Here is a 55,274-nt window from a genome sequence, read left to right as displayed (position 1 = left end):
GGCGGCCGCCGCGAGCGCCCGGCGCGTGGCCGGACGCTCGCGGCGACCTGGTGCGTGGCCCCTCACGCCCCCGAGACCCCGGTCAGCTCGTTCGGGGTGACGGTGAGCACGGCACTGTTCCACACGTCGCCGGTCTCGATGTCCACGGCGTAGATCGTCGAGGTCGCCGGGTCGGTGATGTACGCCGAGCCGTCGAGGACGGTGAGCGTGGGGCGCGGCTTCTGCCAGTCCTCAGGCTCTTCCCACGCCCCCATGACCGGCACGGAGCGCGTGATCGTGGCGGTCTCAGGGTCGATCACGTGCAGCTGTCCGTCGGTTCCCAGGACGAGCGCCTCACCGGCGTCACCACGGCCCAGGGAGCGGAAGGTGTAGCTGGCGGGGAGGTCGACGAGGGTGAGCTCGGCGGTGCGGGTGTCGATGAGGGAGATGCGGGTGGGGCGCTCGAGCGTGGCCTCGGCGTCGGACTTGTAGTCGCCGAGGACGATCGGGGAGGCGTCGCTGCCGGCCTGGTTGCCGATGCGGCCGTAGGCGTCGGGGCTGGTCACCTTGGAGATGACGCCGCCGGCGTAGACGAGCGCGCCGTCCTGGCAGCCGATCACCACGGCCTCGTCGGCGGCGACCGCCTCGCCGTGCACGCCGGGGCACTGGTCGCTGCTGGCGATCTCGGCGTCGCTCGCGTCGAGCACCCGGATGCCGGTGCGGGCGTCCTCGGTGCCCTCGGAGACGAGCAGGCTCCCGTCGGAGAGCTCGACGGCCACGCCGTGGTGGGCGGACGGCGTCGTGTGCTCGCGCGTCTCGCGGTCGGCGTGGGCCACCTCGGCGGAGTCGAAGACGACGACCTCGCCGGTCCCGTCGTCGAAGAGGGCCGTGCGGCCCTCGTGCACGACGACGTGCCCCGGCTTGGTCGCGGCGAAGGTCACGTCCGTGAGCTCGGGGGTGGCGGTGTAGTAGTGGGAGTGGTCGCCGTGCGGCTCGGCCCAGGTTCCGGCGTCGAGCAGCTGGAAGCCGCCGGAGGTGGAGACCAGGACGGAGCGGCCGTCGCCGACGGGGTTGATCCGGTTGAAGCCGGCGAGGTCGATGGACTCGACGAGCTCGAGCGTCGTGGCGTCGAGCACCTGGACGCCGCCGTCGTAGGTGATGACCAGGCGCGGGGTGACGGTGGCCGCCTCGGCTGCGTCGGGGCTCGCGTGCTCGTCGTGGTCGTGGTCGTGCTCCTCCGTGGCGGCGGCCGACGTGGACGGCGTGGAGGCCGCGGGCGTCGAGGAGCATCCGGCGAGCAGCACGAGCGGGAGGGCGAGCCCGAGCGCGACGGAGCGCAGCGGGGCGGGACGGGTAGCGGTGGTGAGAGACATGAGGTGGACGGGCGACCGGCTGCGGGCGCAGCGGTGCCCTCTCCTTTCGGTGGGACGACAAGGGGCTGAAGAGCCGTCGCCACCCTAACAGGGAGTGGTAACCATTCTCATTAAGGCTCCAACAAGCCTCTGGCCAGGGGAGAAACAGCTGTGCCCGGCTGGGGTGGTGACCACCCCGGCCGGGCACAGACTCACGTCACGCGCGCCTCACGGCGCATCAGGTCACGTCACTGCATCTGCGAGAACTCCGCCGTCGCCGGGTCCGCCCCGAGCCGGTTGCCGGACTCCAGAGCGTCGATCCGAGCGATCTCCTCCGCGCGCAGGTCCAGCCCGAGGAGATCGAGGTTGGCCGCGATCCGCTCGGGGGTGTTCGACTTCGGGATGACGATGGTCCCCTTCTGCAGGTGCCAGCGCAGCACCACCTGGGCCGGGGTCACCCCGTGCGCGAGCGCGATGTCCCCCACAGCCTCCGACCCGAGGTCAGCGCCCCGGCCCAGCGGGCTGTACGCCTCCACGGCGATCCCGGCGTCGCGGGAGGCAGCTGCGGTCGCGGTGTTCTGGAAGGTCGGGTGGATCTCGATCTGGTTGACGGCCGGGACCACCTCGGCGCTCTTGAGCAGCGTCGCCAGGTGCTCGGGGAGGAAGTTCGAGACGCCGATGGCCCGCACCGCGCCGTCGGCCAGCAGCTTCTCGAAGGCGCGCCACGTCTCGACGTAGAGCCCGCGCGCCGGCGAGGGCCAGTGGATGAGGTAGAGGTCGACCACGTCGAGGTCCAGGGCGGCCCTGCTGGCCTCGAAGGCCGCGAGGGTGGACTCGTAGCCCTGGTCGCCGTTGCGCAGCTTGGTCGTGACGAAGACGTCCTCGCGGGGCAGCCCGGCAGCCTTGATGGCAGCGCCGACGCCGGCCTCGTTGTAGTAGCCGGCAGCGGTGTCGATGTGGCGGTAGCCGACCTCGAGGGCCGACTCGACGGCCTGCTGAGTCTCGTCCGGGGCGATCTGGAAGGTGCCGAACCCGACCTGCGGGATCCTCACGTCGTTGTTGAGGGTGATGGAGGGAATGAGTTCTGTCATCCATCCACAGTAGATTGCTCAGGTGAGCACACCACTTCCCGACGTCGACCGGCGCGTCCCCCAGACGCAGCCCAGCCCCTTCGTCATCCGCCCCGCGCGCACCGAGGACCCCGCCGAGGTGGCCCGGCTCTACGAGATCTGCCTGCGCACCGGGTCCGACGGCGCGGACGCGTCCGCCCTGACCACGGAGCCGAACCTGCTCGGCGAGATCTACCTGGGCGCGTACCTGCGCTTCACCCCCGAGCTCGCCTTCGTCCTGGTGGACACGCGCCTGCCGGGCGCTGAGGGGGTCGTCGGCTACGTCATCGGCACCGCGGACACCGCCGCCTTCGAGGCCGTGCTGGACCGTGAGTGGTGGCCGCACCTGCGCGAGCGCTACCCGCTGGGCACCTTCCCCGAGGGGTCCTACGACGCGAACCTCGTCGCGAACATCCACGGTGAGCACCACAGCGACCCGGCGGTCCTCGAGCGCTACCCCGCTCACCTGCACATCGACCTGCTCCCGGGTGGCCAGGGCGGCGGCAACGGCCGCCGGATGCTCACCACGCTCTTCGACGCGCTGCGCGCCGCCGGCGCCCCCGGGGTGCACCTCGGCGTCTCCACGACCAACACCCAGGCGACCGGCTTCTACGCCCACATCGGCTTCACCCCGCTGTCCGACGACGGCTCGCTGCTCGGCCTGGACCTCTCGCCCGGGCGCGACTGACCTCGTCGCGCCGGCCACCCGGCCTGCCCGCCCGACCCCGGGCACCCGCTCGACCGCCAGCCGGCCTCACGCTCCACCCCTCGAACGACCCGCCCTGCCTGATCAACCCGCTGGCCTGGGAGGCCCCCTGTGTTTCTGCTCGACGACGTCCTGATCTCCAGCGCGAGCGACCTCACCCTGGCCTCGACCTGCGAGTTCGCCCTGCTGCGCACCCTCGACCGGCGCCTCGGCCGGGTGACCGACGGACCGGTCACCGACTCCGCCGACGCCATGCTCGAGCGCACCGCCGAGCTCGGACTGGCCCACGAGGCCCGGGTGCTCGCCGGCTACGTCGAGCAGTTCGGCCGTCACGTCCCGCCCACCCCCGGCGCGCCCGCCAGCGCGGGCCCCACCGGCGGCGTCGTGCACCTGGGGAGCACGTGGGATGCCGCCGAGGACCTGCGGGCCGCCCACGACCGCACCCTGGCGTACCTGCGGTCCGGGGTCGACGTCGTGGCCCAGGGCACGCTCTTCGACGGCCGCTTCCTGGGCCGACCGGACTTCCTCGTGCGGACCCCGGCGGCTGAGACCACCGCCGAGACCGTCCCCGCGACCACAGCCGAGATCGCCGTCGTCGACGCCAAGCTCGCCCGGCGCGCCAAGGTCACCGCGCTGCTCCAGCTCGCTGCCTACGCCGACCAGCTGCTCGCGGCCGGCGTGCCGGTCGCCCCGCGGCTGCGCCTGGTGCTGGGCGACACGTCCTTCACCGAGCACGCCCTGAGCGACATCCTGCCGGTCTACCGCGAGCGCCGGGCCCGCCTGGAGCTGCTGCTGGACACCCACCGCGCCGGCTCCGAGCCGGTGGCCTGGGACGACGCCCGCTACCTGGCCTGCGGCACCTGCGCTGACTGCCGCTCCGAGGTCGCCGCCCACCGTGACCCGCTGCTCGTCGCCGGTCTCACCGTGGCCCAGCGCACCCGCCTGCGCGACGCCGGCCTCACCACCATCGACGCCCTCGCCGCCTCCACCGGGCCGGTCCCCGGCATGCCCGCCCGCACCCTGACGACGCTGCGCGAGCAGGCCGCGCTGCAGGTGGCCCAGGACGCCCGCCCGCTCCGGGCCGACGGCCGCCCGGACGTCCAGGCTGTCGTCTTCGCGACCGGCGCCCTCGCCGCGCTGCCCGCCCCGGACGCCGGTGACCTCTTCTTCGACTTCGAGGGCGACCCGTTGTGGGCCGAGCCGGGCTCGAGCGACTGGGGCCTGGAGTACCTCTTCGGCCTGCACGACGCCGACTCCCCGGACGGCACCCCGGGCGCCTTCCGCACCTTCTGGGCGCACGACCGCGTCCAGGAGCGTCAGGCGCTGCTGGACTTCTTCGCCCTGGTGGGCGAGCGACGCCGGACGAACCCGGGGATGCACGTCTACCACTACGCCCCCTACGAGGTGACGGCGCTGCGCCGGCTGGTGGGCCGGCACGGCGTCGGCGAGGAGGTGCTCGACGACCTGCTGCGCGAGGGCGTGCTCGTCGACCTCTACTCGACCGTGCGCCAGAGCGTGCGGGTCTCCCAGCCGTCCTACTCGATCAAGAAGCTCGAGCCGCTGTACATGGGCGACGACCTGCGCAACGAGGCCCTGGACAACGCGGCCGACTCGATCACCGAGTACGCCCGCGCCTGCGCCCTGCGCGAGGCCGGCGACGACAGCGACAGCCGGGCCGTCCTCGACCTCATCGCCGACTACAACCGCTACGACTGCCTGTCCACCCTGCGGCTGCGGGACTGGCTGCTGGCCCGAGCCGCCGAGCACGACGTCACCCCTGCCGCCGCGACTGCCGACGACGGCGCGGAGGTCGAGCCGGTCGAGCTGGACCCGATGGTCGAGGCCTTCACCGAGCTGGCCGGGCCGGCCGCCGCCGCACCGCGCGCCGACCGGTCCGACGACGACCAGGCGCTGCTCATGCTCGGCGCCGCCCTGGGCTACCACCGCCGTGGGGACAAGCCGTTCTGGTGGGAGCACTTCGACCGGCTGACCGCCCCGGTCGACGAGTGGGCGGCCACCCGCGACGTCCTCGTGGCCGAGGAGGTCCGCCTGGAGCGCGACTGGTACAAGGAGGACAACCAGCGGTCGCTGCGCCGCGAGCTCACGCTCGTCGGGCGCCTGGCTGACGGCAGCACGCTGGCCGCCGGGTCGGGCGTGTGGTGCATCTACGACGCGCCGCTGCCGGCCGGCCTGGAGGCGCCCGCCGGCGCCGTCCGCCAGGTCAGCGGCAGCTCGACCGTGCTGTCCGTCGGCGTGGACGAGGCGGGCCGCGACGTCGTCCGGGTGGAGGAGGTCCTCAAGAAGGACGTCGACCCCTACGCCGAGCTGCCGATGGCCGTCGGTCCCGGTCGCCCGGTGCCCACCGGGCTCGTCGAGGGCGCCGTCCGCGAGCTCGCGCAGGTGGCGCTGCGCACCCTGGAGTCTGCGTCCGGAAACTTCCCGGCCCAGTCCGCCCTCGACCTGCTGCGCCGGATGCCCCCGCAGATGCGCGAGGACGCCGACTCCCCCACCCTGCCCACGGTCGACGACGGCCGCGGTGCCTACATCTCCGCGATCACCACGGCCGTGCGCGCCCTCGACCGGTCCTACCTCGCCGTCCAGGGCCCGCCCGGGACCGGCAAGACGTACATCGGCGCCCGGGTCATCGAGCGCCTGGTGCGCAGCGGCTGGCACGTGGGGGTCGTGGCCCCCTCGCACGCCGTCGTCGAGCACATGCTCGACACGATCGTGGAGGCCGGGGTCCCCGGCTACCGCGTGGGCAAGAAGCCGGTCGACGACACCCCGCACGCCTGGACCGCGATCCCGGACAAGAAGCAGGGCCGGTTCCTCGGCGAGCACCGCGAGCACGGCTGCGTGATCGGGGGGACCGCCTGGGACTTCACCAACGTCTCGAAGATCGGGCGGCGTTCCCTCGACCTGATCGTCATCGACGAGGCGGGGCAGTTCTCCCTGGCCAACACCCTCGCGGTGTCTCTGGCCGCGCAGAACCTGCTGCTCCTCGGCGACCCTCAGCAGCTCCCGCAGGTCACCCAGGGCACCCACCCCGAGCCGGTGGACACCTCCGCCCTGGGCTGGGTCGCGCGCGGCCAGGACACCCTGCCTGCGGACCGCGGCTACTTCCTCGAGCGCAGCTGGCGGATGCACCCGGCGCTGTGCGCACCGGTCTCCCGCCTCGCCTACGCCGGCCGTCTCACCACCGAGGGCCTGACGGCGCAGCGGCACCTGGACGGGCTGGCCGCGGGCGTGCACGTCGTCGACGTCCCGCACCTCGGCCGGTCGGTCGCCTCCCCGGAGGAGGCCGCCGAGGTGGTCCGTCAGGTGCAGTCGTTGCTCGGACGGGCGTGGACCCCCGGCGGCGAGGCGCCCGTGCGCCCGCTGGGCACCGCCGACATCCTCGTGGTCGCCGGCTACAACGCCCAGCGGTCGCTCATCACCGCCGCGCTGCGAGCTGCCGGGGCGGACGGGGTCCGGGTGGGCACGGTGGACAAGTTCCAGGGTCAGGAGGCGGCCGTGGTGATCGTGTCGATGGCAGCCTCCGCGGCCGGCGACGTGCCGCGCGGCATGAGCTTCCTGCTCTCGCGCAACCGGGTCAACGTGGCGGTCTCGCGCGGGCAGTGGGCCGCGATCGTGGTGCGGTCCCCGGCACTGACGGACTTCCTGCCGTCCACCCCGGCGGCCCTCGCCGAGCTCGGTGCCTTCATCGGTCTGTGCGCGCCGCAGGACGGGCCCGCTCAGGCCCCGGGAGCCGCCACGACGGACGCCGTCTGACCTGCGAAGGACGCCCTCCCCTAGCCAAGACGGTCAGAAGCCTGTACTGTGTTCCTTGAAGTTGCTGTGCCTCTCATGTCTTTGCCGCTCAGGGTTCAACCCCGCGGATCTTGTTCTTTCAAGAGTTGACGACGGAACACCGTGACGAACGGCTTCGAATCGCGAAGCCGTCCGACTCTTGAAGGAGTATGAAATGACTGTTGGAACTGTGAAGTGGTTCAACGCTGAAAAGGGCTTCGGCTTCATCGCCCCCGAGGACGGCTCGGCTGACGTGTTCGCGCACTACTCCGCGATCGCCTCCTCCGGCTACCGCTCCCTCGACGAGAACCAGAAGGTCGAGTTCGACGTCACGCAGGGTCCCAAGGGCCCGCAGGCTGAGAACATCCGCCCCCTCTGATTTCACTCCTGCTGATCGCAGCCTCGTGCTGATGATCGCGGTCTGACATCTTTGACGAAAGCCCCGGGTCTTGTACCCGGGGCTTTCGTGTTTCTCCATGACTTTCTTCACCACGTCACCACCTGCAGCCCCCGCGCCACAGAGCACTGTCGCCTAGCGTGGGACCCACGAGCGCAACTCATCTGGTGACGCCGCATCACGTGCGACCTGCTCTCACACACGCCTCGGAGGCCCGATGAGCGCCACGCTCACCGCAGACAGCTCACGCCCAGCCGGGGACTCACCCCGCCAACGCCAGGTAACCGACTTCGCCGAGATCTCCGGCCTCATCCAGGCCGCCGGCCTGATGCGCCGCCGCTACGGCTACTACTGGGCCAAGCTCGTGGGGATGGTCGCGGTTTTCGCCGCCTTCGTCGCGGCCTTCCTGTGGATCGGCGACTCCTGGTGGCAGATGCCCATGGCTGCCCTGCTGGCGGTCATCCTCACCCAGACGGCCTTCCTCGGGCACGACGCCGCGCACCGGCAGATGTTCCGCTCCGGGCGCTGGAACGAGTGGATGAGCCTCATCGTGGCGAACCTCTTCGTGGGGCTGAGCTACGGCTGGTGGCAGAACAAGCACACCCGCCACCACGGCAACCCGAACAAGGACACCGTCGACCCGGACATCGACCTGCCGGTCCTGGCCTTCACCCCGGAGCAGGCAGCGGCCCGCACGTCGCGGTTCGGCCGCTGGTTCGCCACGCACCAGGGGTGGTTCTTCTTCCCTCTGCTCCTGCTCGAGGGCCTCGACCTGCACTACCAGGGGCTCAAGCGGGTCTTCGGCCCCGAGCGCATCGCGCACCGCTGGGCTGAGATCACCTTCCTCAGCGTCCGGCTCATCGGCTACCTCGCCCTCGTCCTGCTGGTGCTCTCCCCCGGCAAGGCCGTCGTCTTCCTCGCGATCCAGCTGGGCCTGTTCGGGCTGTACATGGGCGGTTCCTTCGCCCCGAACCACAAGGGCATGCCCATCGTCCCCAAGGACGTGAAGATCGACTTCCTGCGCCGCCAGGTGCTCATGAGCCGCAACGTCACCGGTGGCCGGTTCATCGACACCGCGCTCGGCGGGCTGAACTACCAGATCGAGCACCACCTCTTCCCGAGCATGCCGCGCCCGCACCTGCGCCTGGCCCAGCCCATCATCGAGAAGTTCTGTGCCGACAAGGGTGTGCTGTACACCCAGACGGGCCTGTTCACCTCCTACGGGATCGTCATCCGCTACCTCAACCGGGTCGGGCTGGGCGACCGGGACAACTTCACCTGCCCGCTGGTGCAGTCCTACCGCTGACCTCGCGTCGGAGGTGGGTGGCGGGGGTGGTGACCGGCTAGCCTCGGTAGTGGGAGGGCCTGCCACGCAGGTCCTCGGACTCGTCGAGACAACTGCGGAGCTGCCAAGTGGTCAATGTCGTGAGCACTCAGGTCGAGACCGCGCAGGGCACCCTGCGCGGTGTGCTGACCCCCACGGGGCTGCGCGCCTTCCGGGCGATCCCCTACGCCGAGCCGCCCGTGGGCAACCTCCGCTTCCGCGCACCCCGCCCGCCCCAGCGCTGGGCCGGCGTGCTCAACGCGATGCACCACGGTCCGGTCGCCCCGCAGCGCGTCAGCCACTACCACTCCGGCGCCGGTCCGGACACCGACCAGTCCGAGGACTGCCTCACGCTCAGCGTCCTCACCCCGCCCGACGCCGCTCCGGCAGCTCCTGAGGACACCGCCTCCGGCGGCGCGCTGCGCCCGGTGATCGTGTGGTTCCACGGCGGAGCCTTCGTCCGCGGCGCAGGGTCGGCCCCGGCCTTCGCCGGTGACGCCCTCGTCGACCGCGGCGACGTCATCATGGTCAACGTCAACTACCGCCTGGGTGCGCTCGGGTTCCTCGACTTCTCCCAGTACTCCACGCCGCAGCGGGTCTTCGAGTCGAACCTGGCCCTGCGAGACATGGTCGCGGCCCTGGAGTGGGTGCAGCAGAACATCGCAGCCTTCGGCGGCGACCCGTCGAACGTGACCATCGCCGGGGAGTCGGCTGGCGCCACCGCGGTGACCACGCTCATGTGCGTGCCGTCCGCTGCCGGGCTGTTCCACCGAGCCATCGCCCAGAGCCCGGCCGTGGGCGGGGTGTACTCCGCCGAGCGCGCGGCAGGGTGGGCGCGGGACTTCATCAACTGGCTGCACACGACCGAGAGCCTCGCCGTCGACGCCCTGCTCGGCGCTCCGCCCACCGAGCTGGTCGCCGCGGGCGAGCGCCTCATGAGGTTGACGCTGCTGGAGACGCCCGGGGCGCTGTGCATGAGCCCTGTGGTGGACGGCGACTTCCTGCCCGAGCACCCGATCGACCTGCTGACCAGCGGACGGGCGCACCCGGTGCCCCTGCTCATCGGGTCCACCAAGCACGAGGGCGCGCTGTTCGCCACGGTCCGCCCCGGTCTGCTGCCGGTCAGCGCCGAGGCCATCAACCTCATGTTCGAGATCACCGACCCCGGTGCGCAGCTCACGGTACTCTCGGCCTACCCGGGGTACCCGTCCAAGCGTGCCCGCGCCCAGCTCGTCGGCGACGCGACCTTCTGGGTGCCCGGGGTCCAGGCGGCCGAGGGGCACACCACGGTGGCGCCTACCTTCGTCTACCGCTACGACTTCACCACCCCTGCCCTCAACCTCAAGGGCCACGGCGCCACGCACGGCACCGACCTGGTTCCGGTCCTCGGCAACCTCACCTCCTCTCGCGGCCGTGCGGCCACGGTGCTCGGTGGCGCGGAGGACCTCGCTGCGGTGAGCGCCCGGATGCAGGACCACTGGTTGTCCTTCGTCCGGTCGGGGCTGGTGAGCTGGCCGGTCTACGACGACATCGACCGCCCGACGAAGATCTTCAACACGACCGACCGCCTCATCAGCGACCCCGGCCGCGAGCGTCGTCGAGCCTGGGACGGGGTCGCGACGTACCGCTGAGCCCCACGAAGGAGGGGGTCGGTCACGAGCATGGCTGAGGTCGTGATATGGAAAGTTGATGCTCGCGATACGAGATCTGCTGTTGGGGTCTAGCGCCTTTGCCCCAGATATGACTAAAGTAGGCCGCGAAGTTGCAGTGCCTCGCACGTCTTACCTGCACCGACGCGAGTCGGGGTAGTTCTTGGTCTTCAGGAGTGGACGACGAACACCGTGACGAGCGGCCTCCACAGGGGAGGTTGTTTCACAACTCTTGAAGGAGTATCAAGATGGCAGTTGGGACCGTGAAGTGGTTCAACGCAGAAAAGGGCTTCGGCTTCATCGCACCGGAGGACGGCAGCGCTGACGTGTTCGCCCACTACTCGGCGATCCAGAGCTCGGGCTACCGTTCGCTCGACGAGAACCAGAAGGTCGAGTTCGACATCACGCAGGGCCCGAAGGGCCCGCAGGCGGAGAACATCCGCCCGATCTGATCTCGCCTCGGCTAGATCCAGCCCTTCCAGGAAGCCCCGGACAGCATCGTCCGGGGCTTTCTGCATGCCCGGCCTCTTCCGGCGCGTCCCGGCGATCTTCTCGGCGCCGAGGCCTCATGACCGGCGCCGGACGGACGATGGGTGGGCGTGAGCGGTATCGAAGCGATCTCATCGCGCATCCTGGAGATCCAGTCGACAGTGGCCTCCTTCGCGGGGCGTCAGGCCCAGCCGGCGATGGGCGCCCTGACGGCTCAGGCGACCCGGTCGGCGTCGGCGACCTCCGCCCTGTCGGGGACGGCGCAGGCGTCCTCCGCGACGGCCTTCGACCTGCTCATGGCCCAGGCGACCGGCGCGACCTCCGCAGCCGCCACCCCGACCGCAGGCGCCACCCTCAACTCCGCCGGGATCCCCTCCGACCTCGCCGTCTACGGCAACGGCCAGGTCCCGGCGTCGGCCCTCGCCTCGGTCGGCACCACCGGTCACCGGTTGTGGGCTCCGGCCGCGAGCGCCTTCGAGACGTTGCTGGCCGCGGCGAAGACCGACGGCGTGGACATCGGGATCACCGACTCCTACCGCACCTACGACAGCCAGGTCGACCTCGCCGAGCGCAAGGGGCTCTACTCCGAGGGCGGTCTCGCCGCCAAGCCCGGGACGAGCGACCACGGCTGGGGACTGAGCCTGGACCTCCGCCTCGACCCCGCCGCGCTCAGCTGGATGCGGGCCAACGGTGCCACGTACGGATTCGCCGAGGACGTGCCTCGTGAGCCCTGGCACTGGACCTTCCAGGGGAACTGATGCCGAGCCGCAAGTACGCCTCAGGAGGGGCGTTATTGCAGGTCAGCAGCGGCTTCTGAGATGTTGAACGTTCATTGATGGGGAGTTCTCCCCATGCGATTCACCCCTCCACGCCTTGAACGCCTGGTGGCTCTGGTCATAGTGTCACGGGGTGATCAGACCTCAGCTCCGGACCGCGTCGGCCGCACCCGCCACGCTCGTCTCCCTGGCGCGCGTCGGTATCGCCGGGTTGTCCATGGCCTCCCTCCTCGACGCTGAGGCAGCCGTGTCCGCCGCACCGACCACCGTGCCGGACTCAGCCGCGCCCAGCCTCAGCACCGACCTCACGGTGCAGCGCGTCCGCGCCAGCGTCTAGCCTTCCCGGCCAGGCCACCACTCGGCACGCGAGCTCTACGCTGGTGCGATGAGATCTCTGTCCGAGGCCGACATCCGCCGGTCGATCGTCAACGGCTCCCGCAAGGACGCCGCGAACCTCGTCCTGCCACCCACCTTCGCAGACCTCGTCTGGGAGGACCACGACGTCCTGTCCTGGCGCGATCCCAAGCTCACCGAGCGCGGCTACCTGATCACCTGGCGCGACGACCGCCCCGTCGGGATCATCCTGCGGGTGGCGGACAGCTCAGGTCAGCGCGGACGCCCCTCCCTGTGCCAGCTCTGCCAGTCGCTGCACAGCACCGACGACGTCTCCTTGTTCAGCGCCCGACGCGCCGGGCAGGCTGGCCGTGACTTCAACTCCGTGGGCACGCTCATCTGCTCGGACCTGCGCTGCAGCACCACGGTGCGGATCCTGCCGCCGCCAGAGCCGCTGCGCCCGGACCCGCACGCCGTGGTCGCCGAGCGCATCGCCGGCTACGTCCGGCGCACGGAGGACTTCCTCTCGGCCGTGCTGGGGCGCTGACCGACACTGACCGGCACCCACTGCCGTGGGCGTCGTACGGTAGAAGCATGAACCGTCTCGGCTCAGCACTGTCGCCCTACCTGCGCCAGCATGCCGACAACCCGGTGGACTGGCGCGAGTGGGACGCGGCCGCCTTCGCCGAGGCGGCCGCCCGAGACGTGCCGATCCTGCTGTCCGTCGGCTACGCGGCATGCCACTGGTGCCATGTCATGGCCCACGAGTCCTTCGAGGACCCTGCGATCGCCGCCCAGATGAACGCCGACTTCGTGTGCATCAAGGTCGACCGCGAGGAACGTCCTGACATCGACTCCATGTACATGGCGGCCGTCGTGACGATGACCGGGCAGGGCGGGTGGCCGATGACCGTCTTCCTCACCCCCCAGGGGGCGCCGTTCTTCGCCGGCACGTACTTCCCACCGGTGCCGGCCCACGGCATGCCCTCCTTCCCGCAGGTGCTCGCCGCCGTCACCGAGGCCTGGCACGACCGGCGCGGCGGGCTCGAGGACCAGGCCGCCGATCTGCTCGCCCGGCTGCGGGACCAGCCGGCGGCCCTCGCGACCCTCACCACGGCTCCCACGGCGCAGGACCTCGCGAGCGCCGTGCGCCGGCTCGCCGGCGAGTACGACCAGGTCAACGGCGGGTTCGGCGGCGCGCCGAAGTTCCCGCCGAGCATGAACCTCAGCCAGCTGCTGCGCCACCACGGGCGGACCGGGGACCCGACTGCCCTGGCCATGGCTGCCCGTACCTGCGAGGCGATGGCCCGCGGAGGGATCTACGACCAGCTGGCCGGCGGATTCGCCAGGTACTCCGTGGACGCGGAGTGGGTGGTCCCCCACTTCGAGAAGATGCTCTACGACAACGCTCAGCTGCTCAGTGTCTACACCCGCCTGTGGTGCGCCACAGCGGAGCCGGCGACCGCGGCCCTGGCCGCGCGGGTCGTCGCCGAGACCGCGACCTTCCTGCTCACCGAGCTGCGGACGCCCCAGGGCGCCTTCGCCTCCTCCCTCGACGCCGACACCGACGGCCACGAGGGCACGTTCTACGTCTGGACCCCTGAGCAGCTCACCGCGGCCCTGGGGCCCGACGACGGCCCGTGGGCAGCCGAGCTGCTCGGCGTGAGCGCTCAGGGCACCTTCGAGGGGGACGCGAGCGTCCTGCAGCTGCGCCGCACCGACCTGCTGGCCGCACCCGGTGCCGGCCAGCGGTGGGACCAGGTCCGCGCCACCCTCGCCGCCGCGCGCGAGGGACGCACCCGGCCAGGCCGCGACGACAAGGTCGTGGCCGGGTGGAACGGGTTGGCCGTGGCGGCCCTGGCCGAGGCCGGGATGGTCTTCGACCGCCCGGACTGGGTGACTGCCGCTGAGCAGGCCGCCGCGCACGTCGTCGCAGCGCACTGGTCGCCAGGAGGCCAGACCGCGGGCCCCGAGGACGCAGAGGACCGCCCGGTGCTGCACCGGGTCTCCCTCGGCGAGGAGCTGTCCGGCGCCCCCGGCGTCCTGGAGGACTACGCCCTGCTGGCCGACGGACTGCTCGTGCTGTTCTCGGCGACCGGCACCGGGCGCTGGTACGACGTCGCGGGTGCGCTGCTGGACGTCGTGCTGGACCGGTTCACCGAGCCGTCCGGGGACGCCGTCGCCTTCTTCGACACCCCCTCCGGTGCGGCGTCCACCCCGGAGCTCCTCGTGCGGCCCGCCGACCCCGGTGACAACGCCAGCCCCTCGGGCCGCTCGGCGGCCGCCGGTGCGCTGCTGCGCTATGGCGCGCTCTCCGGCTCGCACCGCCACCGGGAGGCCGCCGAGGCGGCACTGAGCGTCTACCCGGTGCTCGCCGAGCAGGCGCCCCGCTTCGCCGGGCACGCCCTGGCCGTGGCCGAGGCCCTCGCGGACGGTCCGCGCGAGATCGCCGTCGTCCTGCCCCGGGCAGACCGGGACGGGGACCCAGGCCCCGCTGACGACGCCACCCCCGACGCACGCAGCGACGCCCTCCCCCCGCGTCGCCTGTCCGCCTCCGCGCACGTCCTCCTCAGCGCGGCCTGGCGAGCCCCGGCACCGGGCGCGGTGATCGCAGTCGGGCACGAGGGGGACGGGCACCCGCTGCTCGCCGACCGACCCGCGCCGGTGCCCACCGCCTACGTCTGCCGCGGTTTTGTCTGTGACCGGCCGGTCACCGAGGCCGGTGACCTCACCCGCCTGCTGCGCACCTGAGCCGATCCCGCCCGCGGGGCGGGGGAGAATGGTCGCCATGACCGCCACCCTCGTCGCCCGCGGCCTCGGCGCCGCACACGCCGACCGCACCGTCTTCTCCGGCCTCGACCTCGTGGTCGGGCCGGGTGACGTCGTAGGGCTGGTCGGCGCGAACGGCGCCGGCAAGTCCACCCTCCTCTCCCTCCTCGCAGCCGCCCACCTGCCCGACGCCGGCACCGTCACCCTGGCGCCCTCCGGCGCCCTGGTCGGTTGGTTGCCCCAGGAGGTGGAACGGGTGCCCGGCGAGAGCGTGCGGGCGCACCTGGCCCGCCGCACCGGCGTCGCCGCGGCGCAGGCGGCCTTCGACGAGAGCACCGCCGCCCTGGGCGAGGGCGCACCCGGCGCGGACGACGCCTATGCCCTCGCCTTCGACCGGTGGATGGCGATCGGCGCAGCTGACCTGGACGAGCGGCTCGGGGCGGTGCTGGCAGACCTCGGCCTGGACGTCGACCCGGAGCACCCGATGACGGGCCTCTCCGGTGGTCAGGCCGCGCGCGTGGGGCTCGCCGCGCTGCTGCTGTCCCGCTTCGACCTGCTGCTGCTCGACGAGCCGACCAACGACCTCGACCTGGACGGCCTGGCCCGCCTGGAGACCTTTGTGCAGGGGCAGCGCGCCGGGATCGTCGTGGTCAGCCACGACCGCGAGTTCCTGGCCCGGTGCGTCACGCGTGTGGTCGAGCTGGATCTCGCCCAGCAGCAGGTGGGTGTGTACAACGGCGGCTACGAGGCCTACCTCGACGAGCGGGCGACGGCTCGCCGGCACGCCCGCGAGGACTACGACGAGTTCGCCGACAAGAAGGCCGGGCTCGAGGCCCGGGCACGGATGCAGCGCGGGTGGATGGCCAAGGGCGTGCGGGACGCGGTGAAGAAGTCCGGCGACCCGGACAAGCACATCCGTGCCGCGCACCGCGAGGGCTCGGAGAAGCAGGCGGCCAAGGCGCGCCAGACCGAGCGGATGATCGAGCGTCTCGACGAGGTGGTCGAGCCGCGCAAGGAGTGGGCGCTGCAGTACGAGATCGCCGCCGCACCGCGCGGCTCGGCCGTCGTGGCCGTCCTGCGCGACGCCGTCGTGCACCTGGGCGGGGCGCAGGCGGCGGACGCAGGAGCCTCCGACGGTGCCACCGGCGACGGCGTGCCGGACTTCGTGCTGGGGCCGGTGTCGCTGCAGGTGGACGCGGGTGACCGGGTGGCGATCACCGGCGCGAACGGGTCGGGGAAGACGACGCTGCTGCGCGCGCTGCTCGGACGGACCGAGCTGACGTCGGGGTCGGCCACGCTGGGGACCTCGGTGGCGGTCGGGGAGGTGGACCAGGCGCGCAGCCAGCTCGGCGGCACCCCCGGGACGCCCGCCCTCCCGCTGGTCGAGGCCTTCGCCCGTCAGGTTCCGGACTGGCCCGAGGCCGAGGTGCGCACCCTGCTCGCGAAGTTCGGACTCAAGTCCTCCCACGTGCTGCGTCCGGTCACATCGCTGTCGCCGGGTGAGCGCACCCGCGCAGCCCTCGCGCTGCTGCAGGCCCGCGGGGTCAACCTGCTGGTCCTCGACGAGCCGACGAACCACCTGGACCTGCCCGCCATCGAGCAGCTCGAGGAGGCTCTGGCCTCCTACACCGGCACGCTGCTGCTGGTCACCCACGACCGCCGGATGCTCGACGCGGTCCAGGTGAACCGCCGCTGGTCCGTGGCCGGTGGTCAGGTGACCATCGAGGCCTAGCCGAGCCGCGGGCCGGGAGGGGGCGCAGGTCACCCGGGTGCCCGGGCCGTGGGGTTGCGCAGGTTCGCGGCCCCGCGCACGATAAGTTCGTCCACCCGAACTTGTGGGAGCAGGCGATGATCCCTCCGTCGACCCCGACCGTCGCCACGGCCGAGCCGCAACAGGCGCAGCCGCGCCGTACGCTGTGGCGCCTGCTCGGCCCCGCCTTCGTCGCGGCGATCGCCTACGTCGACCCGGGCAACGTCGCCGCGAACGTCTCCGCCGGGGCCCGGTTCGGGTACCTGCTCGTCTGGGTGCTGGTGCTCGCCAACCTCATGGCGGTGATCGTCCAGTACCTCTCCGCCAAGCTGGGGCTGGTCACCGGGAAGTCCCTGCCTGAGGCGCTCGGGGAGCGGCTGGGACGCCCGGCCCGGCTGGCCTACTGGGGTCAGGCCGAGCTGGTGGCCGCCGCGACCGACCTCGCCGAGGTGATCGGCGGGGCCATCGCGCTCAACCTGCTCTTCGACCTGCCGCTGCTGCTCGGCGGGCTCATCACCGGGGTCGTCTCGATGATCATCCTCGCCCTCCAGCAGCACCGCGGGCAGCGCACCTTCGAGACGGTCATCACCTCGATGCTCGCGATCCTCACGGTGGGGTTCTGCGTCGGGCTGTTCGTCTCACCCCCCTCGGCCGCCGACGCCCTCGCAGGCTTGGTCCCCCGCTTCGACGGCACCGAGTCGGTGCTCCTGGCTGCCTCCATGCTCGGCGCCACGGTCATGCCGCACGCCATCTACCTGCACTCCTCCCTCGCCCGCGACCGCCACGGCCGCGAGCACACGCCGTCGGGCCTGCGCCGGCTGCTCACGGCGACGCGGTGGGACGTGGGGCTGGCGCTGCTGCTGGCCGGGACGGTGAACATCGCCATGCTCCTGCTGGCGGCCTCGACCCTGTCCGGGCAGACGGGCGTAGACACGATCGAGGGCGCCCAGGCGGCGATCAGCGCGGCCCTGGGGTCGCTCGTCGGCGTCGCCTTCGCGGTCGCGCTGCTCGCCTCGGGCCTGGCGTCGACGTCGGTGGGGTCCTACGCGGGGTCAGAGATCATGCAGGGGCTGCTGCACGTGCGGATCCCGCTGCTCACCCGCCGCCTCGTGACGCTCGTCCCGGCGCTGGCGCTGCTCACCACGGACGTCTCACCGACCTGGCTGCTCGTGCTCAGCCAGGTGGTGCTGAGCTTCGGCATCCCCTTCGCACTCATCCCGCTCGTACGCCTGACCAGCGACGGAGCCCTCATGGGCGTCCACCGCAACGGGCTCGCCCTGCGGGTGGCCGCGTGGGCCGTGGCAGCGGTGATCGTCGCGCTCAACGTGACCCTCCTCGCCCTGACCGCCTCCGGAGCCGGGTAGACGCGCCACGGACGCCGCAACCGCCCCTGTCCGCTCACCGTGAGGTGGGTAGACAGGAGCGGCGGCCGGGGGGACGTGTGCGGCAGGACGGGCGGAGAGAATCCATGGCGTCAGGCGAGGGCCTTGGCCTTGAGCGTGTTGAACTCCTCGGGCGAGATGGTCCCGGCGTCGAGGAGCGCCTTGGCCGTGCTGATCTGGTCCGCCGGTGACTGCCCACCGGTGGCGACCTCACGGATGTAGCTGTCCGCCTCGGCCTTGGCTGCCCGCGTCGCGGCGAAGTGCCGCTCTGCCATGCCGTTGCCACGGGCGATGATGTAGACGAGCGCCGTGAGGAACGGCACCACGATCAGCCCGATCACCCACAGCGCCTTCCACCACCCGCTGAGCTCTCGGTCGCGGAAGAGGTCGGCGATGATCTGGAACAAGATGATGAGGTAGACGATGAAGAAGAACCACCACACGAGAAGCCAGAAGTAATTCCAGAAGTCCATGATGTGTCCGTTCTGTAGAACAGGGCGCCTATGGCGAACAGAGCGCTGAAAACAGCATATTGTCCGTTATCCCGGGGCGCACGGGGAAGCCTGGACGGCGGCGGCAGGCGGCTGAGCGGGACACGATCACCGCGCGGCGGGCTGGCTGCCCCGGGCAGGCGGCGATGCCTGCGAGCCGCGCCCGGACAAGCAAGAAGGCCAGGACCCCGAGGGATCCTGGCCTTCCTGTCTGGTGCGCCCGAAGGGATTCGAACCCCTAACCTTCTGATCCGTAGTCAGATGCTCTATCCGTTGAGCTACGGGCGCTTGTCGTGCTGTGAACCGTTCAGAACTCTACATGGCACTTTCCGAGATCCCAAACTGGCGGGAGGGTGACGCCCGCCACGCTCCCCCGCCGCCACGCAGAACCGGCTATCCGCGCTGGCCCTGCACGTCCTCAGCAGCGGCGACGTCGAGGCGGTCGCACACCAGCCGGATGAGCGCACCCATCCTGAACCGCTCGGGCTGGATGGGCTCCACCCCGACGGCCAGCAACGGTGCCGCGGTCACCGGACCGACCGCGGCCGCCTGCACGCCGTCCTGCAGCGCGGCCACGACCTGGGCGTAGACGCCCATGCCCTCAGCGGCCGCCAGCAGCGCCTCGACGGCCGGCGCGCTGGTGAAGGTCACCGCGTCCAGCTCGCGGGCGCACAGGGCCGCCACGAGGCGCTGGACCCGCTCGTCGGTGTCGTCGACGGCGGTCCAGCGGTACGGCGCCACCACCAGGACCTGGCGGTGCACCGCGCGCAGCCGGTCGAGCTGGACCTCATCGGTGTACCCGTGTACCTGGACACCCACGCTCAACCCCGGCGGGTACTCCGCGAGCACCTTGTCCACCAGGGAGGTGGTCGTCTCCTCCACGCTCATCCCGGCGTCGTCGAGCCCCACCGCGCGCACGCCGCCACGGGCCTTGGGCCCGCGCACGAGGATGTCAGCTCCGGCGAGGGCGCCGCGCAGGTCGGTCGCCAGCCCACCGGCGTCGGCCACCTCGAACCAGCGGCGGATCCCGTACCCGGTGATGGCGAGCAGCACGTCGGGGCGGGCGGCGATCAGCGCCCGGGTGTCGTCCAGCAGCGGCCCGTCCTCCTGGGCGTGGGTGATGCGCAGCGTGGGGGCGTGCAACACCTGGGCACCGCGGCGGGTGAAGGCGTCGATGAGGTCGCTCGAGCGCCGGTCGCTGGTCACCCCGATGCGACGCCCCTCGAGCTGGTCCCCGCGGATGCCCGGGCCGGTCGGGGTCTGCGTGTCGTCGTCGCTCATGGCACCTGTTTCGCTGGCGCGGGCCACCCGGGCGCGCGTGCGCCCTGGTGCCCGCCGGGAGACGTGGTCACGGGCGCGTCGCAGGACGCCGCCCGGGCCGGTCAGGACACCAGCCATCCTAGCCACGGCAGCAGCGCCACCAGGGCGTTCGACGCTCGGCGTGGGACGCGCCCGAGAGGGCGACGGGCCGCTCGACCCGATCCACCTACCCCAGGACAGACGAAAGGCCCCGGTCATGGACCGGGGCCTTTCGCGAAGCGGAGACGGAGGGATTCGAACCCTCGGACGGGTTTCCCCGTCACCACCTTAGCAGGGTGGCGCACTAGACCTGGCTATGCGACGTCTCCTCGCCGGGCTACCGGCGCGGGCCCGAGTCAGACGAATCTTCTCCGGGCTGTGCAAGGGTACCTGCAAGGCAGGACGCGGAGCAAAACGTCTGCCCGACGCCGCCGCTCGCCGCCCCGGACGGCTCCCCGCCGGGCCGTCTCAGTGGCCGCCGGGCCGCCAGGACCCGTCGGTGACCGTCCGCGCGATGGTCAGCCCGATCGCCAGGGCGATGACGACGAAGGCAGCCTGGACGCCGTAGGCGAGGGCGTCCACCGTCTGTCCGTCGTTGAGGAAGTAGACCGCCCGATAGGCGGCTGCGCCGGGCACCATGATGACCACGGCGGGCACCGACAAGGTGAGCCGCGGCGCCTGCATCCGGGGGGCGACGAGGTTGGCCAGGATCCCGACGATGAGACCGGCTGCGCAGGCGGCCGCCTGCACCACGACCCCGGCGTCGATGAGCTCGAGGCGCACGACGTTGGCGACCATCCCGATCCCCGCGGCGGCGAGAGCCACCCGCCAGCGGCTGTTGAACATCAGGGCGAAGCCCAGCACTCCGAAGGCGCTCGCCACCAGCCGCAGCGCGAAGGTCAGGCCGGGCGCCAGGGCGAGCGGCGCCGCAGGGTCCGGGGTGAGCCCCATGACCGCTGAGACCGCCCAGACGCTCATCGCCGCCGAGGTCATGATCATCAGGGCATAGGTGAGCCGGGAGACGCCGGCGGAGAAGTCCAGGCGGGAGAGGTCCAGGGCCGCGGTGATCAGCGGGAACCCCGGCACCAGGAAGAGCACCGCAGAGATGTAGCCGCTCTCGTGGATGGTGTCGACCGCGCCGACGGCGAACAGCAGGTTGACGATCCCCAGGTAGACCACGCTCGCCACAGCGGCCGCCAGCATCGTCACGCCGAGCTGGTTGAACCCGCGGTGCAGCATCAGCCGCCGGGTCGCCTGCCCCAGACCCGCGCCGAAGAAGACCACCAGCACCTCGACCGGGCCGCCGTTGTTGAGGAAGGCGAAGGCTGCACAGGCCACCGCGGCGAACAGGGCGTTGGACCAGGTGCCGTAGAGCAGCGGGCGCTTCTCGATCTCGTCGAGGCGGGCGGAGATCTCCTGCTGCGGGGTGCCCGGCGTCAGCGACCCGCAGAGCTGCTCGAGGAGCGCGATCCGGTGAGCGTTGACGCCGATGCTCCGGCTCTGGGCCACCTCGGTGCGGAAGATCGACCCGCGCCGCGCGGTCGCGGTGATCTCGTTCACCGTGACCTGGGCGTCGACGGAGTCGATGCCCAGCGCCCGCCCCACCTGCTTCATGGCGATCTTGACGCGGTAGCTCCCGCTGCCCGCGCCGAGCAGCAGGGTGCCGACGCGCAGGATGATGCCGGACTCCCGGACCAGGGCGACAGGTTCCAGGTCGTCCGTGTGGGACAGGGATGACGTCATCCCATCATCATCGTCGGTCACGGTGGGCCCGCGCGGGACGTGAGTCCCACCGGGCGCCGTGGCGTCGCGCACACCGGCGTCCTGGGCTGCGGCGCACGACGCTGCGGCGAGGTGCGTCGCAGGGGTGCCCCTGGCCCTCTCACGGCTCAGTAGCTGGCGAAGACCTGGGTCGCCCAGGCCGTGCCGTCCGCGGCGACCACGTACCCGATGCCCACCTGGGTGAAGCCGCCCCGCAGGATGTTCTCGCGATGCCCGGCGCTGTCCATCCATCCAGCGTGGATCGTCGCGGCGTTGTCCGCGAATCCTCCCGCGTACCCGACGTTCTCACCGAAGGTCATCGCCCCCGCGGGGATCTGCGCGGAGTAGCTCGGGTTGTGGGCCAGGGTCCCGGAGGCGGCCATCGACGACGTCCAGCCGCTGGCCACGGACTCGAGCGCGGCACTGTAAGCCAACGGCGCCAGACCGGCGGCGCTGCGGGCGGCGTTGAGCGAGGCGAAGAGCGCCTGCGCACCGCCGGTGGACGGTGACCCGGACGGCTTCGAGGCCGGAGCGGGGGCCGGCGCAGGGGCCGGAGCGGGAAGTGGTGCGGGCGCCGGAGCGGGAGCAGGGGCGGCCACCGCCGGACGGGGTGTCGCGATCGCGGCCGCCGGTGCGGGCGCCTCGGCCGTGGGCTCAGGGTCTGCGGGCACCTCGGCGGTCGGGTCCGGCGACGGTGACGGGCTTGGTTCGGGGCTGGGCGTCGGCGTCGGCGTCGGTGCGAGGCTCGGCGTCGGGCTCGCCGAGGCGCTCGGGGATGCGCTCGGCGAGGTGATCTCACCGGCCGCCGCGCGGTCCTCGACCCCGCACCCGGCCAGAAGCACCACGGCCCCCAGCGACAGCGCGGACAGCAGGGACACGGCGGTCCGCCGGCTGCGGCTGGTGGACGGGCGGGCGGTGCTCAGGGCGCTCATATGACTCCTATCGGCCACTGCTGCCCAATTCAGAAGGAGTGGCGCGCATGAAGATGGCCTGCGGTCGGCGTAGTGCCGACCACAGGCCATTCGTCGAGCGGAGGCGGAGGGATTTGAACCCACGGTTGGCTTTCACCAACTCCAGTTTTCAAGACTGGTGCAATCGGCCGCTCTGCCACGCCTCCTCGTGCGCACGCCGCTCAGCGGCTCGCGCACAGGACATTCTGGCATGCGCGCGCCGCAGTTCCGAACCGCCCCCGCGTGGGGGCGGTTCGGGCTGGAGGACGGTCAGGCTGCCCGCAGCTGCTGCATGGCGTGCTGGACCAGCGCGATGAGCGACTGCTTGGTCGCCGCGCGGGACCGGGCGTCCGTGTAGAGCATCGGCACGTGGGCGGGGATCTGCAGCGCCTCGCGGACGTCCTCGAGGCGGTGCTTGGCTACGCCGTCGAAGCAGTTGACGCCCACCACGAAGGGGATGCCCCGCGACTCGAAGTAGTCCACAGCCGGGAAGCACTGCTCGAGGCGATCGGTGTCCACCAGCACGACGGCGCCGATGGCACCGCGCACCAGGTCGTCCCACATGAACAGGAAGCGGTCCTGGCCCGGGGTACCGAAGAGGTACAGCCACAGCGAGCCCGGGAGCTCGATGCGGCCGAAGTCCATGGCCACGGTGGTGGTGGTCTTGCGGTCGGTCTGGCCACCGGCGTCGTCCACGCCGAGCGAGTGCTCGGTCATGGCAGCCTCGGTGTTCAGCGGCTCGATGTCGGAGATGGACCCGATGAAGGTCGTCTTCCCGACGGCGAACCCGCCGGCGACGACGATCTTGACGACGGTGGGGGCCCCTGCGGGCTTGACCGGTGCGGGAGCGGGAGCGGCGGCGTCCGCCGTGCCGCTAGAGGGCAGAAATACCATTGAGAACACTCTCCAGCACGCTGAGGGACAAGGCCGGGTTCTGACCGTGGCCGGTGTGGACATTGACGGGGGTCGACGTGTGGATGGTGAGGTAGCCGTCATCCGCGAGGTCGGCGATGAGGATCCGCACGACGCCGAGGGGCATCCGCAGCAGCGCGGAGACCTCGGCGATCGAGACGTAGGTGAGTGCGGCGTGGGTGAGGATCGCACGCTTCTCCGGTGGCAGCCCACGGCTGTCGACCGCCCCGGGCATCACCTCGATGAGCGTCTCCAGCGGCAGGTTGGAGGTCGCCGAGCGCACACGCCCGCCAGTCACCGCATAGGGCCGCACCGTCGCGGCCTCGAAGTGCTCCCCGTCCATGGAGTGCGACGTTGACCTGGAGTTCATCATCCTGCCCTACCTCATCCGATCGGCGTGCGGGTGGCCCCGTCGACAGGGAGGCTGCTGCGCATCTCGGTGATGAGCTGCGGGGTCAGCGTCGCCTCCGTGCGGGAGACCAGCATCGCCATCTCGTAGCCGATCAGCCCGACGTCGCAGGTGGAGTCGGCGACGGCGGCGAGCACCGAGCCGTTGGACACGTTCATGAGGAAGAGGAATCCGTTGTCCATCTCGATGATGGCCTGGCGGACCGCTCCCCCGTTGAGCTGACGCGACGCTCCTCGGGTCAGGCTCGACATCCCCGCGACGATCGCTGCGAGCTGGTCGCCGCTCGTGCGGTCGAGGTGGTCTGACATGGCCATGAGCAGGCCGTCGGCAGACACCACCAGGGTGTGACGGGTGCCAGGAACAGTCCTGACGAAGTTGTCCAGCAACCAACCGAAGTTCGTCGCCTCAGTGCTGAGAGCGTTCACGCTTCCTCCTTCTTCCGGTGCCTCAGTGGCGATAGATCATTCAACGCGGCTGGGGCGCCGAGTCTGGAACGTTGTCCGCAAAAGTAGCAGAAGCGGCATGGCCCTCAGGGCCGCCGTCCGACTGCCCGGCCTCGGGAGCCTGGCGACCACGAGAGGTGGCCGACTGGAACGCCGAGAGTCGGGACCGCAGCTCAGCCGCGTCGCGGCTGATCTTCTGCGAGGCGAGGTCGTCCGTGGACGCCGCAACCTCTCCCCGGGTGCGGCGGGTCAGCCCGCCACCCTGGGTCGTCTCCACCGCTGCGGGGCGGTAGGAGGACAGCTGGCTGAGCTCAGCCAGAGCCTGTTCCTGGATGTTGGACCGCATGGCCAGCATCGAGGAGATGTCACCGTCGATCTCGCTCGGCGGGGCCCAGCGGTCTCCGCTGTCGAGCCCGCTCAACGGCAGCTCCTTCAGCGGCACCGGCTGGGGCGCCGTGGGCTCGACCGGAGCCGGCGGCTTCCAGCCGCCGAAGCCGCCCAGCCCGCCGTCGTCGTCGGAGGAGCTGACCGACGTCGCGGGCAGCCAGGCTGCGGGCGCAGGTGCGCTCGGGGTGCTGACCGGCTCCGTCGGGCGGAAGGCCTGGACCGGGGGCGGTGTCGCGGCGTCGACGACCGGACGGTCGGCGACCGGCGGCACGTAGGCGCTCGGCGCCGGCGTGAAGGCCGCCGGGGGCGTCGCGACGGGCGAGTCCGTGGGCGTGAACGTCGGGAAGGAGTTCGGGGCCACCGTGGCGTCGGCGCGCTCGGACCCCGACTCGCTGCGGTCCTTGCGGCGCAGCCATCCGAACGCTCCACGCTTGGCGGGTGCGGCGGTGGTCCGCGCCGACCGGCGCGTCGGCGCGTCCGAGACGACGTCGGCGAAGGTCGGCATGGTCGGCTCGAAGGACACCGGTGCGCTCGCGAAGGCAGAGGTGCGAGACACCTCGGGCTCCGGGTCGCCCGACGGCGCGTGGGCACCGTCGACGTCGTACTGCGCCTGCTCGGTGTACTGAGGCTCGGCCGCGTACTGGGGCTCGGCCGCGTACTGGGGCTCGGCGCTGTACGCCGGGGCCTCCTCGACCGACGCCTCGGCGCTCGTGTCGTACACCGCTGCCGGAGCGTAGGGGGCCTCGTCCGGCTCCAGGCCGATGGGGGTGAAGGCGTACGGCGCCTGGTCCATCGGTGCGGCGACAGTCTCGTCCGGCTCCAGGCCGACGGGCTCGTAGCCGTGGTCGGTGCCGATCAGGTCGTCGCGGTGCGGCAGGTCGCCCGAGTGCAGCGGCTCGAAGGCCTGGACAGGGACGAACTCCTGCTCGGTCTCGAAGCTCAGCCCGTCGTAGGACGGCGCGGTCGGCAGCATGGGTGCGAAGTGCGCACCGTGCGACGACGGCTCGTAGTCGACGTAGGCCTCAGGCAGGTCAGAGCTGGTGTCGAGGTGCTCAGCAGGCTGGGCCCAGCCACCGGCCTCGAGCGGCTGGAACTCCTCCACCGGCTGGAAGCCCTGGACCGGCGCGACGTCCTGACGGGGCTCGAACTCTGCCGCCGGCTCGAAGCTCGCGGACTGACCGAAGGCCTCCAACGGACGGAAGTCGGCGACCGGCTGGAACTCCTCGACCGGCTGGAACTCCCGCTGGAGCTCCGACTGGTGCTGCGGGGACGAGTCGAAGGACTCGGTGGGCTGGAAGCCGCCCACCGGCGCGTCGAATGCCTGCGCGGGGTCGTAGGCCGGCTCCGTGGCGAGCTCCTGCTCGAGCACGGGCGGCTGCCAGGGCAGCTCGTCGTCAGGCGCGAGGCCCGGGACCACCAGCGAGGGCTGCTCGTCCACGACGTCAGCCTCGGGCGCGACGGGGGTCGCCGCGCTGTGCACGGCCGCGCTGCCAGAAGCCTCCAGGCTGTTGGCCGCCTCGGCCGACGCCCGGGTGCGGAAGTTGGAGAACATGGCCCCGCGACGCTCACCGTCGAGGAGGGGCTCGTCGTTGACCGGCGCGAGCAGGCCCGCGGCAGGCGCCGCAGGCGCGTCGCTGCGGGAGCGGCTGGGCAACCCGGCGGGCAACGTCTCGGCGAGGGTCTGGGCGGGCGTCCAGTCCTGTTCACCCGGGCTGGCCAGGTCCACCGAGGGGTTCGCCGACTCCAGGGCAGGAAGCACCATCTCCGCCGGAGCCGCGGACGGGTCCGTGACCTGCTCGACGGTTCCGGTGCCGGTGCCGGCGGAGACTGCGGCACGACGACGCGGCATGCCGATGCTCGTCGCGCCGTCGGTCAGCGCAGCGATGTCGACCGGCTGGGCGTCCGCCTCGGGGGCGATCCACTCTTCGGTGGCCTGACGGTTCTCCGAGGTCAGCGGGTCGGTCGGGGCAGAGAGCGGCACGTCGCCCTCGTCCACGAACAGCGAGAGCGGGAAGGACACGGTGACCGAGGTCCCCGCGCTGCCGTCCGCGGCACGGCTGAAGACCACGTGAGCGCCCAGACGGTCGGCGAGCCGGCCGACCACGAACAGACCCAGTCGCTGCACACCGATGACGTCCGTCGCGGACCGCGAGGCGACCTTCCGGTTGGCCTCGGCGATGTCGTCGTCGCTCATGCCCAGACCGTGGTCACGGACCTCGACGGTCACGTAGCGGGAGGAGCGGTTCGTGGTGACCTCGACCGGCGAGTTCGGCTCGGAGAAGGTCGTCGCGTTCTCGAGCAGCTCGGCGAGCAGGTGAGCGGCGTTGAGCGCGTTGTGGCCGAGCATGAACGGGTCGGCCTCGAGGTTGAGGCGGACGCGGTCGTACAGCTCGATCTCCGACGATGCCGTACGCACCACGTCGGAGACCGGCATCGGCTGCCGCACCCGGCGACCGGAGTCGATGCCGGCGAGCACGAGCAGGGACTCGGAGTTACGGCGCATCCGGGTGGCGAGGTGGTCGAGGCGGAAGAGGTTCGCGAGGGTGTTCGCGTCCTCCTCGGACCGCTCGAGCTCGTCGAGGAAGGCCAGCTGACGGTTGAGGAGCACGTGGTCACGGCGGGCCACGTTGACGAACATCTCAGCGATCGAGCCACGCAGCGCGGCCTGCTCCCGGGCGACGTCGACGGTCGTGGTGTTCACCGCGTTGAAGGCCTCGGCGAGCTGTCCCACCTCGTCGGAGGACTCCACCTTGATGGTGCTCAGCGAGATCTCGGGTCCCTGGCCCGGGACGGACACCTGCTCGACGAGCTTGGGCAGCTGCTCGCGGACCTCGGCGGCGGCGTCGGTGAGGTGGCGCAGCGGGATGGTGATCCGGCGCGAGATGGCGATGGCGATGGCGACCGAGGCGAGCAGCGCCACCAACGTGGCGAGCACGGTGTAGATCGCGGTCTCGCGGGCGCTGGACGTCGCAGCGGCCGCAGCGTCCGTGGTGAGCTCCAGGGTCGCGTCGCGGACCGGCTCGACGGCCGAGATCTCTTGTTCGGACAGCGCCGACCAGTTGTAGGCGAGGCCGCTGTTCATGCTGGAGGACTGGCCGAAGCCGATCAACCGGCGGATGGAGTCGTAGGCGCTGGAGGTCTGGGGAAGCTTCAGATCCTCCACGAGCAGCGTCTTCACAGCCTGGACGGACGCGGCACGTGCGGCGTTCGTCTCACCGAAGATGGCCGACAGGGACCGCTCGCCGACGCTGGTGTCCTCACCGGCGACCACACCGTCGAGGGTGTGCTGGACCAGCGGCGCCTCGAGGCTGAGGTTGGAGATGAGGTAGTTGAGCTGGACGAAGGAGTCCAGCTTGTTGGCCAGCTCACGGTCGGGCAGCGTCGCCTCGAGGGTGGCGGGGATGACGAGGTAACGGCCGATCACCGTGGAGTAGTCCGTCGAGGCGAGCTCCGCGCTGCGGGCGCCTCGGACGACGTTGTCACGCACGATCGCCAGGGTCGTGATGTTGTTCTGCAGAGCATCTTCAGCGGCGAGCGAGACCTTGGGGTCGAGGCGGGAGAAGTCGAGGGTGGTGTAGAGGCCCCGCAGCGTCTCGAGCTTGGCGTCGGTCTCAGCCCGAGCGGCGACATACTCGTCTGCCGCTCCGGGGACCTTGTCGAGCACCCGCACCGCGACGGCGCGCTCCTCCTGGATCGCGGTGAGCGCATCGCGGCCCGCCGGCAGGGTCCGCACGAGCCCTGAAGCCTGGCTGGCAGTCTGCGCGTCGGCGATGGCCTGCATCGAGAACAGCGAGGCGGCGAAGACCAGCACAAGCACCGGCACCGCAAGCGCGGCGAGGATCTTTCCCCGCACACTCAGTCTCCGGAGCATCTGGACCCCTTCCCGATCATTGTTCCCACTGACGTGTCATTGCTCAGTCATGGCGTTGTGCGAGCAATCTCGTCCGCATGAATGCATCGACCGATGGGCGGTGGTTCATTAGCCCTAGGCGAGGACTTTAACCCGGTACCTGTCCTGGCCATGCCGTACGACCTGGCGAGTCGTAGGCTCTTGGGCATGCGCGCAGTCTTGATCGAGGGGTTCGGCGGTCCCGAGGTGCTGCACTACACCGAGGTGGACGACCTCTCCCCCGGACCCGGAGAAGTCCTCGTCACGGTCCACGCAGCCGGTGTGAACCGGGCAGACCTCTTGCAGCGCCAGGGCCGCTACCCTCCGCCGCCCGGCGCTCCGCAGTGGCCGGGGCTGGAGGTCTCCGGCGTCATCTCCGAGATCGGCGCTGACGTGCGCGGGTGGCACGTCGGCGAGCGGGTCGCCGCCCTGCTCGACGGCGGAGGGTATGCCGACCACGCCGTCGTCCCCGCGTCCCGGCTGCTCCGCGTGCCCGACGGCATGGGGCTGGTCGAGTCCGCCGGTCTGCCTGAGGCGGTCTGCACCGTGTGGAGCAACCTCGTGGACATGGCGCACCTGAAGGCCGGGGACTGGGTGCTGGTGCACGGCGGGTCCGGTGGCGTGGGCACCGTCGCCATCCAGATGGCCGTCGCCCTGGGTGCCCGGGTGCTCGTCACCGCGGGGACGCAGGAGCGGGTCGACCGGTGCCTGGCGCTGGGCGCCGAGGTCGGGTTCGTGCACCGCACCCAGCGCGGCGGCGACTTCGCCGAGGCGCTGCCATCCCTGGTCCGGGAGGCGACCGACGGTCACGGCGCCGACATCGTCCTCGACGTCGTCGGCGGGGCGTACCTGGACGCCAACCTCCAGTCACTGGCCTTCGACGGCCGGCTCGTGGTGATCGCCATGCAGGGCGGACGCCGCGCCGAGCTGGACCTCGGGCGGCTCATGACGTTGCGCGCGAGCGTCATCGGCACGACGTTGCGCGCCCGCCCCGCCCAGGAGAAGGCACAGATCGTCGAGGCGGTCCGGGCGCACGTGTGGCCCATGCTCGAGGACCGCCGGCTCCACCCCGTCATCGACTCTGTCGTCGCGATGTCTCGAGCGGGGACGGCGCACGCGCTGCTGGACTCGGGGAGCGTCTTCGGCAAGGTGCTGCTCATCCCCTGAGCCTTTTCGAGCCTCCCGGCGCCCTTCCCCCGACATCTCGGGCGATCCTGGGTGAGACTGGAAGCATGTCTCAGAACAGCGATCCCCTCGCCCAGACCTCAGCCCACGCCGCTGCCCTCTCCCGCCAGGAGAACCAGCGGGACCACGACCGCGAGCCCGAGCGCGAGATGACCACGATCATCGAGGAGCCGGCCAAGATCATGCGGATCGGGGAGATGATCAAGCGTCTTCTCGAGGAGGTCCGCAGCGCCCCCTTGGACGAGGCCGCGCGCTCACGCATGGCTCAGATCCACGAGCGGTCGCTCGCCGAGCTTGAGGAGGGCCTCTCCGAGGACCTCGTCGCCGAGCTGCACCGCATCACGCTGCCCTTCGGCGACGACGCCGTCCCGTCCGAGTCTGAGCTGCGCATCGCCCAGGCCCAGCTCGTCGGATGGCTCGAAGGCCTGTTCCACGGCTTGCAGACGGCGCTCGTGGCTCAGCAGATGGCGGCCCAGGCCCAGCTGCAGCAGATGCGCGGCGGCCCTCGGGGTCTGCCCCCGGGCCTGCTTCGCACGATGCCCGGGGAGAACCAGGCCGGGGGCCAGGCGCCCGACGGACGCCCGACCCCCGGGCAGTATCTCTGAGCCCCCGACCGGAGCCCGCCTGCGTCAGCCCTTGACCGACCCGGCCAGGAGCCCTCGGACGAAGTAGCGCTGGAGCGCCAGGAACACGACCAGCGGCACGATGATCGAGATGAAGGCACCGGCAGAGAGCAGGTACCACGACGACCCGCGGGTGCCGGAGAGCTCCGCGATCCGCACGGTCAGCGGCGCGACGTTCGTCGACCCGCCGGCGAAGGTCAGCGCCACGAGCAGGTCGTTCCAGACCCACAGGAACTGGAAGATCGCGAAGGACGCGATGGCCGGTGCGAGCAGCGGCAGCAGCACCCGGAAGAAGATCTTCACGTGCCCAGCCCCGTCGACCCGGGCTGCCTCGACGAGGGAGGCCGGGATTTCCTTCATAAAGTTGTGGAGCAGGAAGATCGCCAGCGGCAGCGCGAAGATCGAGTGCGAGAGCCAGATCGTCCAGAAGGAGCCGCTCAGCCCCCACTGGACGTAGGAGGTGAGCAGCGGGATGAGCGTCACCTGGATCGGGATGACCTGGAGGGCGAACACCGCGACGAACAAGATGTTGCGTCCCTTGAAGTCGATCCACGCGAAGGCGTAGGCGGCCAGCAGCGCGAGCGAGATCGGGATGACCACCGCCGGCAGCGTCACGACGATCGAGTTGACGAAGTACGTCGCAAAGTTCGTCGAGCTGCCGAAGAGGACTTCCTCGTAGTTGTCGAGGGTGAGTCCCGGGTTGGCCAGGATCGTCCACCAGCCGGAGGACTGGATCTCCGACTGCGGGCGGAAGGAGGTGATGAACAGGCCGAAGGTTGGCACGGTCCACAAGATCGCGATGAGGATCGCGATCCCGGACGCCCAGGGCGAGCTGAGCTTGCCCTTCGCGGCGATGGCACGCTTCTCCACCCGGGTCAGCCGCCTGTTTCCCACCCCGACGCTGTCCTCCGGGGGAACGTCGACGAGCTTGCCCGTGGGGATGGTCATCGGATCTCCTCAGATAGACGCAGCTGGCGGACGTTGTAGACGACGAGCGGGATGACCAGGACGAAGAGGATCACGGCGAGCGCGGCACCGAGTCCTTGGTTACGGATGGTGAAGCTCTGGTTGTAGAACTCGTTGGCCACGACGGAGGTGCCGAAGTTTCCGCCCGTCATCGTCCGGACGATGTCGAAGACTTTCAGCGTGCCCATCGCGATCGTGGTGACGACGACGATGAGCGCCGGACGGATGCTGGGCACGGTGATGAAGCGGAACATCCCGACCCCGTGCAGGCCGTCCAGCCGGGCGGCCTCGACGATGTCGTCGGGGATGGCCTTGATGGCCGCTGACAGCACCGTCATCGCGAACCCTGCCTGGATCCAGATCATGACGACGATGAGGAAGAACGTGTTCGCGGGCGCGTTGAGCAGGAACTGCTGGGGTGGGATGCCCACCCACACGAGCAGCTGGTTGAGCAGACCGGTCTGGTTCACCCCGGGCTGGTCGGGCTTGTACTCGTAGACGAACTTCCAGATGATCGACGCGCCGACCATCGAGATGGCCATCGGCAGGAAGATCAGGGTCTTGGCCAGGTACTCCGCCCGGGTCCGGTCGACGAGGACCGCGTAGACGAGGCCGATGATGGTCGCCATGATCGGGACGGTGATGACCCAGATGACGGTGTTGCGCAAGACGATCTGGAACTGCTCTTCGGTGAAGGCCGCGACGTAGTTGTCGAGGCCGACGAAGGAGGCACCCAGCCGGTCGTAGAACGAGTCACGGATGGTGCGCAAGCCGGGGTACACGAGTCCGAAGGTCAGCCCCAGGATGGTCGGGGCGAGGAACCCCAGGGCGACCACCCAGGTCGGGATCCGCTTGGGCCGGTCCACGGCGAACAGAATCAAGCCCATGACCACGACGAACAGGAAGATCGCAAAAAACATCAGGGCAAACTTGTGGACAGTGGTGTCCGCGTTGATGAACCAGTCCATGCCAACCTCCGGGCGGGTGACTCACTCGGGCGCGATCGCCCCGGTGCCGATGACAGGTCGTGCGGGGCGTCGTATCGACGCCCCGCACGACCTGGACAAGCCGTTTCTGCTGATCAGGTCAGCTGCTCGGCCAGGAGTTCTCGATGTTGGTCAAGGTCTCCTCGTCGGACTGGCCGGTGGCGATCCAGTCCGTCATCTGCGTCCAGAACGACCCGGCACCCACGGCTGCCGGCATGAGGTCCGACCCGTCGAAGCGGAAGGTGTACTCCGGGTCCGTCAGCAGCTCGAAGGCCATGACGTCGATCGGGGACTGGAGCAGGGACGGGTCCAGCCCGCTGTTCGCGGAGAACCAGCCCTGGCCGGTCACCTTGGCCTTCTCGTTGGCCCACTCCGGGCTGGACAGGTACGCCTGGAACGCGGCGACCTCAGGACGGTCCGAGAAGGCGGTCACGAACTCGCCAGCGCCGAGGATCGGCTTGTCGTCAGCGGAGACGGCCGGGAGGTAGAAGGCGTAGACGCCGTTCTCCTGGGGGTCTTCGGAGACGGTGACGTCCTCGGGCCAGTTGGCCTGGTAGAAGTTCGCGGCACGCATGAGCGAGCACGTTCCCGCGGGGATGCCGTTACCGGCCTCGTTCCACGGGGCGGTCGCGATCGAGGACACGTCGCCCAGCCCACCGTTGACGTAGTCCGGGTTGCGCAGGATGTCGCCGACTGCGCCCAGCGCCTCGACGATCTGCGGGTCGTTGAACGGGATGGTGTGGTCGACCCACTGGTCGTAGACCTCCGGCCCGGCGGTGCGGAGCACCACGTCCTCGAGCCAGTCGGTGGCCGGCCACCCGGTGGCTGGACCGGACTCGATGCCGGCGCACCACGGGATGGCGCCCGAGTCAGCGATGTCCTGCGTCAGGGTCATGAGCTCGTCCCACGTCGTGGGGACCTCCCAGCTGTTGTCCTCGAACTGCTGGGGCGAGTACCAGACGAAGGACTTCACGTTGGCGCCCAGCGGGGTGGCGTACAGCGTCCCGTCGACGGACCCGTACCCGACCCACTCCTCGGAGAAGAACTCGGTGGCGTTGTCGATGACGGGCTGCGGGGCCGCGATGACCTTGCCGGGGAAGTCAGCGACGAGCGACCTGAGGAAGCCAGGCTGCGGGATGTAGGCGATGTCCGGCGGCGTGCCGGCCGACAGTCGCACCGGCAGCTGGGCCTCGAACTCGCGCGAGCCCTCGTAGGAGATCTCGGCGCCCGTGCACTCCTCGAAGGGGATGTAGGAGTCCGTCTGCTGCTCGGACTCGGGGGCGACGATCGAGGTGTAGACCGTCACGGTCGTGCCGGACAGGTCGCCGTACTCTTCGAAGGGAGCACAGTCGATGTCGCCAGAGGCAGCGGGCGAGTCGGAGCTGCCGCCTCCGTCGTCGCTGTCGGAACATGCGGCCAGCAGGAGGGCGAAGGCCGCCCCCGTCGCCAGAGCCGCAGATGAGCGGCGCGTCATACGTTTCATCGTGGGGTCCTCACATCGTCGTGAACATAACTACACGTGACTGAGTTATGCCGTGCTTCACCACAATGCAAACCCCGGCACCCATACGCCGCAACCGGTGCGAGCGCACCCCAGGTAACGATTGGGCCACGTACCAGAACAGCCTCCTGGCCGGGGAAGACGCCGTCAGCCGGCGGGGCTCTCCAGCAGGGAGCGCAGCACGGGGACCGCGCCGTCGTCGGTGATGGACAGGGTCACCTCGTCCGCCGCTGCGATGACCGTCGCCTCGGCGTGGCCCATGGCCACCCCGCGCGCGGCCCAGCCCAGCATGTCGACGTCGTTGCCGCCGTCACCCACCGCCACCGTCCGGGAGGCGTCCACGCCCAGGCGGACCCGCAGCGGCTCGAGGGCGTAGGCCTTGGTCACCCCGGCGGGGGCGATGTCCATCCACCGGGTGCCGGCGATCGTGAAGTACGTGTCTGCCAGCCCGAGAGCGCGCATCTGCTCCCCGAAGTCGTGACCGGCCGCGTGCGCGTGCGCGACCACCACGCGCACGGTCTCGCGCCCGACGAGGTCGTCGAAGTCCACGACGGTGGACTGCCCGTGCAGGTTCTGGTCCGGGAAGACACCGTCGACCCAGTAGCCCACGCCGACCTCTTCGAGGGCGATGCGGGCGAGCGGCATGTGCTCGCGCATGGCGCGCAGCGCCTGCGACGGGTCGAACATGACGACGTCCTGGACGGCGAAGCCGTCGGGCAGGGACGGGTCCAGACGAACCGTGACCGACCCGTTGGAGCAGACCAGCCAGCCGTCGTCGATGCCGAGGTCGCGGGCTACCGGGAGCAGGGCGACGAGCGGCCGGCCCGAGGCGAGCACCACGTGGTGCCCGGCGGCCCGCACCAGCGCCACGGCCTCACGCACCTCGTCCGAGAGGAACTCGTCGTAGGACATGAGGGTGCCGTCGACGTCGAGCGCGACGAGGCGGGGACCGTCGGCACCGGGCCGGAGCAGGGGTGAGACGCCCTCGCCCAGCCGGTCACCGTCGTCGCGCCCGGAGACGCGACCCAGCTCAACGGTCACGCGTCGACCGGTTCGAGCACCTCGAGCCCGCCGAGGTACGGCCGCAGACCCTCCGGGACGCGCACCGACCCGTCGGCCTGCTGGTGGTTCTCCAGGATCGCGACGATCCAGCGGGTCGTGCCGAGGGTGCCGTTGAGGGTGGCGACCGGACGGGTCTCCCCCGTCTCGGTGCGCTCGCGGATACCGAGCCGGCGGGCCTGGTACGTGGTGCAGTTGGACGTCGAGGTGAGCTCGAGGTACCGGTTCTGGGTGGGCAGCCACGCCTCGCAGTCGAACTTGCGGGCGGCGCTGGAACCGAGGTCCCCGGCGGCGGTGTCGATGACCCGGTAGGGCAGCTCGGCCTTGGCCAGCATCGCCTCTTCCCAGGCCAGCAGGCGCTGGTGCTCCTCAGCAGCCTGCTCGACCGGGACGTAGCTGAACATCTCGACCTTGTGGAACTGGTGCACGCGGATGATCCCGCGGGTGTCCTTGCCGTAGGACCCGGCCTCGCGGCGGTAGCACGCGCTCCATCCGGCGTAGCGCCGGGGTTCCCCTGCCAGGTCGAGGATCTCGTTGGAGTGGTAGCCGGCCAGGGCCACCTCCGACGTCCCGGTGAGGTAGAGGTCGTCCGCCTCCAGGCGGTAGATCTCGTCGGCGTGCTTGCCCAGGAACCCGGTGCCGGCCATGATCTCCGGCTTGACCAGCGTCGGGGTGATCATCGGCGTGAAGCCTGCCTGGTAGGCCTGGTCCATCGCCGCGTTGAGCAGGGCGAGCTCGAGGCGCGCACCGATCCCGGTGAGGTAGTAGAACCGCGCACCGGAGACCTTCGCGCCGCGCTCGGTGTCGATGGCGCGCAGGCGCTCACCGAGGTCGAGGTGGTCGCGGGGGACGAAGTCGGCCCCGTACTCGGCGGCGAAGTCGCGGATGGTGCCTTCGGTGCGCAGCACGACGAAGTCGGCCTCGCTGCCCGGCGGGGCACCCTCGACGATGTTAGCGATCTGCGTCATGAGCTCAGCGAGCACAGCGCCGGCCTCGTCGGCCTCGGCCTGCAGGCCCTTGACCTCCTCGGCGAGCTTCTTGGTGCGGGCGAGCAGCGCAGCGCGCTCCTCGCCCTGCGCCTTGGCCACGTCCTTGCCGAGAGACTTCTGCTCAGCACGCAGCTGCTCGAACTCCGTCAGGGCGCTACGGCGCCGAGAATCGGCGTCGAGCACCTGGTCGACGAGGGCCGGGTCGTCGCCTCGGGCGACCTGGCTTGCACGGACGAGGTCAGGGTTGTCGCGAACCACACGCAGATCGATCACAGTGCAAGAGTATCGACCCCTGCGCGTCGATGAGCACACCACGCCCCTCGGCACGCCTCAGGGCCTACCGTGAACCCATGGAACTCGAAGTGTGGCTGCTCGTCGTGGCAATCGTCGTCGCCCTCGTGGCGATCGGTCTGGCGCTGGTCGTCCTCGGGCAGCAGCGTGCGCTGCGGACGGTGGAGGACTCACGGGAACAGGCCGCCGAGGAGCCCAGCCCGCCGGCCGGGCCGCTGCTCGCCTTCGTGGCGAACCCGTCCAAGAACGGCACCGAAGAGCTCCGGCCGGCGATCTTCGCGCGGTGCGCCGCCGAGAACCTCCCCGAACCGCTGTGGATCGAGACGACCGTGGAGGACCCGGGGGTCGGGCAGACCCGCGAGGCGCTGGCCGCCGGCGCCGACGTGGTCGTCGCGGTGGGCGGGGACGGGACGGTGCGCGCGGTCGCCGAGGCCATGGTGGGCACCGGGCGACCGATGGGGCTGCTGCCGCTCGGGACCGGGAACCTGCTGGCCCGCAACCTCGACATCTCCGTGACCGACCGTGAGGACGCCTTCGAGGTGGCGCTCAACGGCGTCGACCGCGCGATCGACGTGGGCTGGCTGCGGGTGGACCGGCCGGCACCGGAGAAGGTCCCCACGCCCAAGGGCCGCCATCGCACGCCGGCGAGCGAGCCCGAGGAGGAGCAGGACGACTCCCAGGCACCGGCTGACACCGCCAAGCACATCTTCCTCGTCATCGCTGGCCTCGGCTTCGACGCCGCGATGGTCGCCGACACCGATGCGACCCTGAAGTCCAGGGTCGGCTGGATGGCGTACTTCGTCGCCGGGGTCCGGCACCTGCACGGGCGTCGCCTGGAGATGGTCATCACCCTCGACGACCGCCCCCCGGTCACCGCGCGGCTGCGCACCCTCATGGTCGGCAACTGCGGGCGGCTGCCCGGCGGCATCACGCTCATCCCGGACGCGGTGATCGACGACGGCATCCACGACATCGCCGCGATCGACACCCGTGGCGGGATCATGGGCTGGGCGCAGCTGTTCGGTGAGGTGGTCATGCAGGGCTTCGGGATGAAGAACGACCTGCCTAACAAGATCGGGCGGATCGACCACACGCGGGCCAAGACGGTCCAGCTCCACGTGAGCGAGGGCGAGCAGGTCCAGGTCGACGGCGACGTCCTCGGGCGCGCCATCGACGTGAGCACCTGGGTGGACCCCGGCGCACTCATCGTGCGGGCGCCGGTCCCGCGGCTCAACGCGAAGTAGCGCCTTCACGCAGGATTCACAGGGCCTACCGCATCTGCGGCCGTCAGAGCAGCGACGCGCGGGCCGCGGCATCTAGGCTGATCCGGTGCCCCACACCCTGAGCGCCCCTGTCCGACGCCGCGACCTCCGCCGAGCGCGGGCGGCAGCCTCGGCGCTGCTCGCCGTGTGCGCGGTGCTGCTCGGTCTGCTGGTCACCCCGAGCGCGGCCGTCGCCGTCGGGACTACCGGGACCAGCCCGGCACCCGGGGTGGCGCACGCGGCCACCGCCGCCGGCCCGGACCGCGTCATCATCATCGGCACCGGCGGCCTGACCTGGGACGACGTGACCGAGCTGGGCACGCCGGCGCTGTGGAGCCTGGCTCAGGACGGATCGATCGGCAACCTCGTCGTCCGGACCGTGCGCTCCACCGCCTGCCCAGCGGACGGCTGGCTCGCCCTCTCGGCCGGGAACCGGGCCGGCGACGGCTACAACGCCAAGTCCACCCCGTGCCGGCTCCTGGAGAACCCCGCCGCGGGCACCGCACCGGCCGTGCCCGCCTGGGAGGAGTACCTGACCGGCGTCGCCGAGCAGTCCTTCAGCGCAGTCATCGGCGCCTTTGGTGACGCGGTCGCCGCGGCCGGGATCCCCGCGACAGCGATCGGCCCGGGCGCGGCGATCGCGCTGTCCACCTCGCAGGGCACCGTCGCCGGGACCTACCTGCCCACGTCCCAGGGCACCACACCGATCCCGCCCACCGCTGACCTCTCCGACTCGGTGGCCACGGCGCTGGAGTCCTCCGAGCTCGTCGTCGTCGACGCAGGCTCGGTGCGCCGCCTCGGCTACGGGACCGAGACCAAGCCTCAGCCCGACGTCGACCTGGACGGCGCGGAGGACGAGCCTGAGGTCGAGCCCGGGATCGAGGAGGAGCTCGAGCCGACGTCGGACTCCATCCACGCCCTGGACGTCACGACGGTCGACGAGAACGTCGCCGCGGTGCTCGCCGCGGCGCGTGCGGACGACCCGACCCTGGGCCGCACGACCGTGCTGCTCACCTCCCACTCCGACCCGGGGACGACGTCCCGCCTCGGGGTGGCCGCCATCGTCGGCGGCGGGACCCCGGTGGGCACCCTCACCTCGCGCTCGACCCGCCAGCCGGGGATCGTGCAGGCCACGGACGTGCTGCCGACCGTCGCCAAGCTCCTCGACCTCAGCGACGACCTGCCGCGCAGCGCACTGGTCGGGTCGCCGATGACCTCTGACGCCTCCGCCGCCCCGGCCTCCGTGCGGGTCGCCTCCCTCGTCGACGCCGAGCGGCACGCCCTGGCCACCGCCCCGCTGATCGAGGGCTTCTTCCTGCTCTACTGCATCGTCAACCTGCTGCTCTTCGCGGCCGTGTCCCTCGGCTTCAGCCGTCGTCTGCTGGACGCGATCGCACGCAGCACCCCGTCGGCGAGCACCCCGGCGCACACCCGGGCGCCCTCGCCGGCCGGCACCGACGCCGCACCGGCGCCCGTCCGGTCCCGGATCGCCGACCGGCTCGCGCCCGTGCTGAGCCGAGCGCCGGTCGTGGTGCTCACGGTGCTGCGTGCCGCGGGCATCGCGATCGCGGCGATCCCTGTCGCGACGCTGCTGGCCAACCTCGTGCCGTGGTGGCGCGCGTCGGCACCGGGCCTGGCGCTCACCGTGCTCATCCTGGCGTGGATCGCCGCGATCACCGCGGTCGCCGTCCTGCCGCCGTGGCGCACCTGGTTGTTCGGGCCGGTGGTCATCGTCGCCACCATCACCGCGGTCGTCCTCGCGGTCGACGTCGCGACCGGCGCGCACCTGCAGGTCTCCGCTCTCATGGGCATCCAGCCGATGGTCGCCGGGCGCTTCTACGGCTTCAACAACACCGCCTTCGCGCTGTTCGCCACGACCACGGTGCTGCTCGCCGCGGCCGTGAGCAACTGGCTCGTCTCCCACGGGCGTCGCCGCCTGGCCGCCGCGGCCGTGCTGGCCGTGGGCGCCGTCGCGGTCGTGCTCGACGGCGCTCCGGGGATCGGCGCGGACTTCGGCGGCCCGCCCGCCCTCGTGCCAGCCTTCGCGATCCTGGCGCTGCTCGCCGCAGGCATCACAGTCACCTGGCGGCGGGTGCTCGGCGTGCTCGTCGCGGGCGCCGTCGTGGTCATGACCTTCTCGGTCCTGGACTGGTTGCGGCCGCCCGCCGACCGCACCCACCTGGGCGGCTTCGTCGACACCGTGCTCGACGGCGGGCTGTGGGACGTGCTGGTGCGCAAGGTCGAGTCGAACATCGCGACCTTCTCCAACCCGCTGGCCCTGGTGGGCATCGCCGGTCTGCTGGTCATCGTCCTCGTGCTGGGCCGGCCGCTGCGCGCGGCGAGCAAGGCGACCGACACCGAGCCGTACGCCTGGCTGACCGAGGGCGCACCGCTCAAGCAGATCACCACCGACGCCCCGATGTTCACCCCCGGGGTGATCAGCGTGGGCATCGCCCTCGGGATCGGCACGCTGGTCAACGACTCGGGCGTGGTGATCCTGGCAGTCGGCATGTCCGTGCTGGTGCCGCTCATCGCGGCCACCTACGCGGGGTGGATGCTCACGCTGCGCACCAAGTCCCGCCAGGCGGCCGCCCGGCGAGCGGCGGACCAGTCAGCCAGCTGACCTGGACGTCCGGGTCCCCCGACCAGCTGGCCGACCAGGGACTCGGCTGACCAGCGAGCGGGCCTCAGGCCTTCTTCTTCGTCCCGACCCCACGGACGGCGCCGCCGACGGCGCGCACCCGGCGCGCGCTGACGGCCAGCTGCACGTCGCGGTACTGGGCGGCGCGGTGCATCTGGCCGCGCAGGTCCGTCCCGGAGGGGCGGTGGCGCAGGTCGCACGGGACCTCCACGGCCACGTAGCCCAGGCGCAGCAGGTCGATGGTCAGGCCCGTCTCGACCCCCCACCCGCGCGCCAGGGGCGTGGCGGCCTCGAAGGCCTCGCGGGTCAGGCACCGCATGCCGGACAACGGCTGGGTCGGAGTCCACCCGGTCATCGAGGCGATGGCTCGGCGGGCGGCCCCCACGACGATCCCGCGACCACCGGCTCCGGGCTGGGGCGGCAGCAGCGCGATGGACATGTCCGCCTGGCCGTCCAGGACGGGGCCCACGAGCGGGGCCGTGTTGACGGCCGTCTCGGCGAGGTCGCCGTCGATGAAGAGCAGCAGGCGCGGGGCGCGGCCGGCGGCGTCGCGCATGGCGACGACGGCTGCGCCGGTCTCCATCGCGGCGGCCTTGCCGCGGTTGTGGGAGTGCCGCACGACGACGGCTCCGGCGTCGCGCGCGACGTCCTGGGTGTTGTCCTCGCTGCCGTCGTCGACGACGAGGACGAGGTCGACGTGCGGGATGGCCTTGGCGGCCCGGACGGTCGCGGCGATGCGCCGGGCCTCGTCCTTGGCCGGGATGATCACGGCGACCCGCTGGCGTGCGCGGTCACGCTCGCTGAGCTGGGCTGTCGCCGACTTCGCACGCCGCACGTGCACGAGGACCTTGTCGGCGCGGTCCTGCTGTTGCGCCGCTTCGTCCTTGGGCTGGGGCTCACCTATCACGGTGCCAACCCTAGTCGCCCGCGGTGCCCTTCACCTCATCGTCCACCCGCCCGGCCTCCACCCCGTTCCCGCCTCCCGCCCGGGGCGGGCGAGAGCGGGACGAGGTGGACCGGGGGCAGGTCAGCGGAGGGTGACCTGGCGGGAGACGATGCCGGCGCGGGCGCGGCGCTCATCAGCGGTGAGCGGGGCGTCGTTGGTCAGCTCGGCCTCGAGGGTCGGCCAGAACTCGGCCACGGCGGCCTCGATGTCCTCAGCCTCGGAGCCCTTGGGCAGCTCCCAGACGGGGATGACGATGCCGGAGGAGCGGAAGGCGCCGAGGAACTTCGACCCGCCGAAGCCGGACTGACGCTTGGCGTGCAGACGGGCGACCGCGCTGATGACGGTGTCCTCGTCGAAGGGCATGGCCCAGCGCAGGTACTCCCGTGCACCCATCCGGCACCAGTAGGCGCTCTCGACGGAGGAGAGCTTGACCGTCTCGATGAGCGTGGAGTTCGCCTCGTCGAGGGACTCGCGCACGTCGGCGGCGAGCGGCTCGGCCGGGTCGAACCAGTAGTCGAAGCCGTCGTGGACGGTGATCTCGAGCGGGACCGAGAGGTCGAGGATGTCCTGCAGGCGCGGGCCGGGGCCGGGCAGGCCGGTCGACGTCAGCGACTGACCGGGCTCGAGCTCGACAGCGTCCAGAGCAGCCTGGGCCAGGTCGCGGCTGGCATCGCCGGAGCCGGCGTTGGTCTGCAGCGCGACGAAGACGGTGCCGTCGGCGCGGTGCAGGGCCGGCCAGCCACCGGGAAGGACGGTCGTGAAGGTGATCTCGCGGGCGCCGTACTCCGCGGTGGTGCGGGCGACGGCGGTCGCGGCGGGCACCACCTCACGCAGGGCGACGAGGTCGGGCTCGCCGGCGATCCCCTCGAACGGACGCAGCACAAACTCAGGGGTCGTGTTCTTAGCCATGGCACGAGCGTACCGGCACCCGATCCACGCGACGGCGCGCGGGTGCGCCGCACTGCTGCGACCGGGCCTCGGTGGCAAGATCGAGGCATGGATCCCCGCGCAGGCACAGTTGCCCTTCCCGAAGACCTCATCGATGTCGACGCCGTGGTCGGCGCGTACTACGACCTCACCCCGGACGTGGACGACCCGACGCAGAAGGTCGTCTTCGGCACCTCCGGACACCGTGGCTCGAGCCTTGACCGCGCCTTCAACGAAGCCCACATCATCGCCACCACCGCGGCGATCGTGGAGTACCGCCGGTCCCAGGGCACCGACGGCCCGCTGTTCATCGGCCGCGACACCCACGCCCTCTCCCTGCCGGCCTGGCAGACGGCGCTGGAGGTGCTGGCCGCAGCCGGTGTCCAGACGTACGTCGACGCCCGCGACTCCTACACCCCCACCCCGGCGGTCTCCCACGCGATCTTGCTGCACAACGGAGCGAGCACCGCGGAGGGCGTGCTGACCACCGGTCCCGGCCGGGCGGACGGCATCGTGGTGACCCCGTCCCACAACCCCCCGCGTGACGGCGGCTTCAAGTACAACCCCCCGCACGGCGGGCCGGCCGACTCCGACGCGACCAGCTGGATCGCCGACCGCGCCAACGAGATCCTGCGCAGCGGCGTCGGGCAGGTGCGCCGGGTCTCCCTGGAGACGGCGCTGGAGGCGGAGACGACCCACCGCCACGACTACCTCGTCGCCTACGTCGACGACCTCGCCACGGTCCTGGACATCGACGCGATCCGCGCCGCCGGTGTGCGGATCGGCGCCGACCCGCTCGGCGGGGCGTCCGTGGAGTACTGGGGGGCGATCGGCGAGCGCTACGGCCTCGACCTCACGGTGGTCAACCCGCAGGTCGACCCGCGCTGGGCCTTCATGACCCTGGACTGGGACGCGAAGATCCGCATGGACTGCTCCTCCCCCTCGGCGATGGCCTCGCTGGTCCGGGCGATGGAGCAGGGCGCGCCCTACGACATCGCGACCGGGAACGACGCCGACTCCGACCGCCACGGGATCGTCACCCCCGACGCCGGGCTGATGAACCCCAACCATTACCTCGCCGTAGCCATCAGCTACCTCTACGGCGGCGCCCGTCCCGGCTGGCCGGAGACCGCGGCCATCGGCAAGACCCTCGTGTCCTCCGCGCTCATCGACCGGGTCGCCGGCGGCCTCGGCCGGCGCCTGGACGAGGTGCCCGTCGGCTTCAAGTGGTTCGTGCCGGGCCTGCTCAACGGCTCGGTCGGCTTCGGTGGCGAGGAGTCCGCCGGTGCGTCCTTCCTGCGCAAGGACGGGTCGGTGTGGACCACCGACAAGGACGGCATCCTGCTCGCGCTGCTCGCCTCGGAGATCATCGCCACGACCGGGAAGTCCCCGTCCGAGCACCACGCCGCGCTCGTCGACCAGTACGGGGAGTCCTGGTACGCCCGGGTGGACGCCCCCGCGACCCTCGAGCAGAAGGCCACCCTGGCCAAGCTCTCCCCCGAGCAGGTGACCGCCTCCCAGCTGGCCGGTGAGGAGATCACCGCCAAGCTCACCACGGCCCCGAGCAACGGGGCCCCGATCGGTGGGCTCAAGGTCACCACGGAGAACGCGTGGTTCGCCGCACGCCCCTCCGGCACGGAGAACGTCTACAAGATCTACGCCGAGTCCTTCGTCTCCCCCGAGCACCTCGTCGAGGTCCAGGAAGCAGCGAAGTCGCTGGTCAGCGACGCGCTCGGCAGCTGACGAGCGGCAGCGACCCCCACGCGGGACGGCGCACCGCCGCCCCGCTGACGACGACGGCCGTCAGGGACTCCCTGGCGGCCGTCGTCGTGGGCGGAGAGCGACACACCCGATGACGGATAGCAGCGATTTGTGCCAGAGTGTCCTCATGCCTCGTGCGCCCTTCGCCGCCCGTCTGCCCGTCGCACTCGTCCTGGCGCTGGCGGCCACAGCCACCGCCGCCTGCGGCACGGACGCCACCGCACCCACGGACCCGCCGACGCAGGCCGCCCCGTACCTGGACCCCACCCTCCCGGTCGACGAGCGGGTCGAGGACCTGCTGGCCCGGATGGACCTGGCGGACAAGATCGGCCAGATGACCCAGGCGGAACGTGGCTCCATCACCACCGAGACGGTCACGGCCCTGCGCCTCGGCTCCGTGCTCAGCGGCGGCGGGTCCGCCCCTGATCCCAACACCCCGCAGGCCTGGGCCGACATGTACGACGACTTCCAGGCCGCCGCGGCGCAGACCCCGCTGGGCATCCCGATCCTCTACGGCATCGACGCCGTGCACGGGAACAACACCCTCACCGGGGCGACGGTCTTCCCCCACAACATCGGCCTGGGCGCCACGCGTGACCCGGCGCTGGTGGAGAAGATCGGCCAGGCCACCGCGGAGGAGGTCGCCGCGACCGGGGCGGACTGGACCTTCTCACCGTGCCTGTGCGTGGCTCGTGACGACCGCTGGGGGCGCACCTACGAGTCCTTCGGCGAGGACCCCGCGCTCGTGACGTCGATGACGCCGATCATCACCGGGTACCAGGGCGCGACGCTCGGCGGGTCGCCGTCCTCCATCCTGGCCACCGCCAAGCACTTCGTCGCCGACGGCGGCACCTCCGGCGGGGTCGACCAGGGCGACGCCGTCCTGACCGACGCCGAGCTGCGCGCGATCCACCTGCCTCCGTACCTCGCGGCGATCGAGGCTGACGTCGCCTCGATCATGGTCACCTTCTCCAGCGTCAACGGCGAGAAGGCGCACGGCAGCACCGCGCTGCTGACCGACCTCCTCAAGGACGAGCTCGGCTTCGACGGGTTCGTCGTCTCGGACTGGAACGGGATCGACCAGATCGACGCCTACGCCGGCTTCACCCACCAGGAGGTGGTCCAGGCGATCAACGCCGGGATCGACATGGTCATGGTGCCCACCGAGTACGACGCCTTCATCACCCACCTCACCACCGCGGTGGAGGACGGCGAGGTGGAGATGTCACGCATCGACGACGCCAACCGCCGGATCCTCACCAAGAAGTTCGAGCTCGGGCTGTTCGAGGCCCCGCTCGCCGACCGCACCCTCGCTGAGACCGTGGGCAGCGACGAGCACCGCGCGCTGGCCCGGGAGGCCGTCGCCAAGTCCCAGGTGGTGCTCACCAACGACGGCGTGCTGCCGATCTCCACGGCCTCGCGGGTGCTCGTCACCGGGTCCGGCGCGGACGACCTGGGCAACCAGGCCGGCGGCTGGACCATCACCTGGCAGGGTGCGAGCGGGGACACGATCGAGGGCACCACGGTCCTGGAGGCCGCCGAGGCGGCCTTCGCCGCGGCCGACGCCGGCGGCACGGTCGTCTCCGAGCGACGACTGTCTGACGAGACCCTCGCCGAGGTCGCCGGGCAGGTCGACGTGGCGATCGCCGTCGTCGGGGAGACCCCCTACGCGGAGTTCGAGGGCGACCGGCCCGACGGCGTGCGGCTCACCGGCTTCGACGTGGTCACCCTGCAGGCGCTGCGCGACGCAGGGATCCCCACCGTGGTGGTCGTCTACTCCGGCCGCCCCATCGACCTCGGCGGAGCCGAGCAGTGGGCGAACGCGCTGGTGGCCGGCTGGTTGCCGGGCAGTGAGGGCGCCGGTGTGACGGACGTGCTGCTCGGCGCCGTCGACCCGACCGGCACGCTGCCGATGAGCTGGCCCGCCTCGGCCGAGCAACAGCCGATCAACGTCGGCGACGGTCAGGTGCCGCTGTTCGACTTGGGTGCGGGACTCGTCGGGCCGCTGGGCTGAGGGCCCGGCCGCCGTCAGGGCAGGAGGTCCTGGTACTCCGGGTGCTGGTCGATGAAGGCACGGGCGTAGGAGCACTCGGGGATCACGGTGAGGTGCTGCTCGCGCGCGTGGTCCAGCGCGGTGCGAGTGAGCAGGGCCGCGACGCCGCTCCCCTCCACCTCCGGGTCCACCACCGTGCGGACCACCACGAACATCCCCTTGCCGCCCGCGTCCTGCCGTGGGACGGGGTCGTAGACGAGGTAGCCCACCACGTCGCCGTTGGGGACCACCGCCTCGAAGCGGTGGATCTCGGTGTTGTTGCGGATGCTCAGATCGTCGGCGGACACGGCGCCGGCCAGGTCACCATTCATCAGCCCATCATGCCCGCAGACACGAGCGCCGTCGCGTGGAAAGCGGCCCCTCTGCGGGTCAGGAAGGCGGTGAGAGAATGGAGCAGTGCCCGAGGACCCCCAGCAGCCGCAGACCGTCGTGAAGCCGTCCCGCAACCCCTACCGGGCGATCCTCGCGATCCCCGGCGCCAAGCAGTTCTCCGCCGCGGGGGCCATCGCCCGGTTGCCGATGTCGATGGTGGGCATCGGCATCGTCCTGATGATCCAGCAGATCTACGACTCCTACGCCCTCGGCGGCCGGGTGAGCGCGGCGTACATCATCGCCCAGGCGATCTGCTCCCCTCAGATCGCCCGGTTCGTGGACCGCAAGGGCCAGTCCCGCATCATGCGGCCGATGTTCGCCATCACGGCGGCCTCCCTCGTCGCCCTCATCCTCTGCGCCGCCCTGCGCACCCCGCAGATCTGGCTCTACGTCTTCGCGGTGCTCACCGGCGCCACCATCGGGTCGGTCGGCTCGATGGTCCGAGCCCGCTGGTCCCACCTGCTCGGCGACCCGCGCAAGCTGCACAGCGCCTACTCCTTCGAGTCGGCCGTGGACGAGCTGTGCTTCGTCATCGGCCCGATGCTCGCGACCATCCTGGCCACCAGCGTCACGCCGACGGCCGGGCTGATCATCCCGCTGCTCGCGGTGACGATCGGCGGGTTCTGGTTCCTGTCCTTGCGCGCGACCGAACCGCCGCCCACGATGCCCGAGCACGGCGTCACGCACCGCTCGGTGCTGCTCAACGGCGGCATGCTGGCCGTCATCGCCGTGTTCATCGGGATGGGTACCATCTTCGGAGCCACCGATGTCGCGACGATCGCCTTCGCCGAGGAGGCCGGGCACGAACCGCTCGCCGGCGCCATCCTCGGCGTCTTCGCCCTCGGCTCCCTCATCTCCGGGCTGCTCTACGGCGCCAAGCACTGGCTCTCGCCGCTGTGGAAGCGGTTCGCGGTCGGGATGGTCGCCCTGGCCGTGGGGGTAGCGCTGTTCGTCTTCGTCACGAGCCTGCCGATGCTCGCCGTCGTCATGTTCGTCACCGGGTTCGCGATCGCACCGACGCTCATCAACGGCAACAACCTCGTCCAGCTGCTCGTCCCGCCGTCCCAGCTGACCGAGGGCCTCACCTGGGTGGGGACCGCTCTGGGCGTCGGGGTGTCGATCGGCACGTCGGTCGGCGGGCAGCGGATCGACGCGGCCGGGGCGCACGCCGGCTTCGAGATCGTCCTGGTCGCCGGAGCGCTCTCGGTCCTGGTGACCCTCGCCTCGCTGTGGACCCTGCGCCGGCGGACCACGGGCGCCAACCACGAGCCGCAGGCAGCCTGAGCCACAGGCGGCCGGTGTGGCACACGAGACACCCGACTTGTCCGGTTCGCTCGGGCAGGCCCGCTCTCGCTGACAGAAGATGGAAGGAGCGGGACGACACCGCGCTCCGCATGCTGCGCGGTTGCCGCCCGGTCTTCCAGCGAGAGGTGTCGTGAAGTGGCCAAGCAGAAGCAGCAGCGCAACCGGACCGTCGCAGACGTCCTGGTCTCCCAGCTCATCGAAGCCGGTGCCAAGCGCATCTACGGCATCGTCGGAGACAGCCTCAACCCCATATCCGACTCCGTGCGCCGTGCCGCGAAGGCGGGGGCGGACATCACCTGGGTCCAGGTGCGCCACGAAGAGTCCGCCGCCTTCGCCGCGGCCGCCGACGCCGAGATCACCGGGACCCTCGCGGTCTGCGCCGGGTCCTGCGGCCCGGGCAACCTGCACCTCATCAACGGCCTCTACGACGCGAACCGTTCCAAGGTCCCGGTGCTCGCGATCGCCAGCCACATCCCCAGCAAGCAGATCGGTACGAGCTTCTTCCAGGAGACCCACCCCGACCGGCTGTTCACCGAGTGCTCGGTCTACTCCGAGATGATCTCCTCCGCCGAGCAGGCGCCCCGGGTCATCGCCTCCGCGATCCACCACGCCTACGGCGCCCCCGGCGTCGCCGTGCTCACCATCCCCGGTGACGTCGCCGACCACGACGCCCCGGAGACGCACGTCATCGACGTCTCCACCCGCCCCGCTCGCCCGCGCATCGTGCCCGACGCCGGCGCGCTCCGTGAGCTCGCCGCCGCGATCAACTCCGCCAAGAAGGTCACCTTCTTCGCCGGGGCCGGCGTGCGCGGCGCTCACGACGACGTCATCGCCCTCGCGGACAAGGTCGCCGCCCCGATCGGGCACTCGCTGCGCGGCAAGGAGTGGATCCAGTACGACAACCCCTTCGACGTCGGGATGTCCGGCCTGCTCGGCTACGGCTCCGCCTACGACGCCACGATGGAAGCAGACCTGCTCGTGCTGCTGGGCACCGACTTCCCCTATGACCAGTTCTTGCCCGAGAAGGTCCGCACCGTCCAGATCGACACTGACCCCACGCACCTGGGGCGGCGCACCCGCCTCGACCTCGCCGTCGTCGCCGACGTCGGCGAGACGGTCCGCGCGCTGCTGCCACTCATCGACAGCGGCCGCTCGCGCCGGTTCCTCGACTCGATGGTGGCCAAGCACGAGAAGGCGATGAACGGCGTCGTCGGGGCGTACTCCGGCCGCAAGGCCGAGTCCATGGTGCCCATCCACCCCGAGCTCGTCGCGGACCTCCTCGACCAGGAGGCGTCCGACGACGCGGTCTTCACGGTCGACACGGGCATGTGCAACGTGTGGGCGGCCCGCTACATCCGTCCCAACGGTCGCCGTCGGGTGATCGGCTCCTTCTTGCACGGGTCGATGGCCAACGCGATGCCGCACGCCATCGGCGCGGCAGCCTCCCAGCCGGGACGCCAGGTCATCGCCATGGCGGGGGACGGCGGCCTCGCCATGCTGCTCGGTGAGCTCATCACCATCCGGCACTACAACCTGCCGGTCAAGGTCCTGCTCTTCGACAACGCGACCCTGGGCATGGTGCGCCTAGAGATGCTCGTCGACGGTCTGCCGTCCTTCGGGACGGACTCCCCGCAGGTCGACTACGCCGCGGTGGCCACCGCGATCGGCATCCCGTCGGTGCGGGTGGAGCACCCGCGCGACCTGCGCTCGGCGATCCGCGGGGCCCTCGACCGCCCCGGCCCGGCCCTGGTCGACGTGGTGACCGACCCGCACGCGCTGTCCATCCCGCCGACCATCACCGCCGGTCAGGTCCGCGGCTTCGCCGCGGCGATGAGCAAGGAGGTGCTCGGCGGCGGTCTCGGCGAGGTCGTCTCGATGGCACGGTCCAACCTGCGCAACGTGCCGCGGCCCTGAGCCGGGCACAGCCCCAGCACAGGCGGGCACAGCCCGGGGTGGCCCACGCCGCTCCGGGCTGCGCTCGGAACTGACCGAGAAAAGTCCCTTGACCCGCGCAGATCCAGTGCCAAGATAAACGCGTGACCACGACGCACCCGGATGCCACCGACCTCGCCGACATGACCGCACGGCTCGCCCGGGTCGTGGCCCCGCTGACTGCCTACGGACCCCTCGAGCGCATCGAGCGGCTGGAGGGCGGCATGTTCGCCACGACGTACCGGCTCCACTTCGCCGGCGGCGGCCGTGCCGTGGCAAAGATGGCACCGACCGCGACGAACCGGCTCATGCGCTACGAGCACGGCATCCTGGGCACCGAGGAGCTCGTCTACCGCCTCGCCGCCAGCCGGCCCCAGCTCCTCATGCCAGCCGTCCTGCTCTCCGACGTCACACGCGAGCACGTCGACACCGAGGTCCTCGTCGTCAGCCACCTGGACGGCGTCCCGTGGCAGAGCCTGCCGGAGCTGAGCGCCGCGCAGCAGGCCATCGTCCGCGCCGGCCTGGGCACCGTCATGGCGGCTCTGCACACGGTGACCGGACCGCGCTACGGCTACCCGGCCGCCCCCGCGCTGCAGGGTGACACGTGGCTCGAGGCCTTCACCGCGATGACCGGCGCCCTGCTCGACGACGCCGCCACGTGGGGCACCGACCTGCCCTCCGCCCGGATCGCCGAGGCCCTCGCCCGCCACGAGGGATCCCTCGCCGAGGTGACCACCCCCCGTCTGGTGCACACCGACCTGTGGGAGGGCAACGTCTTCCTCGACCCCAGCACCCTGGCGATCACCGGGATCATCGACACCGAGCGCGCCTTCTGGGGAGACCCCCTCTTCGAGTTCGCCGGGGCGGATCAGATGGGCGCCGGTCCCGTGCCCGCGGCGCTCGCCGACGCCTACCGCGCCGGCGGGGGCACCCTGGACCTCACCGAACCTCCCCGCGCCGGCGCGCTCAGCCCGGCCGATGCCCGGCTGCTGCTCTACCGGGTCTACATGTACACCGTGCTCATCGTCGAGCCCGGGCCGCGTGCCTACGAGGGCGAGTGGCTGGCCGGTCACGTCGGACGAGCCTCCGCCCTGCTCGACGACGCACTGGACCTGCTGCTCGCCTGACGTGACGCCGCGTACGCTGGGCGCCATGTCGACGACTCCTCGCCCTCGTTCCGCGCCCGCTCACCTCGTGGTCATGGGGGTGTCCGGCTGCGGCAAGTCGACCGTCGGCATGCTGCTGGCGGACCGCACCGGGGCGCTGTTCATCGACGCCGACGACCTGCACCCCGACACCAACGTCGCCAAGATGCGTGCCGGCGCCCCGCTCGATGACACCGACCGTGCGCCCTGGCTCGCCGAGGTCCTGGACACCATGTCCGCGATCGCCGAGGCCGGCGGAACCACCGTGATGGCCTGCTCCGCGCTGCGCCGCTCCTACCGCGACGTGCTCGCCGCGGCCACCGGCGGGGTGCGGTTCGTCCACCTGGACGTCGACGCAGCGGTCCTCGCCGACCGCGTCGCGGCGCGCGCCGACCACTTCATGCCGGCCTCCCTGGTCGCCTCCCAGCTCGCCACCCTCGAGCCCCTGGGCGAGGACGAGGACGGCGTCGTGGTTCCCGTCGCCGGCGACCCGGGGGCCGTGGTCGACGCCGCGCTGGCCGCGCTCAGCGCGTCGCGACCAGGCTCAGCCGGGCGAGCGCGCGGCTGACCAGCGCGTCACCGTCGGTGCCGTGGGGGGCGAGCGCGAAGCCCACCCGCAGGCCGACTGACCCGTCCGGGACCACGCCGTCGTGCACGAGGCGGCGCACGGCGGCCTGCGCCGCTGTCTGCAGCGCGGAGGCCACCTGCTCCGCACGGGCGAGGGCGGCGGGCAGCTCGTCCGCGCCGGCCAGCGGCGCGAAGAGGGCCAGCTGCGTGCCGCTCAGACGTCCCAGGGCGGAGCGCTCGACGTACTCCCCGCGCAGGTGCTCGGCGACCCGGGCGATGACGGCGTCGCCGACGCGTGAGCCGTAGGCCGCGTTCGTCGCGGCGATCCCGTCGACCGCGACGACCACCACGACCACGTGACGGGCGTGGTCCGGCTGAGCGGAGACCTGGGCCGCGAGCGCAGCCAACCACGCCTGCCGGTCACGCGTCCCCGTGAGGGCGTCGTGGTCCGCGTGGGCGCCGAGCTCACCGGAGAGGTGCTCCACCAACGAGGCCACGGTGACGCAGCCCCAGACCTGGGAGCGGACCAGGAGGTCGTCGTAGCGCTGACGCCGGGGACGAGCCATCGCCAGGCGCAGCGCGTCCGGGATCGTCCACCACGGGTCGACGAAGGACGGGGCCCAGTCGGTCAGGTCGCTCACCGGCTTGCGGAAGAGGAGCGCCCTGCCGTAGCCGAGCTCACCGGACATCGCCGCCAGGCACCGCTCGCGGGTGATGAGACCGACCCGGGAGTGGTCGGCGCCGTCGCGCACCCCCACGCTCTCGACCTGCTCCGGCCGGAAGAGCTCCTCCAGGGCGCGGCAGCTCATGGTGGCCTCGACCACCTCGATGGGCCGGGAGACGTCGGTGACGACGGGCACCCGGGACGTGCGGTCCGGTGCGGGACGAGACGCGGCGGGGGTGTGCGCGGCGCGGGTGGTGGTCTGCGAGGGAGGCATGGACGTATCCTCACCGCGCCCGCCGGCCCAGTTCATCGGGTGTTGGCTCAGTTCGCCAACTGTTCATCAGGAGACGTTGGCACCGAAGGTCAGGCCGAGCAGGTACGTGGCGCCTGCCGCACCGAAGCCGATCGCCAGCTGGCGCAGCGCCCGCTTGACCGGCGAGGCGCCCGAGAGCACCCCGACCGTGGCGCCGGTGATGCACAGCGCGATGCCGACCAGGACGGACCCGATGACGACCGCGGCAAGGCCTTCGAGGCCGAAGATGTACGGCAGCACCGGGATCAGCGCGCCGGAGGCGAAGAAGCAGAAGCTCGACGCCGCGGCCCCGATCGCGGTGCCGATCGCCTCGTGCTCGTCGTCGGCCCCCCGGGGAGCGATCACGGTCTGCGCGGTGTACGTGGCGAGCACGTCGTCGGCGTGGGTCTGCGCATCCTCGGCGCTCTCGCCGCGAGCGCGGTAGACGAGCGCCAGCTCGTTCGCGTCGACGTCGAGGTGGGCGATCGCTGCGGAGGCCGCCGGGCTGGGGTTGGCCGCCTCGAGGAGCTCCCGCTGGGACCGGATGGAGACGTACTCCCCCGCGCCCATGGACAGCGCGCCGGCGAGCAGCCCGGCCAGCCCGGTGAGCAGCACCGTGGCCTGGGAGGCACCGGAGGCGCCGATGCCGAGGATGAGGGCGAGGTTGGACACGAGGCCGTCGTTGGCGCCGAAGACGGCGGCGCGGAAGGTCCCCGAGATCCGCATCCGGCCCCGCGTGGCAAGGCCGCGGACCACCTCACCGTGGATCCGCTCGTCCGCGGCCATGCGCGGTGTGGCGTCGACGTCGACGTCGTAGGTGGAGCGGGCCTCAGCCTGCTGGGCGAGAGCGAGGACGAAGACGCCGCCGAAGCGGCGGGCGAGGAAGCCCAGCCCGCGGGTGCGCCAGTGACCGCGCAGCGGGCGGCCAGCAGAGGGGCCGAGCAGCTCGAGCCAGTGCGCCTCGTGCCGCTTCTCCGCCTCGGCGAGGGCGAGCAGGATCTCCTTCTCCTCCCCGGTGCGGCGCGCGGCCAGCTCGCGGTAGACGGCGGCCTCGGCGCGTTCGTCGGCGAGGTTGCGACGCCACCGGCGGATCTGACGCGGGGTGGGGCGGGGCAGCTCGGCGGCTGAGGTCGATGTGGTCACGGGTCCAGTGTGGCAAGAGCCGCCCGCCGCGCAGTTCGGGTGCCCGTACGCGCCGCGCGCGGGTGCCCCACACCTGACGTGCGGGGACCCTCGCCTACTGTGGTGACGGGCACCTACCGGCGCCCACCGGCACCCCCCGTGCGGCCTGCCTACGACCTGCGAGGAGATGACATGACCAGGACCTGGAGGCTGCGTCTGCTCGCCACGCTCGGCTCGCTCGCCCTGGTCGGGACGCTCGCCTGCACGACGGCGCCCGCGCGGGTCCCCGAGATCGCCGCCCAGCAGGCCGAGACCCGGGCTCACGACGCCCGCCTGCGGGCCGAGCAGGCTGCGCTGCAGGCGGAGACCGCCGATCGGGTCGCGGCCCGGGAAGCCGCTCAGACCGCTGTGGCCGCGCAGCTGAGCGACCAGCTCGCCGCGGACCGAGCAGCGGCAGAGCAGGCGGCAGCAGAGCAAGCGGCAGCTGAGCAGGCCGCCGCAGAGCAAGCCGCAGCTGAGCAAGCCGCCGCCGAACAGGCGGCTGCCGAGCAGGCCGCCGCAGAGCAGGCCGCCAAGCAGGCCGCCGCGGCTCAGGCCACCGCGCGCCCCGCTCGGCCCGCACCAGCTCCCGTCACCGCGGCTCCCGCACCGAGCGTCCCGGCCTGCGTCAACGACTCCACCTACGCCGGTCCGCCGTTCTACACCTCCGCACCGGACGCCGAGGGCGACGGGTCCAACGGCCGGCTGCCTGCCTCCGCGATGACCCGGCTGACCTGGGGACACGACACTGCTGGCACGCCGCAGTACCTCGCCACCCGGGCTGCGGGCGCCCTCGACCGGCTCAACGCCTCCTACCGCGCAGCCTTCGGCACGGACCTCGACCTCGACCTTACCTACCGGTCCTTCGACGAGCAGGTGCGCATGCGGGAGGCGCTCGGGTCCGTCGCCGCCGTGCCGGGCACCTCCTCCCACGGCACCGGACGGGCCTTCGACCTGCAGGAATGGTCGTGCTACGGCTTCGGTTCGGCGCGCTACCAGTGGTTGGTGGAGAACGGGCCGGCCTTCGGGTGGGTCGCCCCGGGCTGGGCACGGCAGAACGGCAGCAACCCCGAGTACTGGCACTTCGAGTACACCGGATGAGGCCGTCGGCCTCAGTCGAAGGTCCCGGCACCGTCCAGGCGGCCGACCTACAGTGAGATGAACACCCCCCGACGAAAGGTCTCTCACCATGCGTACGCCGACCCTCTGGGAGCAGACCCTGCAGCGCAACCCCAACCACTCCCTCTGGTACGTCGAGCGGATGCGCGCCCTGGCCGCCGAGGGCAACGACCTCGCCGGTGAGGCGCGCCTGATCGACGCCATGGTCCCGCGCGGCGCCCGCGTGCTCGACGCCGGCTGCGGTCCGGGCCGGGTGGGCGCGGCGCTGGCCGCGCTCGGGCACACCGTCGTCGGCATCGATGTGGACCCGGTCCTCATCAACGCCGCGATCGAGGACCACCCCGGAATCCAGTGGCTCGTGGGTGACCTCGCCGAGATGGACCTCGCGGCGGAGCGGATCACCGAGGGCTTCGACGCGATCGTGTGCGCCGGGAACGTCATGACCTTCCTCGCCCCGGGCACCCACGTGACCGTGCTGGAGACCATGCGCCGCCACCTCGCCCCGGCCGGGCGGATCGCCGTGGGCTTCGGTGCCGGCCGCGGCTACGCCTTCGAGACCTTCCTGTCCGACGTCGCCGAGGCCGGCCTGAGCGTGGACTCCCTGTTCTCCACGTGGGACCTGCGCCCCTTCCGTGACGACTCCGACTTCCTCGTGGCGATCCTGGGCTCCTGACCCGTGCACTGCCCGTCCCCGGTTCTGTAGGGTCGCAGGATGACCGACCTCGCCTCCTTCACCACCGCCGTCCGCGCCTTCTCCGCCGAGCGCGACTGGGGCCAGTTCCAGGATCCCAAGTCCCTCGTGCTGGCCCTCATGGGTGAGGTGGGCGAAGTCGCCGAGCTGCTGCAGTGGGTCCCGGCGGACCAGGCCGTGGAGACCTTCGCCGCTCCCGACCGCCGTGACCGCATCGGCGACGAGCTTGCCGACGTGCTCATCTACCTCGTGCGTCTCGCGGACGTCCTCGGGGTGGACCTGGGGGCCGCCGGAGAGGCCAAGCTGGCCCGCAACCACGCCCGGTTCCCCGTCGAGGGCGCCGCGAGCGTCGTCGGCGTCGCCCCGCACAAGGCCTGACCGTGACGACGCCGGGCGCGAGCGAGCTGGAGATCACCTCACCGGTCGTGCTGTGCCGCCCGGACGGGCGGCTCGACCCGCTCGCCGCCGGCTGGTCCCGCACGCCGCTGCACCGC

Annotated in this window: 46 protein-coding genes and 3 tRNA genes (1 of these 49 cut by a window edge); 26 read left to right on the top strand and 23 right to left on the bottom strand. The window is 71.5% G+C overall.

Annotation, left to right across the window (positions count from 1 at the left end):
* Positions 1–62 precede the first annotated feature (62 nt).
* Complete coding sequence (aztD, locus tag SS2_RS02510) at positions 63–1,352, bottom strand: zinc metallochaperone AztD (RefSeq protein ID WP_066460790.1); 1,290 nt, start codon at positions 1,350–1,352, stop codon at positions 63–65.
* 227 nt (positions 1,353–1,579) lie between these two features.
* Positions 1,580–2,422, bottom strand: coding sequence for an aldo/keto reductase (locus SS2_RS02505; protein ID WP_066460789.1), 843 nt, complete (start codon positions 2,420–2,422; stop codon positions 1,580–1,582).
* 22 nt (positions 2,423–2,444) lie between these two features.
* Between SS2_RS02505 and SS2_RS02500 the strand changes: the two genes are divergently transcribed.
* The 12 genes from SS2_RS02500 (at position 2,445) to SS2_RS02445 (ending at position 17,783) form a co-directional block, all read left to right on the top strand.
* A complete protein-coding gene (locus tag SS2_RS02500) occupies positions 2,445–3,128 on the top strand; it encodes a GNAT family N-acetyltransferase (RefSeq protein ID WP_245643287.1) in 684 nt (227 codons plus the stop codon).
* A 129-nt stretch (positions 3,129–3,257) separates the two neighbouring features.
* A complete protein-coding gene (locus SS2_RS02495; RefSeq protein WP_066460788.1) occupies positions 3,258–6,914 on the top strand; it encodes a TM0106 family RecB-like putative nuclease in 3,657 nt (1,218 codons plus the stop codon).
* 193 nt (positions 6,915–7,107) lie between these two features.
* A complete protein-coding gene (locus tag SS2_RS02490; protein ID WP_042437666.1) occupies positions 7,108–7,311 on the top strand; it encodes a cold-shock protein in 204 nt (67 codons plus the stop codon).
* Positions 7,312–7,546: 235 nt separating this feature from the next.
* Positions 7,547–8,635, top strand: coding sequence for a fatty acid desaturase family protein (locus SS2_RS02485; RefSeq protein ID WP_066460787.1), 1,089 nt, complete (start codon positions 7,547–7,549; stop codon positions 8,633–8,635).
* Positions 8,636–8,754: 119 nt separating this feature from the next.
* Positions 8,755–10,284: a carboxylesterase/lipase family protein gene (locus SS2_RS02480; RefSeq protein ID WP_066460815.1), complete on the top strand. Its 1,530-nt coding sequence runs from the start codon at positions 8,755–8,757 to the stop codon at positions 10,282–10,284.
* Positions 10,285–10,550: 266 nt separating this feature from the next.
* Positions 10,551–10,754, top strand: coding sequence for a cold-shock protein (locus SS2_RS02475; RefSeq protein WP_066460786.1), 204 nt, complete (start codon positions 10,551–10,553; stop codon positions 10,752–10,754).
* Positions 10,755–10,901: 147 nt separating this feature from the next.
* Positions 10,902–11,549 carry a M15 family metallopeptidase gene (locus SS2_RS02470; RefSeq protein ID WP_066460814.1) on the top strand — a complete coding sequence of 216 codons (648 nt, stop codon included), beginning with the start codon at positions 10,902–10,904 and terminating at the stop codon, positions 11,547–11,549.
* 151 nt (positions 11,550–11,700) lie between these two features.
* On the top strand, positions 11,701–11,904 hold the full coding sequence (locus SS2_RS02465; RefSeq protein ID WP_066460785.1) for a hypothetical protein: 204 nt from the start codon (positions 11,701–11,703) through the stop codon (positions 11,902–11,904).
* 48 nt (positions 11,905–11,952) lie between these two features.
* Positions 11,953–12,447, top strand: coding sequence for an FBP domain-containing protein (locus SS2_RS02460; RefSeq protein ID WP_066460784.1), 495 nt, complete (start codon positions 11,953–11,955; stop codon positions 12,445–12,447).
* 47 nt (positions 12,448–12,494) lie between these two features.
* The gene (locus tag SS2_RS02455; protein ID WP_066460783.1) at positions 12,495–14,651 is read left to right on the top strand and encodes a thioredoxin domain-containing protein; all 2,157 of its coding nucleotides are present in this window, start codon (positions 12,495–12,497) and stop codon (positions 14,649–14,651) included.
* 37 nt (positions 14,652–14,688) lie between these two features.
* Positions 14,689–16,401, top strand: a complete 1,713-nt coding sequence (locus SS2_RS02450; RefSeq protein ID WP_066460813.1) for an ABC-F family ATP-binding cassette domain-containing protein — start codon at positions 14,689–14,691, stop codon at positions 16,399–16,401.
* Between the two features lie 116 nt (positions 16,402–16,517).
* A complete protein-coding gene (locus SS2_RS02445; protein ID WP_066460782.1) occupies positions 16,518–17,783 on the top strand; it encodes an Nramp family divalent metal transporter in 1,266 nt (421 codons plus the stop codon).
* A gap of 110 nt (positions 17,784–17,893) precedes the next feature.
* On the opposite strand, the gene SS2_RS02440 is transcribed toward SS2_RS02445, so the two are convergent.
* The 11 genes from SS2_RS02440 to SS2_RS02390 form a co-directional block, all read right to left on the bottom strand.
* Positions 17,894–18,274, bottom strand: coding sequence for an SHOCT domain-containing protein (locus SS2_RS02440; RefSeq protein ID WP_066460781.1), 381 nt, complete (start codon positions 18,272–18,274; stop codon positions 17,894–17,896).
* A 230-nt stretch (positions 18,275–18,504) separates the two neighbouring features.
* Positions 18,505–18,580, bottom strand: a tRNA-Arg gene (locus SS2_RS02435).
* Between the two features lie 105 nt (positions 18,581–18,685).
* Entirely contained in the window at positions 18,686–19,573 is an 888-nt protein-coding gene (locus tag SS2_RS02430) for a uroporphyrinogen-III synthase (protein WP_066460780.1), read from the bottom strand.
* Between the two features lie 258 nt (positions 19,574–19,831).
* Positions 19,832–19,920 (bottom strand) — tRNA-Ser (locus SS2_RS02425).
* 139 nt (positions 19,921–20,059) lie between these two features.
* The gene (locus SS2_RS02420; RefSeq protein WP_066460779.1) at positions 20,060–21,334 is read right to left on the bottom strand and encodes a threonine/serine exporter family protein; all 1,275 of its coding nucleotides are present in this window, start codon (positions 21,332–21,334) and stop codon (positions 20,060–20,062) included.
* Positions 21,335–21,480: 146 nt separating this feature from the next.
* The gene (locus tag SS2_RS02415) at positions 21,481–22,284 is read right to left on the bottom strand and encodes a CAP domain-containing protein (RefSeq protein ID WP_066460778.1); all 804 of its coding nucleotides are present in this window, start codon (positions 22,282–22,284) and stop codon (positions 21,481–21,483) included.
* 98 nt (positions 22,285–22,382) lie between these two features.
* Positions 22,383–22,469 (bottom strand) — tRNA-Ser (locus tag SS2_RS02410).
* 103 nt (positions 22,470–22,572) lie between these two features.
* The gene (locus SS2_RS02405) at positions 22,573–23,196 is read right to left on the bottom strand and encodes a GTP-binding protein (protein WP_066460777.1); all 624 of its coding nucleotides are present in this window, start codon (positions 23,194–23,196) and stop codon (positions 22,573–22,575) included.
* Entirely contained in the window at positions 23,177–23,587 is a 411-nt protein-coding gene (locus SS2_RS02400; protein WP_174523182.1) for a DUF742 domain-containing protein, read from the bottom strand. Before SS2_RS02400 ends, SS2_RS02405 begins: the two co-directional genes overlap by 20 nt.
* 11 nt (positions 23,588–23,598) lie before the next feature.
* Entirely contained in the window at positions 23,599–24,048 is a 450-nt protein-coding gene (locus tag SS2_RS02395) for a roadblock/LC7 domain-containing protein (protein ID WP_066460775.1), read from the bottom strand.
* 40 nt (positions 24,049–24,088) lie between these two features.
* On the bottom strand, positions 24,089–28,324 hold the full coding sequence (locus SS2_RS02390) for an ATP-binding protein (RefSeq protein ID WP_083941554.1): 4,236 nt from the start codon (positions 28,322–28,324) through the stop codon (positions 24,089–24,091).
* 186 nt (positions 28,325–28,510) lie between these two features.
* Here SS2_RS02390 and SS2_RS02385 point away from each other — a divergent pair, with 186 nt between their 5' ends.
* Positions 28,511–29,509 (top strand): NAD(P)H-quinone oxidoreductase, encoded by a 999-nt coding sequence (locus tag SS2_RS02385; protein ID WP_066460773.1) that lies wholly within the window; start codon positions 28,511–28,513, stop codon positions 29,507–29,509.
* A 65-nt stretch (positions 29,510–29,574) separates the two neighbouring features.
* Entirely contained in the window at positions 29,575–30,132 is a 558-nt protein-coding gene (locus tag SS2_RS02380; RefSeq protein ID WP_066460772.1) for a proteasome activator, read from the top strand.
* Between the two features lie 24 nt (positions 30,133–30,156).
* Here SS2_RS02380 and SS2_RS02375 read toward each other — a convergent pair whose 3' ends face one another.
* The 5 genes from SS2_RS02375 to serS all read right to left on the bottom strand — a co-directional run bounded on the left by SS2_RS02375 (position 30,157) and on the right by serS (position 35,924).
* On the bottom strand, positions 30,157–31,098 hold the full coding sequence (locus SS2_RS02375; protein ID WP_066460771.1) for a carbohydrate ABC transporter permease: 942 nt from the start codon (positions 31,096–31,098) through the stop codon (positions 30,157–30,159).
* Complete coding sequence (locus SS2_RS02370; protein WP_066460770.1) at positions 31,095–32,084, bottom strand: carbohydrate ABC transporter permease; 990 nt, start codon at positions 32,082–32,084, stop codon at positions 31,095–31,097. The genes SS2_RS02375 and SS2_RS02370 overlap by 4 nt, the downstream gene beginning before the upstream one ends.
* Positions 32,085–32,202: 118 nt before the next feature.
* Positions 32,203–33,585 carry an ABC transporter substrate-binding protein gene (locus tag SS2_RS02365; RefSeq protein WP_066460769.1) on the bottom strand — a complete coding sequence of 461 codons (1,383 nt, stop codon included), beginning with the start codon at positions 33,583–33,585 and terminating at the stop codon, positions 32,203–32,205.
* 165 nt (positions 33,586–33,750) lie between these two features.
* Entirely contained in the window at positions 33,751–34,644 is an 894-nt protein-coding gene (locus SS2_RS02360) for an HAD family hydrolase (protein ID WP_245643286.1), read from the bottom strand.
* On the bottom strand, positions 34,641–35,924 hold the full coding sequence (serS, locus tag SS2_RS02355) for a serine--tRNA ligase (protein ID WP_066460768.1): 1,284 nt from the start codon (positions 35,922–35,924) through the stop codon (positions 34,641–34,643). The genes SS2_RS02360 and serS overlap by 4 nt, the downstream gene beginning before the upstream one ends.
* Before the next feature lie 77 nt (positions 35,925–36,001).
* Here serS and SS2_RS02350 point away from each other — a divergent pair, with 77 nt between their 5' ends.
* Positions 36,002–37,186, top strand: coding sequence for a diacylglycerol/lipid kinase family protein (locus SS2_RS02350; RefSeq protein WP_066460767.1), 1,185 nt, complete (start codon positions 36,002–36,004; stop codon positions 37,184–37,186).
* Between the two features lie 85 nt (positions 37,187–37,271).
* Positions 37,272–39,827 (top strand): hypothetical protein, encoded by a 2,556-nt coding sequence (locus SS2_RS02345; RefSeq protein WP_066460766.1) that lies wholly within the window; start codon positions 37,272–37,274, stop codon positions 39,825–39,827.
* Between the two features lie 64 nt (positions 39,828–39,891).
* Here SS2_RS02345 and SS2_RS02340 read toward each other — a convergent pair whose 3' ends face one another.
* Positions 39,892–40,680 (bottom strand): glycosyltransferase family 2 protein, encoded by a 789-nt coding sequence (locus SS2_RS02340; protein ID WP_245643297.1) that lies wholly within the window; start codon positions 40,678–40,680, stop codon positions 39,892–39,894.
* Positions 40,681–40,872: 192 nt separating this feature from the next.
* A complete protein-coding gene (locus SS2_RS02335; RefSeq protein WP_066460765.1) occupies positions 40,873–41,700 on the bottom strand; it encodes a DUF5926 family protein in 828 nt (275 codons plus the stop codon).
* A gap of 87 nt (positions 41,701–41,787) precedes the next feature.
* On the opposite strand from SS2_RS02335, the gene pgm reads away from it, so the two are divergent.
* Both pgm and SS2_RS02325 read left to right on the top strand, forming a co-directional pair.
* Entirely contained in the window at positions 41,788–43,461 is a 1,674-nt protein-coding gene (gene pgm, locus SS2_RS02330) for a phosphoglucomutase (alpha-D-glucose-1,6-bisphosphate-dependent) (protein ID WP_066460764.1), read from the top strand.
* A 145-nt stretch (positions 43,462–43,606) separates the two neighbouring features.
* Positions 43,607–45,493, top strand: a complete 1,887-nt coding sequence (locus tag SS2_RS02325; protein WP_066460763.1) for a glycoside hydrolase family 3 protein — start codon at positions 43,607–43,609, stop codon at positions 45,491–45,493.
* 14 nt (positions 45,494–45,507) lie between these two features.
* Here the strand turns inward: SS2_RS02325 and SS2_RS02320 are convergent, their stop codons facing one another.
* Positions 45,508–45,843 carry a GNAT family N-acetyltransferase gene (locus tag SS2_RS02320; protein ID WP_066460762.1) on the bottom strand — a complete coding sequence of 112 codons (336 nt, stop codon included), beginning with the start codon at positions 45,841–45,843 and terminating at the stop codon, positions 45,508–45,510.
* Between the two features lie 85 nt (positions 45,844–45,928).
* Here SS2_RS02320 and SS2_RS02315 point away from each other — a divergent pair, with 85 nt between their 5' ends.
* The 4 genes from SS2_RS02315 (at position 45,929) to SS2_RS02300 (ending at position 50,854) form a co-directional block, all read left to right on the top strand.
* On the top strand, positions 45,929–47,188 hold the full coding sequence (locus SS2_RS02315) for an MFS transporter (RefSeq protein WP_066460761.1): 1,260 nt from the start codon (positions 45,929–45,931) through the stop codon (positions 47,186–47,188).
* A gap of 156 nt (positions 47,189–47,344) precedes the next feature.
* Entirely contained in the window at positions 47,345–49,123 is a 1,779-nt protein-coding gene (locus SS2_RS02310) for a pyruvate dehydrogenase (protein ID WP_066460760.1), read from the top strand.
* Positions 49,124–49,245: 122 nt separating this feature from the next.
* Positions 49,246–50,268, top strand: coding sequence for a phosphotransferase family protein (locus SS2_RS02305; protein WP_066460759.1), 1,023 nt, complete (start codon positions 49,246–49,248; stop codon positions 50,266–50,268).
* Between the two features lie 25 nt (positions 50,269–50,293).
* Positions 50,294–50,854 (top strand): gluconokinase, encoded by a 561-nt coding sequence (locus SS2_RS02300; RefSeq protein WP_066460810.1) that lies wholly within the window; start codon positions 50,294–50,296, stop codon positions 50,852–50,854.
* On the opposite strand, the gene SS2_RS02295 is transcribed toward SS2_RS02300, so the two are convergent.
* Both SS2_RS02295 and SS2_RS02290 read right to left on the bottom strand, forming a co-directional pair.
* Complete coding sequence (locus SS2_RS02295; protein ID WP_066460758.1) at positions 50,811–51,791, bottom strand: diguanylate cyclase domain-containing protein; 981 nt, start codon at positions 51,789–51,791, stop codon at positions 50,811–50,813. The genes SS2_RS02300 and SS2_RS02295 overlap by 44 nt on opposite strands.
* A gap of 66 nt (positions 51,792–51,857) precedes the next feature.
* The gene (locus SS2_RS02290) at positions 51,858–52,952 is read right to left on the bottom strand and encodes a VIT1/CCC1 transporter family protein (RefSeq protein WP_066460757.1); all 1,095 of its coding nucleotides are present in this window, start codon (positions 52,950–52,952) and stop codon (positions 51,858–51,860) included.
* A gap of 171 nt (positions 52,953–53,123) precedes the next feature.
* On the opposite strand from SS2_RS02290, the gene SS2_RS17730 reads away from it, so the two are divergent.
* The 4 genes from SS2_RS17730 to SS2_RS02270 form a co-directional block, all read left to right on the top strand.
* On the top strand, positions 53,124–54,071 hold the full coding sequence (locus SS2_RS17730; RefSeq protein WP_066460756.1) for a M15 family metallopeptidase: 948 nt from the start codon (positions 53,124–53,126) through the stop codon (positions 54,069–54,071).
* An 88-nt stretch (positions 54,072–54,159) separates the two neighbouring features.
* The gene (locus SS2_RS02280; protein ID WP_066460755.1) at positions 54,160–54,762 is read left to right on the top strand and encodes a class I SAM-dependent methyltransferase; all 603 of its coding nucleotides are present in this window, start codon (positions 54,160–54,162) and stop codon (positions 54,760–54,762) included.
* Positions 54,763–54,801: 39 nt separating this feature from the next.
* Positions 54,802–55,158 carry a nucleotide pyrophosphohydrolase gene (locus tag SS2_RS02275; RefSeq protein WP_066460754.1) on the top strand — a complete coding sequence of 119 codons (357 nt, stop codon included), beginning with the start codon at positions 54,802–54,804 and terminating at the stop codon, positions 55,156–55,158.
* Positions 55,159–55,160: 2 nt separating this feature from the next.
* Positions 55,161–55,274: the start of a DUF2804 domain-containing protein gene (locus tag SS2_RS02270; RefSeq protein WP_066460753.1), read on the top strand. Its footprint extends 912 nt past the window's final position; only the first 114 of its 1,026 coding nucleotides appear in the window; it begins with the start codon at positions 55,161–55,163; its stop codon lies off the right edge, out of view.

Source organism: Sanguibacter suarezii NBRC 16159, assembly GCF_001552735.1.
GTDB lineage: Bacteria > Actinomycetota > Actinomycetes > Actinomycetales > Cellulomonadaceae > Sanguibacter > Sanguibacter suarezii.
The sequence above is the reverse complement of the archived record's forward strand: the minus strand, read 5'-3'. Positions and strand labels throughout refer to the sequence as shown.

Excerpts from the sequence above, each read along its gene's own strand:
- aztD (WP_066460790.1), bottom strand. The coding sequence starts at position 1,352 with ATGTCTCTCACCACCGCTACCCGTCCCGCCCCGCTGCGCTCCGTCGCG.
- SS2_RS02505 (WP_066460789.1), bottom strand. The coding sequence starts at position 2,422 with ATGACAGAACTCATTCCCTCCATCACCCTCAACAACGACGTGAGGATC.
- SS2_RS02490 (WP_042437666.1), top strand. The coding sequence starts at position 7,108 with ATGACTGTTGGAACTGTGAAGTGGTTCAACGCTGAAAAGGGCTTCGGC.
- SS2_RS02485 (WP_066460787.1), top strand. The coding sequence starts at position 7,547 with ATGAGCGCCACGCTCACCGCAGACAGCTCACGCCCAGCCGGGGACTCA.
- SS2_RS02475 (WP_066460786.1), top strand. The coding sequence starts at position 10,551 with ATGGCAGTTGGGACCGTGAAGTGGTTCAACGCAGAAAAGGGCTTCGGC.
- SS2_RS02460 (WP_066460784.1), top strand. The coding sequence starts at position 11,953 with ATGAGATCTCTGTCCGAGGCCGACATCCGCCGGTCGATCGTCAACGGC.
- SS2_RS02455 (WP_066460783.1), top strand. The coding sequence starts at position 12,495 with ATGAACCGTCTCGGCTCAGCACTGTCGCCCTACCTGCGCCAGCATGCC.
- SS2_RS02450 (WP_066460813.1), top strand. The coding sequence starts at position 14,689 with ATGACCGCCACCCTCGTCGCCCGCGGCCTCGGCGCCGCACACGCCGAC.
- SS2_RS02445 (WP_066460782.1), top strand. The coding sequence starts at position 16,518 with ATGATCCCTCCGTCGACCCCGACCGTCGCCACGGCCGAGCCGCAACAG.
- SS2_RS02440 (WP_066460781.1), bottom strand. The coding sequence starts at position 18,274 with ATGGACTTCTGGAATTACTTCTGGCTTCTCGTGTGGTGGTTCTTCTTC.
- SS2_RS02430 (WP_066460780.1), bottom strand. The coding sequence starts at position 19,573 with ATGAGCGACGACGACACGCAGACCCCGACCGGCCCGGGCATCCGCGGG.
- SS2_RS02420 (WP_066460779.1), bottom strand. The coding sequence starts at position 21,334 with ATGACGTCATCCCTGTCCCACACGGACGACCTGGAACCTGTCGCCCTG.
- SS2_RS02415 (WP_066460778.1), bottom strand. The coding sequence starts at position 22,284 with ATGAGCGCCCTGAGCACCGCCCGCCCGTCCACCAGCCGCAGCCGGCGG.
- SS2_RS02405 (WP_066460777.1), bottom strand. The coding sequence starts at position 23,196 with ATGGTATTTCTGCCCTCTAGCGGCACGGCGGACGCCGCCGCTCCCGCT.
- SS2_RS02400 (WP_174523182.1), bottom strand. The coding sequence starts at position 23,587 with ATGATGAACTCCAGGTCAACGTCGCACTCCATGGACGGGGAGCACTTC.
- SS2_RS02390 (WP_083941554.1), bottom strand. The coding sequence starts at position 28,324 with ATGCTCCGGAGACTGAGTGTGCGGGGAAAGATCCTCGCCGCGCTTGCG.
- SS2_RS02385 (WP_066460773.1), top strand. The coding sequence starts at position 28,511 with ATGCGCGCAGTCTTGATCGAGGGGTTCGGCGGTCCCGAGGTGCTGCAC.
- SS2_RS02380 (WP_066460772.1), top strand. The coding sequence starts at position 29,575 with ATGTCTCAGAACAGCGATCCCCTCGCCCAGACCTCAGCCCACGCCGCT.
- SS2_RS02375 (WP_066460771.1), bottom strand. The coding sequence starts at position 31,098 with ATGACCATCCCCACGGGCAAGCTCGTCGACGTTCCCCCGGAGGACAGC.
- SS2_RS02370 (WP_066460770.1), bottom strand. The coding sequence starts at position 32,084 with ATGGACTGGTTCATCAACGCGGACACCACTGTCCACAAGTTTGCCCTG.
- SS2_RS02365 (WP_066460769.1), bottom strand. The coding sequence starts at position 33,585 with ATGAAACGTATGACGCGCCGCTCATCTGCGGCTCTGGCGACGGGGGCG.
- SS2_RS02350 (WP_066460767.1), top strand. The coding sequence starts at position 36,002 with ATGGAACTCGAAGTGTGGCTGCTCGTCGTGGCAATCGTCGTCGCCCTC.
- SS2_RS02335 (WP_066460765.1), bottom strand. The coding sequence starts at position 41,700 with ATGGCTAAGAACACGACCCCTGAGTTTGTGCTGCGTCCGTTCGAGGGG.
- pgm (WP_066460764.1), top strand. The coding sequence starts at position 41,788 with ATGGATCCCCGCGCAGGCACAGTTGCCCTTCCCGAAGACCTCATCGAT.
- SS2_RS02325 (WP_066460763.1), top strand. The coding sequence starts at position 43,607 with ATGCCTCGTGCGCCCTTCGCCGCCCGTCTGCCCGTCGCACTCGTCCTG.
- SS2_RS02320 (WP_066460762.1), bottom strand. The coding sequence starts at position 45,843 with ATGAATGGTGACCTGGCCGGCGCCGTGTCCGCCGACGATCTGAGCATC.
- SS2_RS02300 (WP_066460810.1), top strand. The coding sequence starts at position 50,294 with ATGTCGACGACTCCTCGCCCTCGTTCCGCGCCCGCTCACCTCGTGGTC.
- SS2_RS02295 (WP_066460758.1), bottom strand. The coding sequence starts at position 51,791 with ATGCCTCCCTCGCAGACCACCACCCGCGCCGCGCACACCCCCGCCGCG.
- SS2_RS17730 (WP_066460756.1), top strand. The coding sequence starts at position 53,124 with ATGACCAGGACCTGGAGGCTGCGTCTGCTCGCCACGCTCGGCTCGCTC.
- SS2_RS02280 (WP_066460755.1), top strand. The coding sequence starts at position 54,160 with ATGCGTACGCCGACCCTCTGGGAGCAGACCCTGCAGCGCAACCCCAAC.
- SS2_RS02275 (WP_066460754.1), top strand. The coding sequence starts at position 54,802 with ATGACCGACCTCGCCTCCTTCACCACCGCCGTCCGCGCCTTCTCCGCC.